The 57,671-nt window shown below is 47.0% G+C and carries 42 protein-coding genes and 1 pseudogene (1 of these 43 running past the window's edge); 8 read left to right on the plus strand and 35 right to left on the minus strand.

The annotated features are described in order from the left end of the window. Window positions 1-316: 316 nt before the first annotated feature. The 6 genes from MJO46_RS08140 to MJO46_RS08165 form a co-directional block, all read right to left on the minus strand. Window positions 317-2,257, minus strand: a complete 1,941-nt coding sequence (locus tag MJO46_RS08140; protein ID WP_253988896.1) for a methyl-accepting chemotaxis protein — start codon at window positions 2,255-2,257, stop codon at window positions 317-319. A gap of 346 nt (window positions 2,258-2,603) precedes the next feature. After that, the gene (locus tag MJO46_RS08145) at window positions 2,604-3,251 is read right to left on the minus strand and encodes an ABC transporter substrate-binding protein (RefSeq protein ID WP_253988897.1); all 648 of its coding nucleotides are present in this window, start codon (window positions 3,249-3,251) and stop codon (window positions 2,604-2,606) included. 102 nt (window positions 3,252-3,353) lie between these two features. Then, window positions 3,354-4,610 (minus strand): sensor histidine kinase KdpD, encoded by a 1,257-nt coding sequence (locus MJO46_RS08150; RefSeq protein ID WP_253988898.1) that lies wholly within the window; start codon window positions 4,608-4,610, stop codon window positions 3,354-3,356. Further along, the gene (locus MJO46_RS08155; RefSeq protein WP_253988899.1) at window positions 4,610-5,302 is read right to left on the minus strand and encodes a response regulator transcription factor; all 693 of its coding nucleotides are present in this window, start codon (window positions 5,300-5,302) and stop codon (window positions 4,610-4,612) included. Before MJO46_RS08155 ends, MJO46_RS08150 begins: the two co-directional genes overlap by 1 nt. Then, the gene (locus MJO46_RS08160) at window positions 5,302-5,670 is read right to left on the minus strand and encodes a DUF3019 domain-containing protein (protein ID WP_253988900.1); all 369 of its coding nucleotides are present in this window, start codon (window positions 5,668-5,670) and stop codon (window positions 5,302-5,304) included. Before MJO46_RS08160 ends, MJO46_RS08155 begins: the two co-directional genes overlap by 1 nt. Further along, a complete protein-coding gene (locus MJO46_RS08165) occupies window positions 5,664-6,521 on the minus strand; it encodes a MipA/OmpV family protein (protein WP_253988901.1) in 858 nt (285 codons plus the stop codon). Before MJO46_RS08165 ends, MJO46_RS08160 begins: the two co-directional genes overlap by 7 nt. Before the next feature lie 519 nt (window positions 6,522-7,040). On the opposite strand from MJO46_RS08165, the gene MJO46_RS08170 reads away from it, so the two are divergent. Both MJO46_RS08170 and MJO46_RS08175 read left to right on the plus strand, forming a co-directional pair. After that, the gene (locus MJO46_RS08170) at window positions 7,041-12,227 is read left to right on the plus strand and encodes a S8 family serine peptidase (RefSeq protein ID WP_253988902.1); all 5,187 of its coding nucleotides are present in this window, start codon (window positions 7,041-7,043) and stop codon (window positions 12,225-12,227) included. Between the two features lie 448 nt (window positions 12,228-12,675). Further along, entirely contained in the window at window positions 12,676-13,542 is an 867-nt protein-coding gene (locus tag MJO46_RS08175; RefSeq protein WP_253988903.1) for a DUF481 domain-containing protein, read from the plus strand. A gap of 167 nt (window positions 13,543-13,709) precedes the next feature. Here the strand turns inward: MJO46_RS08175 and MJO46_RS08180 are convergent, their stop codons facing one another. The 5 genes from MJO46_RS08180 to MJO46_RS19980 all read right to left on the minus strand — a co-directional run bounded on the left by MJO46_RS08180 (window position 13,710) and on the right by MJO46_RS19980 (window position 24,307). Then, window positions 13,710-13,934 carry an EAL domain-containing protein gene (locus MJO46_RS08180; protein ID WP_253988904.1) on the minus strand — a complete coding sequence of 75 codons (225 nt, stop codon included), beginning with the start codon at window positions 13,932-13,934 and terminating at the stop codon, window positions 13,710-13,712. A gap of 341 nt (window positions 13,935-14,275) precedes the next feature. Beyond that, window positions 14,276-19,540, minus strand: a complete 5,265-nt coding sequence (locus tag MJO46_RS08185) for a S8 family serine peptidase (RefSeq protein WP_253988905.1) — start codon at window positions 19,538-19,540, stop codon at window positions 14,276-14,278. 279 nt (window positions 19,541-19,819) lie between these two features. Continuing rightward, the gene (locus MJO46_RS08190) at window positions 19,820-22,684 is read right to left on the minus strand and encodes an EAL domain-containing protein (RefSeq protein ID WP_253988906.1); all 2,865 of its coding nucleotides are present in this window, start codon (window positions 22,682-22,684) and stop codon (window positions 19,820-19,822) included. Window positions 22,685-22,753: 69 nt separating this feature from the next. Then, the gene (locus tag MJO46_RS19975; protein ID WP_367880912.1) at window positions 22,754-23,605 is read right to left on the minus strand and encodes a methyl-accepting chemotaxis protein; all 852 of its coding nucleotides are present in this window, start codon (window positions 23,603-23,605) and stop codon (window positions 22,754-22,756) included. A gap of 6 nt (window positions 23,606-23,611) precedes the next feature. Next, window positions 23,612-24,307 (minus strand): PAS domain-containing protein, encoded by a 696-nt coding sequence (locus MJO46_RS19980; protein WP_367880913.1) that lies wholly within the window; start codon window positions 24,305-24,307, stop codon window positions 23,612-23,614. 239 nt (window positions 24,308-24,546) lie between these two features. Between MJO46_RS19980 and MJO46_RS08200 the strand changes: the two are divergent. Then, window positions 24,547-25,122 (plus strand): annotated as a pseudogene (locus MJO46_RS08200) (transposase). A 51-nt stretch (window positions 25,123-25,173) separates the two neighbouring features. Here the strand turns inward: MJO46_RS08200 and MJO46_RS08205 are convergent. The 4 genes from MJO46_RS08205 to MJO46_RS08220 all read right to left on the minus strand — a co-directional run bounded on the left by MJO46_RS08205 (window position 25,174) and on the right by MJO46_RS08220 (window position 32,738). After that, window positions 25,174-25,452, minus strand: a complete 279-nt coding sequence (locus tag MJO46_RS08205; protein ID WP_253988966.1) for a peptidylprolyl isomerase — start codon at window positions 25,450-25,452, stop codon at window positions 25,174-25,176. Between the two features lie 100 nt (window positions 25,453-25,552). Further along, window positions 25,553-27,859, minus strand: coding sequence for a penicillin-binding protein 1B (gene mrcB, locus MJO46_RS08210; protein WP_253988907.1), 2,307 nt, complete (start codon window positions 27,857-27,859; stop codon window positions 25,553-25,555). A gap of 80 nt (window positions 27,860-27,939) precedes the next feature. Next, window positions 27,940-30,435 (minus strand): ATP-dependent helicase HrpB, encoded by a 2,496-nt coding sequence (gene hrpB, locus MJO46_RS08215; RefSeq protein ID WP_253988908.1) that lies wholly within the window; start codon window positions 30,433-30,435, stop codon window positions 27,940-27,942. Between the two features lie 83 nt (window positions 30,436-30,518). After that, window positions 30,519-32,738, minus strand: a complete 2,220-nt coding sequence (locus tag MJO46_RS08220; RefSeq protein ID WP_253988909.1) for a bifunctional diguanylate cyclase/phosphodiesterase — start codon at window positions 32,736-32,738, stop codon at window positions 30,519-30,521. Window positions 32,739-32,910: 172 nt separating this feature from the next. Here MJO46_RS08220 and thpR point away from each other — a divergent pair, with 172 nt between their 5' ends. Next, complete coding sequence (thpR, locus tag MJO46_RS08225) at window positions 32,911-33,468, plus strand: RNA 2',3'-cyclic phosphodiesterase (protein WP_253988910.1); 558 nt, start codon at window positions 32,911-32,913, stop codon at window positions 33,466-33,468. A gap of 87 nt (window positions 33,469-33,555) precedes the next feature. On the opposite strand, the gene MJO46_RS08230 is transcribed toward thpR, so the two are convergent. Then, on the minus strand, window positions 33,556-34,335 hold the full coding sequence (locus MJO46_RS08230; protein ID WP_198782288.1) for a tetratricopeptide repeat protein: 780 nt from the start codon (window positions 34,333-34,335) through the stop codon (window positions 33,556-33,558). A 401-nt stretch (window positions 34,336-34,736) separates the two neighbouring features. Here MJO46_RS08230 and crp point away from each other — a divergent pair, with 401 nt between their 5' ends. The 4 genes from crp to MJO46_RS08250 all read left to right on the plus strand — a co-directional run bounded on the left by crp (window position 34,737) and on the right by MJO46_RS08250 (window position 37,782). Continuing rightward, window positions 34,737-35,372, plus strand: a complete 636-nt coding sequence (gene crp / locus MJO46_RS08235; RefSeq protein WP_011070954.1) for a cAMP-activated global transcriptional regulator CRP — start codon at window positions 34,737-34,739, stop codon at window positions 35,370-35,372. Between the two features lie 82 nt (window positions 35,373-35,454). Then, window positions 35,455-35,802, plus strand: a complete 348-nt coding sequence (locus MJO46_RS08240) for a PepSY domain-containing protein (RefSeq protein ID WP_113939135.1) — start codon at window positions 35,455-35,457, stop codon at window positions 35,800-35,802. Further along, window positions 35,783-36,457: a response regulator transcription factor gene (locus tag MJO46_RS08245; protein ID WP_198782287.1), complete on the plus strand. Its 675-nt coding sequence runs from the start codon at window positions 35,783-35,785 to the stop codon at window positions 36,455-36,457. Before MJO46_RS08240 ends, MJO46_RS08245 begins: the two co-directional genes overlap by 20 nt. Next, window positions 36,454-37,782, plus strand: coding sequence for an ATP-binding protein (locus MJO46_RS08250; protein WP_253988911.1), 1,329 nt, complete (start codon window positions 36,454-36,456; stop codon window positions 37,780-37,782). The genes MJO46_RS08245 and MJO46_RS08250 overlap by 4 nt, the downstream gene beginning before the upstream one ends. A 77-nt stretch (window positions 37,783-37,859) precedes the next feature. Here MJO46_RS08250 and MJO46_RS08255 read toward each other — a convergent pair whose 3' ends face one another. The 19 genes from MJO46_RS08255 to mutL form a co-directional block, all read right to left on the minus strand. Next, window positions 37,860-38,663, minus strand: a complete 804-nt coding sequence (locus tag MJO46_RS08255; protein WP_253988912.1) for a DUF1338 domain-containing protein — start codon at window positions 38,661-38,663, stop codon at window positions 37,860-37,862. Between the two features lie 194 nt (window positions 38,664-38,857). Beyond that, the gene (gene astD, locus MJO46_RS08260) at window positions 38,858-40,318 is read right to left on the minus strand and encodes a succinylglutamate-semialdehyde dehydrogenase (RefSeq protein ID WP_253988913.1); all 1,461 of its coding nucleotides are present in this window, start codon (window positions 40,316-40,318) and stop codon (window positions 38,858-38,860) included. Between the two features lie 9 nt (window positions 40,319-40,327). After that, the gene (astA, locus tag MJO46_RS08265) at window positions 40,328-41,347 is read right to left on the minus strand and encodes an arginine N-succinyltransferase (protein WP_198782283.1); all 1,020 of its coding nucleotides are present in this window, start codon (window positions 41,345-41,347) and stop codon (window positions 40,328-40,330) included. A gap of 127 nt (window positions 41,348-41,474) precedes the next feature. Beyond that, window positions 41,475-42,692 carry an aspartate aminotransferase family protein gene (locus MJO46_RS08270; protein WP_253988914.1) on the minus strand — a complete coding sequence of 406 codons (1,218 nt, stop codon included), beginning with the start codon at window positions 42,690-42,692 and terminating at the stop codon, window positions 41,475-41,477. Window positions 42,693-42,998: 306 nt separating this feature from the next. Next, on the minus strand, window positions 42,999-43,910 hold the full coding sequence (locus tag MJO46_RS08275) for an alpha/beta hydrolase (RefSeq protein WP_253988915.1): 912 nt from the start codon (window positions 43,908-43,910) through the stop codon (window positions 42,999-43,001). Window positions 43,911-43,964: 54 nt separating this feature from the next. Beyond that, complete coding sequence (locus MJO46_RS08280) at window positions 43,965-45,110, minus strand: HDOD domain-containing protein (protein ID WP_253988916.1); 1,146 nt, start codon at window positions 45,108-45,110, stop codon at window positions 43,965-43,967. A gap of 220 nt (window positions 45,111-45,330) precedes the next feature. Then, window positions 45,331-47,811: a prolyl oligopeptidase family serine peptidase gene (locus MJO46_RS08285; protein WP_253988917.1), complete on the minus strand. Its 2,481-nt coding sequence runs from the start codon at window positions 47,809-47,811 to the stop codon at window positions 45,331-45,333. A gap of 176 nt (window positions 47,812-47,987) precedes the next feature. Then, complete coding sequence (locus MJO46_RS08290; protein WP_253988918.1) at window positions 47,988-48,572, minus strand: aminodeoxychorismate/anthranilate synthase component II; 585 nt, start codon at window positions 48,570-48,572, stop codon at window positions 47,988-47,990. 178 nt (window positions 48,573-48,750) lie between these two features. Beyond that, complete coding sequence (locus MJO46_RS08295) at window positions 48,751-49,188, minus strand: ClpXP protease specificity-enhancing factor (protein WP_253988919.1); 438 nt, start codon at window positions 49,186-49,188, stop codon at window positions 48,751-48,753. Beyond that, on the minus strand, window positions 49,188-49,817 hold the full coding sequence (sspA, locus tag MJO46_RS08300; protein ID WP_253988920.1) for a stringent starvation protein SspA: 630 nt from the start codon (window positions 49,815-49,817) through the stop codon (window positions 49,188-49,190). The genes MJO46_RS08295 and sspA overlap by 1 nt, the downstream gene beginning before the upstream one ends. A 96-nt stretch (window positions 49,818-49,913) precedes the next feature. Further along, window positions 49,914-50,609, minus strand: coding sequence for a cytochrome c1 (locus tag MJO46_RS08305; RefSeq protein WP_198782275.1), 696 nt, complete (start codon window positions 50,607-50,609; stop codon window positions 49,914-49,916). Continuing rightward, a complete protein-coding gene (locus MJO46_RS08310; protein WP_198782274.1) occupies window positions 50,609-51,823 on the minus strand; it encodes a cytochrome bc complex cytochrome b subunit in 1,215 nt (404 codons plus the stop codon). Before MJO46_RS08310 ends, MJO46_RS08305 begins: the two co-directional genes overlap by 1 nt. Further along, on the minus strand, window positions 51,823-52,413 hold the full coding sequence (gene petA / locus MJO46_RS08315; RefSeq protein ID WP_198782273.1) for a ubiquinol-cytochrome c reductase iron-sulfur subunit: 591 nt from the start codon (window positions 52,411-52,413) through the stop codon (window positions 51,823-51,825). Before petA ends, MJO46_RS08310 begins: the two co-directional genes overlap by 1 nt. 369 nt (window positions 52,414-52,782) lie before the next feature. Beyond that, a complete protein-coding gene (gene hflC, locus MJO46_RS08320) occupies window positions 52,783-53,676 on the minus strand; it encodes a protease modulator HflC (RefSeq protein ID WP_253988921.1) in 894 nt (297 codons plus the stop codon). Window positions 53,677-53,679: 3 nt separating this feature from the next. Further along, window positions 53,680-54,822, minus strand: a complete 1,143-nt coding sequence (hflK, locus tag MJO46_RS08325) for an FtsH protease activity modulator HflK (RefSeq protein WP_253988922.1) — start codon at window positions 54,820-54,822, stop codon at window positions 53,680-53,682. Between the two features lie 36 nt (window positions 54,823-54,858). Then, entirely contained in the window at window positions 54,859-56,166 is a 1,308-nt protein-coding gene (gene hflX, locus MJO46_RS08330; RefSeq protein ID WP_253988923.1) for a ribosome rescue GTPase HflX, read from the minus strand. Between the two features lie 23 nt (window positions 56,167-56,189). Then, window positions 56,190-56,462: an RNA chaperone Hfq gene (gene hfq, locus MJO46_RS08335; protein WP_198782269.1), complete on the minus strand. Its 273-nt coding sequence runs from the start codon at window positions 56,460-56,462 to the stop codon at window positions 56,190-56,192. Between the two features lie 92 nt (window positions 56,463-56,554). Further along, window positions 56,555-57,481: a tRNA (adenosine(37)-N6)-dimethylallyltransferase MiaA gene (gene miaA / locus MJO46_RS08340; protein ID WP_253988924.1), complete on the minus strand. Its 927-nt coding sequence runs from the start codon at window positions 57,479-57,481 to the stop codon at window positions 56,555-56,557. Further along, a protein-coding gene (mutL, locus tag MJO46_RS08345) for a DNA mismatch repair endonuclease MutL (RefSeq protein ID WP_253988925.1) crosses the window boundary here: on the minus strand, window positions 57,474-57,671 show its end. The gene runs 1,668 nt beyond the window's last position; only the last 198 of its 1,866 coding nucleotides appear in the window; its start codon lies off the right edge, out of view — the gene reads right to left on this strand; the stop codon is at window positions 57,474-57,476. Before mutL ends, miaA begins: the two co-directional genes overlap by 8 nt.

The following is a 57,671-nucleotide window of genomic DNA, read 5'->3' on the forward strand; positions in this document are numbered from 1 at the left end:
ACCTTTTAGAGCAACATCCGCTAAAAGCCAGCAAACCAACCAAGATGAGAAAGGCTGCATGGAATGGCGATTTTAGGAGCGAGATTTTCTTTGGTTAAGAGATTTAACAAAGCTTAATCCCGCCCTGACCTCTTGGGCCTGTGATGAATTACAACTTTATCGGGGCAAAAGGATTTATGCGCAGATTAAAGGCGTCACTATGACACAAATGGATATAGCACAATCTCACTGACCCAATTACCGCCAAATTTGTTGCCCGTAAAACCCTGTTAAGGCATTTAGTCTTAGCAGGGTTAACCGCATAAAATATTGAGGTCTATTCAAACTGCTTCACTAATTTCGACATCCGTTCTGCCTGCCCGTGGAGATGATTTATTTCCTCGAAACATTTGAGCGCACTGTCATTAATATGTTCGGCGGTGTCGGCAATCACATGGGCAGACTCGTTAATATGGTCGACTACACTTGCTTGCTCTTCCGTTGCAGCGGCCACTTGATGATTACCCCGATTAATATCGTCAAACTTGTCTTTCACTAATTTTAATGACTCTGTTGCAGTTATCGCATCATGGGCCAAAGCAGTACTTTGCTTGGCCGCTTCGGCGATATTTTGCCGTGTAAAACCAACCGCATGCTGCAACTGCTCAATTTGCCCACGGATTTCTAATGTCGAGGATTGAGTGCGGCTCGCCAAGGTTCTCACTTCGTCCGCCACAACGGCAAAACCGCGGCCCATTTCGCCGGCTCGGGCGGCTTCTATCGCCGCATTTAATGCTAAAAGATTGGTTTGCTCAGAAATGCTGCTAATCACCTCGACCACAGAATTAATGGTTTCGGCCTGGGCGGCTAAGTCCTGCACTTTCGTTTGGGTATGATTCATCGAGGTAGATAATGACTCCATAGTGCCCGCCAGATTGATCATCACCTCACTGGTGGAGTACACATCTTTCAAGGCGGATTCGGTATCTGTGGCGATGCGATGGGCAACCGATGAAACCTCGGCGATGGTTTGCCCCATTTCATTGATCGCTGTGGCGACCTGCTCGGTTTGAGCGCGTTGGGAACTGGCGTGCTCAACCGTTTGCTGGGAGAAACTACTCAATAAACCCACACTCTGATTAATGGCCTGCTCACCGTGTTTAATCTCCTGCACTAAGGTGCCAATTTTCCCCATAATGGCATTAAATCCCTTGGCTAATTGGCCCACTTCATTGTCATAACTGTCATCTAGGCGGCGATTTAAATTCCCGCCATCCTTGGACATAGCGAGTAAACTGTCGCTTACTGCCAAAATATTTTTACTGACATTGCCCGCCAGCAAGAAAGATAAACCGATAAATAACAAGGCAATAACTAAACTAATCCCCACTGATAGGCTAATGACATCATTAATTTGGCTACTGATCTCCGCTTTGGGCATCACCCCGACTAAGGTCCAATTCATTGCCGTTAGTGTCGCTATGCCCAAATAAATCGCTTCACCCTGAAACTCAGTCGATGCAATTTGCTGCCCGCCCTGGCGGGTGTCCAACATTGCCTGTATGGGCCGATAATCGGCCATCGATGCTATGGTTTGATCGAGTAAGGATTTGTTCTTATGGGCGGCAAACTTACCTTGGGCGTCGAGCATAAACATATAACCCGATTGCCCCATATTCGCCTGATTCACTATGTCCGAAATTTTAGTCGCATCGACCCCAATACCCGCGACTGCCATTATATTGCCGCTGGGATCCCGTACCGAGACATTAATAAAGACGGTTAATTTACCTAGGCTCTCGTCGGTATCCAGTGAAGGTTCACGGTCGGGGTTACGACTCAAATAATCGTAGAACCAACGGTCACGCTCATTTTGGCGCGAAAGGGTTTTAAGTATGCCTTCATTGGTGTAATAGGTACCCGTTGGGACCGAAATCCAAAATGCGGCTATCACGCCCTCTTGGCCCATAAAACTTTTTAAATAATTGATAATATCGCCACGGGTCGCCTCACTTTCACCACTACTTTGCCATTGGCGCATAAAAGTGTTGTGGGCCAAGTCCTCCGACATAGTCAAATATTGAGTTAATTCGGTATTAATTTCCGCGGTCGCCTTACCTAATTGGGCGGGTAATAAACTGGCTTCGGTCGAGTGGTAAAACATGTTGGAAAATTGGCTAATATAAATCAGTGTTGAAAACAACATCGACAAGAATAGTGCGCTTGCCATACCGACTGCAACGACAGCCTTTATTGTTAACTTATTAAGATTAAACATGTTTACTCCAATTAGATTTTAGTTATGAGTACATTAGAGTTAATTCAGTATTTTTATTGCTATATCAAAAAGTTGAAACCGCTATCAAAATTCACTCATTTATATTACAACGGGTGGATCCGCCATCGGAACTAAGCACTCATATCCGTTGCGTATAAAGTCAGGCATAAACCCATTTCCTTAGTGTCCGCTTTAGCCCTAAAGCAAGCTCAGTCACGACCTAGTGCATTTGATGTTGCCGACGAAATGCCTCTATGATGGCGTTATCCTCACCCGCTGCCCGCATCGAGCTAATTCCCTGATTTAGAATCTCTATTAGCTTAGGATCCCAACAGGCAATTCGCAGTTAGATAGGTGAAAAAATGGGAAAAATGGTGAATTGAGGTGACTCGTGCAAGGATTTTTTGGCGATTTCATTCCAATACCAAGAGAGGATCCCTGCTTCAATCACAATAGCGTCGACCCTACCATGTAATAGCATATTCACTTGGCTAAGCTGGTTAGGCACTTCCATATAGCGAGGATTTTCTTGGGTGAAATGTAAAAAGTCGGTCCCCAGAAATTGTTTTGCATCTTGGAACCCGGCCACACTTAGGCCATTAAGATCTTCCACCGCGTTAATATTAAGGCCAGAATCGGCACGAACGGCGATCACATTGTGAAAACTGTGGTACGGCTGGCTGTAATACATGCCATTTAAGCCACTCTGGGCGTTGATAAAACAATCGACTTCTGCCTGTGATAATAACCGCAGTGAGCGATAATTGGGTGCGAGTACTAATCGCTCGAGCCTAAGCTCTGCACTATGCAGAATATTTTGCACCAATTCATATTGGATCCCATGGCGCTCATCGAGGAAATAGGGCGCGATAGTGTCACTGACAGCCATGCTGACACTCGGCAGTTTATCCGCAGCAAAAGCCAAGTTACTCAGTAGCATTAGCGAAATATAACGCCATAAACGGGGGCCATAAAAAGAAATGCCGCAATTCATTTAACTCATCCTTTTATTATCTTTATTAATAAGTTACATGATGAAAGCTTGATTCCCCCAAATGCCTCTAATAGGCTGTACTACTGAGGTTAAGCTTCTCCCTCAGATGTTATCGGGCAAATAAATGGTCACTTTTGCACCTCCCAGCACAGACTGACCTAAATGTATTTGACCTTGATGTTTCGCCACCACTCGCCTCACTATTGATAGGCCCAATTTATGATGTTTAAGCACTAATTGCGCTTGTATCTCTTCAGTGCCCCAGCCAGGTCCATCGTCTTCAACGTCGATAATGACCCCCTTAATAGTGCGATAACAACTAATGCTAACCGTCGATGTAGCGTAACGTAGTGCATTGGCTAAGAGATTATTCACCAAACGTTTCATTAAATTAGGATAACAGCTAAATTCAATCACCTCGGAAGTATCCAGCCTAATCTCAATATCATTATCACTTGGCACTAGGGCAATTTGGCCACGAATAAATTGGCTTAATTCTAAGGTGCATTTCTCATTACCCACCTCGCAATACTCATTCTCGGCCAAGGATAAATAGTCATATATATTATCTTCGATATCGCTAATATTATTGCTGAGCTGTTCGCGGGTAGCCACTATATTCTCGGCCGTCATCAGATGGCTTAAAAACTTAATCCGTGCCAGTGGGGTTTTAATATCGTGGCAGACAGTTTCAGCCACCTCGGCCTGAAATTGATTTAATTGCTCGATGTTAGCCGTCATATTTCGCAGCGACTGCGCCAATGGCGCTAAATAGGATTTAGGGCTTAAAGAGAATGCGGGAAACTTACCAAATTTAATTTCAGAGATCGCCGAGCGACGTAAAATTTCAATATCACGGAACAAATTACGGCTTAATAAAAATATCAGTAAAAATAACAATAAATAAAATACATAGGCGAGATCTAAGCCCTGGGCGAATCTGTCCGGCGGCTGCAATTTATTGATGCAGAGGATCTTGCCACCATAGGCGCTACGACAAAGCATCAATCTTTGCTGACTGTCATGCATCGCAAAAACCTCAGCGCTGAAGTTCCCAATGCTGTTAGTGCTAACACTGTTCTGATCGGCGCCCTCTTGATTATCCCCTATGTATCCCCCCCAATAACCAGCGGGATATTCAACAAAAAGCGCATCACTACAATCATTCTGGGCACTGATTTGGCACTCTAAGGGTTGACGGCTCGATTGCAGTTGCTCGACCGCTTGCAACACAAACTCGGCATCGATCACAGGAGTATCGGGCTTACCGTACCAGCGGTACACTTGCCCCAGGCTCAGCGCCAATAGCAACACTGTGACCATTAAACCGCCATTAAAACGCAGCAGCGGGCTCATCATTATCTATCCAACTCGCCATAGGATAGATAATAACCATCACCCCATGAGGTCAACACATTCCACTTGCTGTCGAGCGCCTGTAATTTTTTCCGCAGCCGTGAGGCGCGACCATCCATAGTGCGTGCAATACCATCATAGCTACGGCCTAAATGGCGCTGAAATAACCATTCACGACTCACCACAGAGCCAAATTGCTCGAGCAATGCCTCGAGTAATTGAAATTCAGCCGTAGTGAGATCTAACTTTTGCCCAGCAATTTCCGCCAGCCTGGTTTCACAATCTAGCGATAGATTAAAGCGCTCTAACTTAGTGAGTGCTGGTGCTTGCGGGGCTGTCTTAGCTAAAAAGACGTTGATTTTCGCCAGTAACAATCTGGGGTCCACTGGTTTTAATAAGTAGTCCTGTGCACCTAATGACAAACCATGGAGCTGATGCTGAATTGCCGTTTTGGCCGTCATAAATATAATCGGACATTGGGTTTGTTCACGTATGGCGGCAACAAAATCAAAACCACTTCGCCCCGGCAGCATCACATCACAGAGCATCAAATCCACCTGTTTTTGCTTTAGCACGAATTCAGCCCTATTAGCATTAGTACAACAAGTCACTAAATAACCTTCGTTCTCTAAACATAATTTGATAAGGCGAGTAAGTTCTATATCATCTTCGAGCAATAAAATATGGGCTGACATTAGAATAGACTCCAACTGAGACGACGTTGTTGCAGGGGCGGAGACTCTTTACGCATTAACTCTATCTTTTGCCGCGCTAGAATCTGGGCGCCGCTGGCATCAAGCAGCAAGAACTCCATCCCTTCATCCATCTGCACCTTTAGGCTAAACAACTCCATCTCTTGGGCGCAGAGTAAGTGTGCATCGGGTGCGTTTGCGTTAACAAGGCAGGCGGGGCTATCGAAATGCCAACGTATGGTGAGCGTCATCTCGCACACTTCATCGGCGGGGGCGATACAGACTCTGGGTAAAATCTCAAACATCACAGGCTCAGCATTAACAGCACTGCTGAGCCATAATAAATTTAAGATAAACGCCCATTTCACCATGTTTTCATCACTCCGATAAACCAAATATCCTGAGTGTTAGTGTCAAAGAGATAGCTTTTCTTAAACTCATCGGCTAACCATTCGCGGCGCCAACTGCCAATAACGCGAAGATCGACCGCAATCGACCAACTCAGCTCTAATTTAAGAGAAGGTAGCCACTGAGCGCCGGGAGAATTTAAGGCGATTTTACGGGTATCGGCCTTCCCCAAACCAAAGTAATAATTACTGTAATCGCTGTCGAGCCAACGCGCACCAAGGGTTGTCGCTATCTCCAACTTGGACACTTGGGCTAAATAACGCAGCTCATTGTTCCATTCGCTGCCATGATGAACATTGCTAATGTCACCGTGGAGGGCACTTTTAAATTGCCACTCACCAAAACGCCAAAAGATAGAGCTACCACCGAGGTAACTCAGGTGACGATCAGAGGGATGCAACATACTACTCAGCGATGTATTTGTGGGTAAAACTATTAAGAGATTACTCGCTGAAATGCCCGCTAACAGTGAGTCTTGCATTTCATCTTGACGAAATAACAGCCCATCGAAACTTTGTTTAGTGGTGATATCCCAGGAAAATGATGACGTCTCAAGCAGATTGAAACCGAGATCTAAATCTTCGATATAAAAACGATCATGATAATAGGACCAACGGGGCAATAAATAGATAGGTAAATCGTTACCGCCAAATAGTGGAGAGCTATAACGTCCAAGTCCTATGCCCACCGACATATTTCCAGCTGTAGCACTCGGCGTATCGGCAACCGCCATCGTTTGTGCTGTGAGCAGAGGGAAACTCAACAGCAAGGCAGACAATAGTCGTCGCCAATAAGTCATGCTTAGTTCACACATTAGAATACCTTATAAAAAACCCCTCGCACTTTACCAACTGGCTACATTTTTTACTATACAACAACCTTTGTCGTTACACTTTTGTACAAATAGACCCTATCTCCCTCTTTTACATGGATAGAGTATAGCCCTAGCCATACTCATTGATGGTTAAAATTACAGCAACAAATCCCGATTAACCCACGCTCACATCGAAATTCTGTTTCTTTAATTAGTCCCTGCCAAACGCCAATTTCAAGGCCGTTTCGATTCAAGCCCTATCACAACAATTTCCCCCTATAACCCGATAACCAAACACTGACACTGCTCTTGGTACAATTTCGTACAGTTATCGATATGTTTCAAATGTTAGCATTTGGTTTCGCACAGCTATATGTGCCCACAAAAAATGGAGCAAAAACCTGTAATAAAAGAGGTTACAGACTTATAGAAGCCTAGTGTTGTTGCTTATCAGAGTCGAGGTCAAACAGGTCTACTTCCGCAGAACGTCATACTTATAACAAAAATATGGAGTTTTTCATGACATCGCAACACAGATTAAAAGGGACGGCGCTAGCGGTCTTCGGGGCTTTGTACCTTGGAGTCGCCGGCCATGCCGCCGCCGAAATCGGCATGAAAAAGGCAGATAAAGGGGGGTTTTACCAGCCCACCTTCACCAATGAAGAAGTCGAAGCCTTTAACAGTCAACGCAAAGCCGATGCTAAGGGAGATGTGTTAGTCGCTCCCGGTAAACCCAACCATGTGCTGAATAAGCGTCAGCAGCAAGTGTTCAAATTTGATGATTCGATCAAGGGTGAACATACCTTTATCGTCCAATTTAATGATAAACCCGTTGCCACCTACAGCGGTGATCTAGCAGGTTTTGCCGCGACCAATCAACTGGTTGGCAAGGCTGCCAAGGACATGGGACCCCAAGCTAGCTTAGCCCCTGCAGCCCAGAGTTATCAGTCGATGCTGGCCAATAAGCAACAAGGCACTATGGCTCAGGCAAGAAGCCAAGGCGCCAACTTTGAAATATTGCGCCAGTACACCCTAGCCAACAACGCCGTTGCGCTGAAGATGACCCAAAGGGATGCCGCCATCATGGCGACCCTCCCGGGGATCAGTAAGATCACCCCTAGCCGAGTATTCCAACTCAAGACCGACCGCGGCCCAGAATTTATCCACGCCGATAGTGCTTGGGCGGGCAATACCGACTCGGGTCTAAAGGCTCAAGGTGAAGGCATAGTCGTGGGCATTATCGACACGGGGATCAACACAGATCACCCCGCGTTCGCCTCGGATGCTGAGTTTACAACCAGCCACCAAAAAATGGGGGGAGCCTTCCTCGGTGACTGCCAAGAAGATGCCAGCCTATGTAATGATAAGCTCATTGGGGTCTATTCCTACGATGTGATCACCGCAGTCTATAACGCCCCTGAATTTCAAAAATATTCTTGGCAAACCAACCAGATACGTCCACGCAATGGTGAAGACTATAACGGTCATGGTTCCCATACCGCCAGCACAGCCGCGGGTAACCGCATAGAGAATACCCCGCTGCAAGCCTCCAATGGCGAGAAAGTTAGCGATGGGGTTACTCTGCCATTCAATTTCGACCATACCTCAGGCGTAGCACCTAGGGCACATATAGTCGCCTACCAAGTGTGCTGGCCAGGCAGTGGCGACGACCCCTATGCTGGTTGCCCAGAAGAAGCGATACTCTCGGCTTTTGAAGATGCCATCAAAGACGGCGTCGATGTGATTAACTTCTCGATTGGTGGTTCCGAAAGCTTCTCTTGGGAAGACCCCATGGAACTAGCGTTCCTCGCCGCCCGTGAGGCGGGAATTTCGGTAGCCGCGGCCGCAGGTAACTCTGGCCCCTATTTTTATAGCGCAGACCATACTTCACCATGGGTAACCACAGTAGGAGCCTCGACCCATGACCGTACCTTAGATACGGGTAAAACCAGCATCACGGCGTTCGAATCTAGTGGTCCAAGCTACAGCATTCCGAAGAAGCCCATCGTAGGTAAAGGCTTTACCGATGAACTATCCGGTCAGTTTGTGTTAGCCGAAAAGTACCCAGATCCGAACCCTAGCGATGGTTATGCGGCTAAAACCTGTAACGCGCCGTTCCCAGCGGGTACCTTCACTTCAGATCAAATCGTGGTCTGTGAGCGTGGCGATATTGCCCGTGTCGACAAGGCCGTTAACGTCCAAGCTGGTGGCGCCGGTGGTCTGGTACTGCTGAACGTCAACTATAGCGATGTTACCGTGGCCGACAAATTTGTCATTCCCGGCATTAACGTCGACACCAGTGTAGGCTATAGCCTGAAAAACTGGATCAACCAGAGCAATGGTAGCGCCCGTGGCACCATCACGGCCCATGTTAATGAGTATAATTTCAATGAAGACAACGGTAACCTGCTGGCGCGTTTCAGCTCCATGGGACCAAGCCGCTTTATTGATAACTTAGTGCCGGATGTTACCGCTCCTGGGGTCAATATCTATGCCGCCAACGCCGATGATCAACCCTTCACTAATTATCCTGCCGCCAGCGACTGGACTATGATGAGCGGTACTTCCATGGCATCCCCCCATGTAGCGGGCGCCATGGCGCTACTGACTCAGTTGCATCCAGAGTGGACCCCGGCTGAAATCCAATCGGCACTGATGTTGACCGCCAACGAAGTGAAATTTCAAACTTCACCAAGCCAACCAGCTCAACCAGTACCCTATAACTTTATGGCCGGTGCCGGTTCTATTGATGTGGCCAAGGCCGATGCCACGGGTCTAGTGCTGGACGAGACAATCGACGGCTACCAGGCCGCCAACCCTAATAACGGCGGCATAGTCAACTGGCTCAACCTGCCTTCGATGGTGGACATGAACTGTGAGCAAGAGTGCAGTTGGATGCGTACCGTTAAAGCCACTAAAGATGGCAGTTGGACTGTCAGTACCGAAGTGAAGGAAGATGGCGCGACCATCACAACCTCCCCAAGTCATTTCAACCTTAAGGCCGGTGAAACCCAGAGCATTATGGTCAAGATGAGACTACCCAATATTAGCCGTCATCTGCTTGAACCAGATGATGCCAGTAGCCCATGGGAAGGTAATACTAACTACTCACTGTTTAACGGCCAGTTAAAATTGACCGAAACCTCGGGCAAATCACCCGAACTGCATATGCCAATTGTCGCCTTGTCCAACTACGATCAGCTGCCGTACTCCAAGAACATCTTGTTCAACCGAGACCAGGGTAGTGAAACCTTTGTGGTCAACACGGACAATTACAGCCAGTTCACGCCAAGGTACTACGGCCTAGTTAAGCCGGAGTTGCAAAGCTTCGAACTGCCGCTGGTCAGTCCTATGCTTAATGTTGATACCATCAAAAACGACTGGGGTCTGACCAAAGTGGTTGTCCCTGAAGGCACTAAACGCCTGATGCTCGAAGTGCAGTCTACCGAGCTTATCGGCCATGACGACAACCAAAACCCTCGCTATTCCAAGCAGAGCCCTGTATTGACCTTAGGTTTAGATGCCAATGGCAACGACGGTTTCATCCCTTCCCAGGAAGAGCTTGATGCCGATCCTTATTCCCTCGGCAATGAGTATCGCCGTGAGATGGTGTGCCAGTCTTCATCTACCTCGGTTCAAAACTTCTGTGACATTGTCGATCCTACACCTGGCACTTATTGGGTTGCCCTGACCAACGTGGGTAACACGGATAAAATATATAAGTCCACCCTAGGTATTGCCATGTTGTCCAACGACAGCGAGGCGAGCAACTTTACAGTAACGGGCCCCAGCGAACATGATGGCAACGGTAACTATGAACTGACTCTGAATTGGAATATGCCAGACGCCAAAGAAGGCGAAGTGTTCTACGGTGGCTTTGATCTAGGTAATATGCCAGGTGCCGAAGGCACGCTAGGCTTCACCTCGCTCAAACTCGTTCGCGGTCCAGATAACCTAGGCTTCAAGGTCAGTCAGGACAAGGGACGCAATATGGATGTCGTCGATATCGATATCACTATGCAGCCTAACCTTGAGTCCAATGACCGCGACTTCAGTTTCAAGCTAACCTTGCCAGAAGGTATGCGTCTCGCACCCGAGACACTTAAGACCCTCAACAACAAGAGTATTGCCGGTTTAGAAATTGATGAACATGGTCTGAGCCTTGCGGGTAATCAGCTCAGTACCCGCAATGTGCCCCGTGAATATGTGGTAACCAACAGCTTGACCTCGGCCCAGTGTCGCACACCGCTTATCGATGAGCATTCCGATGGTGGCTATATCGACCTGTTTGAGTTTGGTATGCAGCCGGAACAATCTTGGCATATAGGTACCTATAGAGATTACAATGACTTGCCTATGGACTGGCTATTCTGGGACATGGATCAAGAGCAGTTCAAACTCTATAACCAAGACAACGGCGGCTTTATTCGCATGCATGCTGTGGGTGCAATGCAGTTCAACACCAACCATTGGATGATGAACTATACTCGCGGCCCTGGCTTCCTGTATGAATCGCTCAACCCCTTCTGGCGCGGCACCTTCGAGGCCAAAAATCGCCGCCATTGGGAAGATCCATGGGGTCTGACTATTGCGGCTCAGTACGATAGTGACCGTCCAGATCTCGGCGATCTACTGTTTATGGAGTTTGACAATGTCACCGATACCCAAACAGGTGATGAGTACGACTATGAAGTTATCATGCGTCCAAATATCGATTTTAGAGACAACCGTTTCGAAATGATGTTTGCCTATGACAACCTAGGTGGCAACCTCGCTAAGGGCGCTATCTTCGTTGAAGGCTTTGACAGTGTATTCTCATCGAATGCGGGTCCGAAAGATGGCTACCTCTACTCCATGATAGGTTTTGACAACCTTGATGAAGTACTAGAAGACAATCTGGTGATCTGCTTTGACTACCAAGGTCCAGAGCAGAGCGGTATCGATCTGACCGTTAAGGCGGTTATCCAGCCAAACGCCGTTGGTAAGAATCTCGACGTGCAACTCACTCACGTTGTAGAAGGTGAACAGGAAACCACTAGCCACCACTACATTCAAGTCAACAGCGACATTAAGGTAGCAGAAATGCCTAACCTGACGGTCGCCGAAGATGGTGAATTGAGCGGTATCGAAGTCCTCTATATCGATGCTAACAAGGTGAGCAACACTGTGCTAGTGGCAGGTGAGCATGTGCAGGCCACAGTCGAAGGCAGTCGCTTCAGTCTCAAACCCGATGCTGACTTCTTCGGTGAAACCTTAGTGACAGTGACAGTGCAGGATAACGAGCATGCCAGCGATCAGACTAGCACTAGCTTTATGTTAACCGTAACCCCTGAGCAGGATGCACCTCAAGCTGCTGTTGTCCAAGCGCAAATCAGTGCTACAGAAGGCACTAGCGTCACCTTAGATGCGACGACTTCGGTCGATGTTGACGCCGATAACCTGAGCTTCGAATGGGAAGGTCCAGGCAGCATCAGCAATGCAAATAGCGCTATCGCAACTGTGACAGGCCTCAGTGTTGGCGATCACCAGTTCACTGTTACTGTGTCCGATGGTTCGAATGAAAGCAGTGCCACTGTGATGGTCAAGGTCGGTGCCGCTCCAACACAGACAACCCCTGACGAGTCTACATCTGACAGTTCAGGCGGTAGCTTAGGTTGGTTAGGGCTCATGCTACTCGCCCTAGGCGGTCTGCGTCGTAAGCACTAATCCTTAAGTTTTAAATATAAACAAAAGGCCTTGATTTCAAGGCCTTTTTATTTCTACTAGCGTCAATTGCTTAATACTAAAAGATTTATTCCTAACCCTATCTCACCCTTTGCCCTACCAAGCACTATTTAACGACTGCAAATCTTCACGGTATAAACTCAAAGAAAGGGCACTATTCAATGTTTCCAAAGAATCACAGATCACAAAAGAAACATTTTTCAAACATTTTAAACATTTTAAACATTTTAAACATTTTAAACATTTTAAACATTTTAAACATTTTAAACATTTTAAACATTTTAAACATTTTAAACATTTTAAACATTTTAAACATTTTAAACATTTTAAACACAATTAGCGCATGGTTGTTATACTTCAATCGAGTTAAAAGGAACTAACATTATATTTTTTCATTTCTTTGAAATGTAGAATTTGCGGAGTCACGTTAATGTCAAAAACTTCATTATTTATAGCTTTGCTGGCCGTCGCGGGTTCTACTTATGCCAATGCCGGTGACTTAAGCATTAAAATCGGTGGTTTTTATGCCCTGTCAGACGCTAGCATGAATGTATCTAATCCCGATATCGATGAAAGTTATACGCTCGACTTTGAATCTGATCTCGGCCTTACTGAAAATCAATTTTTGCCCTTTTTTGAGATTAATTACCAATTCTTTGAAAAACATCATATTTATCTTGATTGGAAACAACTTCACCGTAACTCAGAAATTGATGGCGTAACTCGTCCGTTTGAAATCGAAATTGACGACATTGTTTATAATGTTCAAGCGGGAGGTAAGTTAGCCACCACACTAAACATTGATATTGCTCGTATTAGTTACGGTTATGATCTTTTCCAAGGCTCTGATTACAATTTAGGTTTTTTGCTCGGATTCCATATCATGTCTATCGATACGGCATTTGAGGGGACCATAGCGGCCTGCGCCTCGACTGAACTGGTTAATAATGTGTGTAGCTCTACCCCAATTCCACGAGTTGTTGAAGAAAGTGTCACAGCACCATTACCAGATATTGGAGTGTATGGAAGTTTTGAAATGCTTCCAGGTTGGCAGTTTATTGCTCATGCTCAATATTTCTATGTAAAAGTCGATAATTTTCAAGGGTCATTGGTCGACCTCCAGGCTGGTATCGAAGCCAAGATTACTGAAAATTGGCGTATGAGTGTTGCCTACAACTACTATAAAGTGAATGTGGATATTGAGGAAAACGGTGAAAACAACGCCCCTAAAGTAACTGATTTCAACGTAAATTATAGTTTTGTTGGCCCTATGCTAGCCGTGAGTTACACTTTCTAGCGCTCAACATCCTATTAAAATAGTGAACGTCAATTCATTTCATTATTGTATAAATTGAGGGTGCTTTTTAGCACCCTCAATCATAAAACAATTTCAGCTTTATTCATCCAAATACAATCACTTACTATACTATAACCATATAAATCGCAGCTCTTTATCCGAGACAATTAAACGAGCGTTACTGTCTCTTCGGGTAAATGCTCTGGACTGACAGGTTTAGAAAACAGATAACCTTGGAAGTGCGGGCAATGCTGTTGCTTCAAAAACATAAATTGGGCTTCGGTTTCAACACCTTCGGCGACCACATCGAGTCCCAAACTGCTCGCTAAGGAAAGAATCGTCTTAACTTTGCAGCATCTTAAATCCGTACCTAAAATCCTCCTAAAGCTCAAAGACAGTACACTGAATACCCACCTTCGCAGAAGTGGCAATATAAAACAGCAATGCCCTTTAGCCTGATTGGGATTGCATAATAAAACGCTTAGATTTAGTGCCTATTTTATTAAGGGATATAGGGATTTAGGGTGCAGTCCTTTGGGATGGTACTAGAGTGATAGTGAAACTTAGGGGCTATAAGCTGAGGAGAGATAGTACGGCTTAGAAGAGTACAGTTTAGGAGAAATAGTGTGACTGAAGGAATCGTGCTTAACACTTTATCGCAGCAATAAAAAACGGGCCCCAAAGGACCCGTTTTGGCTACCAAGTGACCCGAAGTTTCGCTTCGGGGATCGGCTTATTTCAGTGTACGGCGACGTACCATAGCCACAGGTGCTAGCAGCAGTGCCAACCAGCCTAGAGCACCGCCAGAGCTTTCTTTAGCAGGTTCTGCAGTTGGAGGCGCAGGGAAGGTACAGCTGCCATCATCTTTGTTAGCAGCGGCATCGTAGTTAGTCGCTGTAGAATCGGTACAGCCTAACTCTTCGCCGTCAGAATTCACGGTCAACATGAAAGAACGTACCGCTTTGTCTGTGCTATTCACACTGTCAGCCACAGTCACCATCACTTCCGTTTCACCGTGCCAGTTTGCATCAGGTGTAATAGTCACACTTGAACCGGCACTATGATCACCAACAACGGCAGTAATATGCTCCCCACTGACTGAAATCACGTTAGGATTAGCGTCAATGTCGGCGTAGGCCACTGTGATATCAAAGGACTCATTTTCATCGACAGCAACATCGTTAAAGTCAGCTAAAGTGATATTGCCTGCAACCTGGATTGGATTTGCAATCACAGTCTGCCCCATACCACTCACATCACTGGTGAAGTCCATGTTCAGCGTTTGACCAGCTGCAGTCTCGGCAACACGTACTTGGAAGCTCACATCAAACTGAGTCGCTTCTGGGCCAGTGTAGTCGTAACAAATCACTTTATTACGCTTAACCACGTCTTTCAGACCATTATATGCGGCGCTGATACCCGTTTCTTGACCATAGGGCCAGCCAAAGATATCCAATGGGCCGTAGTTGCCATGTAGACCAATAGAGCCATAGTCATCTTGATCGGCAAAGTCCATGTCACCATAGGCCATCACAATCTCAAACTCGCCTTCGCCATATCGGTAGGTCTTGTTTAGGATAAGATCGAAAGTATAGCGATCATCGTATTCCACACCTGTCGGAGTCGTCCCAAACCAATTGGCTTCAAGGCCTTGAGTGCGAGCATTGATCCATTCGATAATAACTTCATCACCAGTGAAACCATACGTAATACCTGAACCTTTCCACGGCTCAATCATATTCTGTACCAATGGTGCTCCTAGCGCATCTACAGGTAAAGAGAAGCCCGAAGAACCACTCGAATAACCACGCCAGAACGGTGCGATAAAGGGTCCATAGGGATTCATGTAGTATGGGAAGGGCTGGCTAAGATAGTGGCTCGTTGCGCCCCAATCTGGACCAAAAGTCACAAAGCCCTGGGGTGAGATAATAAAGCGATCATATTTAGTATATGCCTCGTTATTAAACAAGTTCATATGACCTTCATCACCCCACAAATCCGCTAAATGTACTTCAAACGGATTGGTGTACACCCACTGACCCGAGGCATTATCATAATTCCAATCTCCGTCAGCATCGGCCATAGTGCCGCCAATCGTCGGTACAAAACCATAGTTTTCAGCTAAACCAACGAAACCACCTTGGTTGCGACCATAGTTTGGTACGCGGCACTGAGCATTGGTTTCACTGTCGGTCACGTTATAGGTGCGCATCCAATTAGTAGAATCCTGCTGCACACCCGCAACGCGAATGGTGTTACCCTCAACGGTTAAGTTAGCCTGCTGTGCTGGGTTGCTAACCTTGAGTGAACCAGGCACTAAGGTTAATCCCGCGGGGATCACTGTGCTTAAGTCAATATCCCTATCTGCACCGGAGTTGTTCTCAACCACATGGACGCTAACATCGACGATATCACCGCCGCGCACGGTTTGATTGTTATTGACACTCACATCATCCACCCCACGTTCGAGTCGAACTGGGATGAAGCCTACGCTGCCAGGTGCCACGCTGCTGCCAATATCGACACCGGCATAGGCCACTTCACCTTCGGCCAGATCTGATAAATTCCAGTTCAGATCTAATGCGATTGGATTACCATCGGTAATGGCAGGGCCTGTTACCGTCAAACCATTTTCGCCTTCGGGTACCACAGCCACGGCGACTTTATAACTATCGACGAGATCTTCTGCGGTAATGCCCTTATTACCATATGGATCAGGCCCAGTCTCCTCATCCCAATCGCTCATATCGTAGGATGTATTTGCCAGCATCACCCAGTATTGGCCTGCATCAGGGTTGGTTAGGCTGCAATAATTCAGTTCAATTTGAGTCGTCGATGAACAAATCCACTCATCGTCAAAATCAGCCTCACCATTGCCATTAAAATCGCGGCCAATATGGATAGCCAATCTACCATCAAGATTTCCTAGCAAATCAAACCATCCTGGCCCATCGGTATGCGCTAACACTTCGACCACAAATCTCGCAGTACCCTCTGGTATATTAATCAGTGAAGTTTGCGCATGTCCGCGCTCATTTTTACCATCGGAGTAAATCGGAATATGATTCACATCTTGTGGTAAGGTAACCTCTCTAATTTCAGCCTTTACTGGGCCATGGCCACGGTATACCACATCATTACTGGCCGCCAACGGTAAATTGGCGACTCGATAACTACCATTGTCACGGTGCACAGTTACATTTACAGCTTCTGGTAAATCTTGACGATCAAAGTTAATTGATACTGGCCAATGTGACTTAGGAATAGAGGCATCTGTCGATGTCAAATTCACATTAGTCCACAGCTCTACCCCTTCTAGACTGTCGCCAGAGCCCTGCAATTTAGAATCATACTGGTATTGCACATCTGTGATATCAGCCTTGATGACTATGCTCTGGCTTTGGCCCGCTTTAAGACTGAAACTGGCTGGGAAAAATTCCATCTTGACATTATGCATGTCAATTTCGCCCTCAAAAGTCGAGGTCCAGCGGTCATAAGACCAAGAATCAGAGCTTAATGTCCAGCTACCATCACGGGTAGCCGTCACGGTACGAACCCAAGAACACTGTCCACCGCGGCAATTGCTGTTTACCAGCTGTGGCAGGTTGAGCTGACGTACATCGCCACCTTTATGCGGATTGGCTAAACTGAAATTGGCAGCGGTTTCATCCATGATAAGGCCCGCATCAACTGCGGCCTTAACATCAACACGGCCGGCACCTGCGCGGTGTTGGGTGGCAGGATGCCCCTCTGGCAAATAGCTTGGTTCGACGTCACGTCTAACGGTTTGTGACGCTGTCATCTCCAGCGCCGACTGCACCTCTGCCGCAGTCCAATTTGGATGCGCTTGGCGAACTAACGCCATAGAACCAGCAATATGCGGGCTCGCCATCGATGTGCCGCTAATCATGCTCCAGTCCTGTGACATTGCAGAACCAGGGTTCAACGGATGCTGATCGGCATAGGGCGCTAATATATTTACCCCAGGTGCGGCAATATTCGGTGCTAAATGGTGACTGTAGGTCGTAGATGGGCCAAGGGAGGAGAAGTCTGCCAATATATCACCTGCAGCGGGGTCAATAACCCGTGCAACTGAGCCGCCAGTGATACTGATAGTGTGTTCAGTCGCACCATCATTCAACCAGTTAAGGATGTTGTTACCCGCATTGTTGGTAACATGAATACCTGGTAAAGGGTATGCATCATCATAAACTTGTTGCTCTTCAGCCGTAATACCTGAGTACCACTGCTCGTTATACAGAATAAACCCACCAGCGCCCCCCGCCAGCACATTATATGCCTTGGAGACGCGTGCATTCTCTCCGCGCTTACAGATAACGATTTGATCACTGGTAAAAGTGCCAGGTGCAAATTCATTCAAACACTTTTCATCACCGAAATCGGCGGCGACCACTGGTGTACCATTGGCAATGCTACTCGTTGAATAACCCGCAATATCATCACCCCAGCTTGAATTCGGATCGATATACAGATAGGGGGGATTATTACCGCCAGTAAAGGAGAGCAGATTCTGGGTAATATCCATTACACGATCGTGAGTGCTCGCTGCTACAACCATAGTCCAAGGGGATGTATGTCCCAGACTACCAAAGAAAGTGTTGTTGGCATCGCCACCTGAGTTACCGGCAGCCACTGCGACTGAAATCCCCGCTTCACGCGCCGCGAGTATGGCCAGTTCTACCGAGTCATCCCATGGGAACCGTTCACCGCCACCGATAGAAAAGTTAATCACATCGACATTATCTTCGATGGCTTGCTCGTAGGCTTTTAGCATTGCCTCTTCGGGACAGCCTTCTAAACCACAGGCTTGATAGGCAATGATATTGGCATGAGGTGCGACACCAGAGGCGGACTCAAAGTTAAAGCCCATAGGAACGCCATCACCATCACCAATAGAACTGGCAAGTAATGGTACATTTTCAATATAGTTACCCGCTGCTGTACCTGCGGTATGACTGCCGTGGCCTTGATAGTCTTCACCGGTTGCAGGTGCTAATCCTTGGTACTCATCGGTAATCACGGGCCAGCTATACACGCCGATCAACTTGTCATTACAAGTTAATTTTCCCGTGGCGCAATCGCCAAGATAGTTACCTTCACCCAATGGGTTCGTATGATCGTAACCATCACCACCTTTGTCAGCAAAAGCCACATGATCTGTATTAATACCCGTATCGATAATACCGACAACAATACCCTCACCCTTTTGTGGCAAGTTTACCGAGGTATTACCGGCCCACACTTGATCGGCACCAATGAAAGCGGGGCCGCGATCGGTCTGGATCTGTTGCATGGTCGAACGATGAATAAATTCAACCTGGGGCAAACTGGCCAATTTCTTAGCTTGTGCCTGGGTCATTGAGATTGAGAACCCATTAAGTGCATTGGTAAAGTTAGCGCGGGCGTTCGAACTGACACCTATCGCTTTAGCTTGCTGCACCACGGAATCTTGTTTGGACATCAAGTAGTTTTTATAACTCGCCACCCGCGATTGCTTAAGCCCTTCAATATCGGCTTGAGCCACATTGATTTGCTGAGATTGGCGGCTCGATTTAGTGCTAGCAGCACTACTCGCTTGTTGAACCAACTCTTCCTTAATCGCGCTTTTTGCAGTGGCTTGATAACCCTTAACACGACCATCATAAGTCGCAATAGGCAAATCTTTAAGACGCACGATATAAACATCTTCACCGGTACGCTCGGGTTCGGCTATAAACTTATTGCGACTGGATGCGGCATTTATTTGTTGGTTTACGCCCCCAGGAATAGCGCTATGTCTGCCCTGTTGTTGTGGTTTATTGCTGCTCGTGCCTTTGACACGATTAATCAACTCTGCGGGGATATGCTTTAATGCCCCCTGCGAGCCAACGGCACTTGCCGTCAAAGATGGGGTAACGGGCCGCGCCTCAATTGAGACAGCCATGCCCGCACCATAAAGTGCGGCTAAGGTGGCCACGGTTAAGGATTTTAATTTCATTATGTTCTCCTGACGGGCGTAAATTTAGAGGTTATAGTTGCCCAACCGCATTAGCCTACGTCATAAATCGAACACAAACTGTCCAAAAGTGTACACACCATTAACAAGCTTAATACCTATTTAAAATCTAAAGACAACAGTATCCGTACAGACTCGACGATATGAAATAGCGATGACGACGGGTAGGGACAAGGCAGAAATGGCGCATCTGCACATAATCCCTAGTAATGGCACAAAAATAAGCAGAGGTGAGTTAACAATACGAGTATTGCCTGTAGATTAGACAGCTACACTTTCATCTTCGGGTAAATGCTCTGGACTGACAGGTTTAGAAAACAGATAACCTTGGAAGTGCGGGCAATGCTGTTGCTTCAAAAACATAAATTGGGCTTCGGTTTCAACACCTTCGGCGACCACATCGAGTCCCAGACTGCTCGCTAAGGAAAGAATCGTCTTAACGACGCTGGCATCTTCAGGGCTCTGAAGCATACGGTCGACAAACGAACGGTCAATCTTAAGGGTGTTGATCGGCAGCTTAGTGAGATAATTTAGCGAGGAATAACCAGTACCAAAGTCATCTAGGGAGAATCTAATTCCCAGCGCTTTAAGCTCCGCCATCGCTAAGGTGGTATTTTTAATGTCGTCCTGCAACATGCTCTCAGTGATCTCCAGCTGTAAGCTCGCTGGTGAAATGGCATATTGATTTACGGTGGCAACGACAGAGGCAACAAAATTTTCCCGTTGCAACTGTTTAGCACTCACATTAACCGCGACCACCCAATGTTTGCGTGTTGGATGTGAACGCCAATCATGGATTTGTTTACATGCCGTACTCAGCACCCATTGGCCTATATCCAAGATCAGCGTGCTTTCTTCTGCCAGTGGAATAAACACCTCAGGGGAAATAGGGCCTAAACTAGGGCTATGCCAACGGACTAAGGCTTCGACACCTTTAATCCTATTATTAGCGTTAACTACCGGCTGATAATGTAGTGAGAGTTCATCCCGTTCAATGGCGGTTTTTAATTCCCTAAGTGTTTCATTACGACGGTCCATAGCCCTTTGCAGCACAGGATCAAAAAAGGTCACACAATTACGCCCATTAGCCTTAGATTGATATAGTGCGATATCGGCTTGCTTGAGTATCTCGGAGGGACTTTCAACGTCGTTGCTAAAAATACTGACCCCTATACTGGCGGAAGTTCTAACAAGCTTGCCACTGAGTTGGTATGGCTCGGCGAGGAAGGTGCAAATATTTTGGGCCATTTGCAGTAGATATCCCAGCGTTTGCGCTTGGCTCTCCCCTAACTCTGTCAGCAAGAGCACAAACTCATCCCCACCGAGTCTGGCACAATTAACCGCCGAGTTAGTAAACTGCTGAATGCGATGCGCCACTTGTTTCAGCAAATCATCACCAATCCCATGGCCGAATGAATCATTGATATCTTTAAAGTTATCAAGGTCCAATAGCATGAGTGCATGAAAACTCACCCCTGCTTTAGCGCTGCACAACTCGCCGATTTTCTCTTGAAGAAAGCGGCGGTTTGGTAACCCGGTTAAGTCATCGAACAGGGCGAGCCGTTTCGCCTCTTGCTCTGCTAATTTTTGCTCAGTGATATCCGCTCGGATGGCGATATATTGCAGAATTTTACCTTGCTCGCCGACAAAGGGCACAATAGTCGTGCTAACCCAATACAGGGATCCCTCTTTGGCACGATTGCACACCTCACCATGCCAAAATTGACCCCGGCTAATGGTTTGCCACATTTCCTTAAAAAAGGCAGGTGCATGATAGCCTGAGTTGATAACTCTATGGGTTTTACCTATTAACTCCTGGCGCGAATAGCCAGAGATACTGCAAAATTTATCATTGACCGAAGTGATAACCCCTTTGGCGTCGGTAAAAGCCACGATCGCGTGTTCGTCCAAGGCGGTTCTAAGCTCTTCCATTTCCTTCATCGCCAGTCGTTTTTCATTTTCGGCGACGACTTTCGTGGTGATATCGCTGACCAAACACAGCACTGAATCTATCCTGCCATCGGCTTGTTGTTCAGGAACGGCCTTTACCATGCAATAGGCCGTTGTACCGTCGGGCTTTATCACGCAGTGTTCAAACTCGATCGCCTGCCCGGTAAACGCTAACGCCATATCTTGCCGGCAACTATCACCAAAATCCGCAAGAAAGTTATTTGGGATATGAGCATCGGGCAGAGATCCCTGCATCGTATCGGAAAAGTCCGCCATAAAGCGGTTGATATAGCGGTAATCAAACGAGGGATCGAAGCGAATGACCCCGATCGGCAAATTGCTCAAAATGGTATCGAGTTCACGCTCATTCCTAGCGGAGCGCATCTCTGCCATATGGAGCTGGTTATAGGGTTTTTCCAGCTCCGTCCAAAAAATACTCTTATAAATCAATAATGCTGAGGTTATCTTTAAGATATGGCCGACAAAAAGTGACATATCGCTGGCGGCGACATACCCCGTAAGACTGAGCGAGCAAAGCGCCATGCTGTAAGCCGATGCGGCAAATAGTAAATGCTGGGATAACCGAGTCCTGTAATACTGAACCAAGAACCATCCTGTCAGTAGGGCATTGCCCAAAAACAATAGGTATTCGCAGTTTTTCTTAAATGAGGTTACACCAACGCCCGGTACAAAGGTTTCGGGGAAGAGTGGCAGATAATACGACCCCACATACATCACCACTAAACTAACCAAGAGTCCCATCAGCGCCCACAGGGCCTTAGTACCCCGTAAACGGACTTTCACAGCGATTAAAATAAAGGTTATCAGTTCGATATAGCGGGCGGCCAACCAAAAAAATATCGATTTAGGTGTCGAACTTTCGGAAAGAAAGTTGGGCATCCCCGCATAGGAAATGGCATGAATAAAATCTAACAGTGCCACCGCGGTAAAACCGATAATAATGGTATTAGTGTAATAACTTTGCGCTTTATGAAGGGGTTGCAATACGATCACAACACAGGAAGCAAATACAAAGATGGACAGTAATTCAATACTCAAGTGCGAAATAATATAGCTGTCGCGGTTAAAGCCATTAAAGGATGTACCTAGGGGAGAGATAGCAAATCCAAATAGAATCAAAGTGACAGCAAGAAAAGTTACATTCCTTATATTCATCAATCTAACTTCGCTCATCGATTCACCATCTATCTCACTCGAATATGCATCATATAAAAACAGGGATTGTTACCTACGAAAACGCACAACCAGCTCATGCAAATCATCAGAGATATTAAGCAGTGTACTTATTGCCTGTGCTGTATCTTTGGCGCTCTCGGCACTCTGTGTGGCTAAATCCGAAATGCTAACGACTTGACGGTTGATGTCTTCGGCAACATGTGCTTGCTCCTCAACCGCCGATGCCATCTGAGTAGACATATCCGCAATTTGGCGCACAGCCGCAGAAATACCACTTAACATTTGTGCATTATCCAATACTTTATCCAAACCTTCAGCTGCCGCCTGTGTACCGAGATCGGCAGTTAAAACCGCATCTTGTGCACTTTTTGTCAGCCCACTAACGATAGTATAAATCTCATGGGTTGATTCTTGGGTACGCTTAGCTAAGTTTCTGACTTCATCGGCAACCACGGCAAAACCGCGCCCCTGTTCACCCGCACGAGCCGCCTCTATCGCAGCATTAAGCGCGAGTAAATTCGTTTGCTCGGCGATTTGTTCGATCATTTGCGCTGCAGTCGCGATTCTCTTAGTTTCATCGGCGACTTCGGATACCGAGCGGCTAATAGCCTCAACCGTATCCTTTAATTTCTCAATTGATGAGCGAGTGAGATCTGCAACTTGATTACCCTGTACGGCCAACGCACTGGCAGTATCGGCATGGGTTGCCGTTTCGCTAACATGCTTAGCCACCTCAGAAATAGTCATCGTCATTTCGTTCATTGCGGTGGCGACTTGAAGAGTCTCAGATTGTTGACGTTCAATATCGGCAGAGGTTTTTTGAGTAAGTTTATCCCCAATCCTAGATTCTCTAGCAACATTTTCTGCGGCATTTTCTATCCGAGTAATAACAGTATTCATATGAGCCTATTGGCTTATAATACCGACTTTGAGCAGGCCTAAATCTAATGGGTCATCAGTATAACTCTTTGCCGCTAGTGGATGACTAAAACTTTTACTCAGTAAACCTTGTAAAGAGTTCTGGGTCGATTTTTTTTCTTTATATACCCACAATGCAAAGATCAGTGGACAGACAATTGCAACAGCAAAACCAATCTGAGTATTGCCAAGCATATGCAGTAGCAGCGACATCGCTAACATAACGACAAGCAGCAGGTATCCAATCCATGATGGAATCTGTTTCGCCTCGGTTTTACCTTGTTTGAGACGTGAATACAGTTTTTCCGCACGTTCTACATCTTGTCTCTTTGGACAACTACGGACAGACTCAAAGCCCACGATTTTACCACGCTCGGTCACTGGCGTGACATAAGCGTCAACCCAATAAAAATCCCCATTTTTGCGGCGATTCTTCACTAATCCCATCCAGGGTTTGCCATTTTTCAGATAGCTCCACATTATTCTAAATGCTTCTGGCGGCATATCCGGATGGCGCACTATATTGTGGGGCTGACCTATTAGCTCATGTTTTTCAAACCCACTAATATCAACAAAGGCATCATTACAATCCGTAATATTGCCATTGAGATCAGTGACTGAAATCAGATGGATTTTACTATCAAAGGTTTTTTCTATTAGGCTGACTGGTTGATTATTTCGCATTCTGCAACCTTATGAGTTTTTATAGGAGTGAAGTGGTGATAACAGCTTAATTATAGATAACATCTTAATTATTTATCAGTTTTAGTTAATATAACTTAAGGATGATAAATCATATAAACGTGAGGAAATGTACAAAAGTGTGTAAATCACTTATGCCCTAGCGCTTTGTAGTGGCACACTGAATTTGGCCACCGAGTAAGAAATGTTATGCTCCCCTCATAACCCATTTAGGTGACAACATGAATAAAAGTAAACGTGCACGATATAGCGCCGCCATTAAGCTCGAAACCGCTCAACTAGTTGTTGATCAAGGCTACACAAGAAGCAGCGGCAAAAGCCATGAACGTGGGTAAATCGACGGTCAGTAAGTGGGTAACACAGTTTCAAATTGAGCGCCAAGGGCTTGCTCCTAAAACTTCACCCATGACACCTGAGCAGATTGAAATCAGGGCACTTAAACGTGAAATTGAACGGATTAATCTCGAGAAAGAAATCCTAAAAATACCCTATTTCAGTGTTATGCCACGTATTCAACGTGAACCGGAGCAGTTAACGGTTGTGGAAATATCAAATCACTCAGAGCATGAGCCGTCGCGGTAACTGCTGGAATAATGTACCAATGGAGCGATTTAAAAACGGAATGGCTCCCGACACAAGGCTACAAGAGCTTTAGTGAAGCTAAACAAGATGTGACTGATTACATCATTGGTTATTACTGTGAAGTCAGGCCACATCATTACAATGCAGGATTGAGCCCAAATGAATCAGAGCGACGATTTTGGGAAGATTCTAAAGTTGTGGCCAAATTTAGTTGACCATTACATAAACCGATTGAAATATCCGATTGCTTTAGAACCGCGCCGAAATCATGTTCGATAGAGTATTTTAACCACATGCCAGCCAAACTTAGTTTTCACTAAGTGCGGCACTAATAACTCCCCCGAAAATGCGACCTTATCGAATTGGGGCACCATTTGGCCTTTTTTAAACTCGCCTAGATCGCCGCCTTTTTTCGCCGAAGGGCAAGAGGAGAAACGCTTCGCCAGTGCCGCAAAATTAGCCCCATTATTCAATTGCTTGATAATGTCTTCCGCCTGTTCTTTGTGCTTGACTAAAATATGCACTGCGGCGGCGGTTTTATATATCATGTTCACATCCTCGAAGTTGCAACCCATGGCAAAGGCTTTAGGACTAATGCCATGGGTCGACTCATTTATTTACTGACTTTCATTCACTTAGAGCAGCTTATTGGCCTAAAATTTTCTGCCACCACTGCAATGGCTCACCGCAGTTTACCGCCGGATTGTAAGTGCCCTTTAATGCAGGAAGCGCAATAACCTGGCTGCAACCCGCTTCCTTCGCTATTCCGGTATCGCGGTCAAAATAACCTTGTACGACACCAGGCACAGGGATAGAGCGTAAGCCAATGGGCGGGCGCTCATTTAAGAAAGACTGATAAACGGCCATAGCGCCGCTGCTACCATAGAGGCTGGTTTTTCCGTTATCGTCCCGTCCAACCCAAATGGCAGCCACGTTACGTTCATCAAATCCAGCAAACCAAGAGTCACGACTGTCGTTACTGGTGCCGGTTTTTCCCGCAAGGGCGACACCAGGGAAGGCATTGCCTAAACGGGTCGCAGTCCCTGAGCGCACCACCTGTTGCATCGCATATTGCACCAGAAAATCCGTCTCGGGAGCTATGGCCTGCTCCTTCGCTAAACGGGTCACAGGTAAGGGCTGATTGTGACTATCGAGCACGGCGGTGACAGTTGTGAGTTTACGGTAAGTCCCATTATCGGCAAGGGTTTGATAGACCTGTGCCACCATTAATGGCGAGCCATTCACCGCCCCTAATAGCATAGACGGGTACTCGTTTAGGGGTTCTTCCCAACCCGATTTGGCCAGCGTTGTCGCCACAGCCCCAACACCGACCGCAATCCCGAGATTAACCGTTGGCACGTTCATGGATTTCTTTAACGCCGTTAATAACGGTACTTGGCCGCTAAAGGACTTATCAAAATTCTGCGGCGACCACGTCTTACCTTGCTCATTCTTCAGGGTAATAGGCTGATCCTTAAGTGGTGTCGCTAGGGTAAACTTACTGTTAGGAGTCAGCGCCGTCGCATACACAAAGGGCTTAATTAATGAGCCTATGGGGCGACGAATTTCTACCGCACGGTTAAAACCATCGAATCCTGGGGTTTTATCCCCCACCATAGCCGCAATACCACCTGTGTATTTATCGGTGACGACCATACCGATCTGCAGGGATTTATTGCCTTTATCTAAGCTTTTAAAGGTTTGTGTCACGGCTTTTTCGGCGGCTTCCTGGGCCATAGGATCTAGGGTTGTATAGATTTTCACCCCAGACTGTTTCAATAGCTCATCGCCGTAACGCTCAACAAGCTCTTGTTTTACCAGCGCATAAAAGGCGGGTAACTTTTGATGCACAGGTTTATTCTGATTACGTAACCCCAGCGGCGACTCGACTGCGACTTTATATTGGGCCGTATTTAACTCGCCTGCCTCCATCAATAGACGCAGCACAAGATCGCGTCGCTCTTGGCTACGTTCTGGGTATTTCCACGGGTTGTAATAGGAAGGCCCCTTAATCGCTGCTACTAAAAATGCTTGCTGCGCCGTGGTTAATTCACCGATTGGGCGACCAAAATAAAACTGCGACGCCAGCCCCATACCGTGGACGGCGCGGGATTTATCTTGGCCCATATAAACTTCATTCAAATAGGCTTCGAGGATTTCGTCTTTGCTATAACGGAAATCGATAATCACCGCCATTAAGGCTTCCCGCACCTTGCGCAGTAAGGAGCGCTCACTGGAGAGGAAGAAGTTTTTCGCCAGCTGCTGGGTGAGAGTCGAACCGCCCTGCACTGTACGCCCGGCGCTTAAATTAACAAAGGCGGCGCGAACGATGGCAAAGGGATTCACCCCGTGGTGTTCGTAAAAACTCCGGTCTTCCACCAGCAATAATGCCTGCACTATGAGTTTTGGCATTTCATCTGTGGGGACAAATAGCCGATCTTCACCATCGCCGGCGATAATCCTATCGAGCAGCACAGGTTCGAGGTGGAACACCGCCAACTGGCGTTTGTCTTCCATGCGCGCCACCGAGCTCACGCCGTCACTATCGAAACTAATCATCACCCTTTGCTCGGCTTGATCGCCCTCTGGGTGCAAAAATGGCCGACGCCACAATTCGATACGGGTACTCGATGCGGAAAACTCACCGACTTGACGCGGATTAGCCACCTTGCGATAACCCAATAGCTTAAGTTCCGCCATCAGCTGCGGATGACTCACGGCAGCACCGGGATACAGGGCCATAGAGCGACTAAAGACCTGGGCAGGGAGATGCCATTTTTGTCCCTCGAATTTTCGGGCAATCACTTGGTCGAGGTAAATACTGTAAAAGGTCACCACCGCAAGCACGACCAAGGCGAGCTTCCAAGTGAGCGACCAGATCCGTCCAAACAATCCGCGACTACGCTTAGTTTGGCGCTGGGCAGGTGTTTTTTTTGTCGTCTTAGTTGTCATATCTACTTCATCATTACGGCATTAAAGGCTTCAGTCACAGTCACAACACGCCTGTGTTGTTTATCAAAGCAGTCTAAACGCTATGACTGGGATAAACCCAAGGTTTTTTTCTTGGTAAATTTTGTGGGTAAGGTATTCGCGGGATCATCCGGCCACAGGTGTTTTGGATATCGGCCGCGCATTTCCTTCTTCACTTCAACATAGGGGCCCTGCCAAAAACTGGCTAAATCCGCCGTTAGGGCTAAGGGTCGCTGGGCGGGTGACAATAATTCCATGGTCACCTTCAGTTTCCCCTGTGCGAGCATTGGGCTTTGGGCCATGCCAAAGGTTTCCTGCAATCTTACCCTCAGCAAGGCTCGCCCCGATGCCTCATACACTATCGGCGCAAAAGTCCCCGTCGCTAACGGCCATGAGGTCGGCAATAGGGCGTCGAGCGCCTGTTGCTGTTGCCAACTCAGCCTATTGGCGATAAAGCTAAAGCAATCGAGTTTCTGTAATTGCGGCAGATTATTCACATTTTCGAGGTATGGCGCCAGCCAAGTTTCAAGGCTCGCCAAGAGCGCAGCATCGCTTATATCGGGCCAATCTGCGTTAGCCTCTAACGTTCTCGCCAGTTGGACCCTAGACTGGAATTGCTCTAAGTTAGCGTTCCAATTGAGGATTTGTAAACCTTGCTGACGAATGTAATTCAGTAATGCGGCAATAATTTGCGGGCGTTCAGGTTTGGCTATGACCTCAGATTTTATGACGATTTGGCCGATCTTAAACTGCCGCTCGGCAACTACCCGCCCCTTGGCTTCATCCCAACCGCATTGTTCGCTCAGCTCGAGCAAGGATTTCAGTGTCCCATCAAATAAACTGGGCTCTAGTTTGGACGCTAAATAGATCCGCCCTGCGTTTCTGCCTTCGGTTTCTTGAAAATCCGCCACCACCAGCCAAGGTGTTTGCGACAGCGCATCTTCAGCCGCCAGCACGACGCCTGTGCCATTGGCTAATTGATAACCCTCAACGCCACGAGCTTTGGCAATGCGATCTGGATAGGCTAAGGCCAACAATAATCCCACATCGCTGTGGTGAGCTTGGGTTGCGATCTTAGATAGGTCTGTGGTTAATCCTAACTTCTTCTGCCATTGTTTTGTCTGTTGCCCCGCTTGCCCCTGGCAGGCAAAGTGTAGGTAATTGAGCATATCTGCGCCCTTTCGAGGTAATCCTCGCGCCTCTAAAATCCCCGCAAGCAAACAGGCTAAACTGCCTAGCTCCATTGCATTGAGTGATTTTGCGATCAACAGCATATGGGCAAGGCGGGGATGGCAACCTAGTTCATAGGCGGCCTTACCATGGGCGGTCAGCTTATGTTGGGCATCGACCATGCCTAAACGCTGCAGTAATTGCCAGGCTAGGGTTTCATTCACACTGGGCGGCGGCGTGAGTAACATCATGTCGTTAAAGGATTTTGCTCCCCAATAGGCGCAATCGTGTGCCATAGAGACCAGATCCGCTTGGCTAATCTCGGGCTCATCGGCCTTTAACATCCGCCCTTGTTCTTCTTGGCTCCATAATCTAATACACACGCCTGCGGCTAAACGCCCGGCTCTGCCTGCGCGCTGCGTCGCCGAGGCTTGGCTTATCCGTTTAAGACTTAAGCGGGTCACACCGGTTTTAGGGTTAAAACTTGCCTGGCGTTTATAGCCACTATCGACAACAAAACCAATGCCTTCGATGGTTAAACTCGACTCAGCCACGTTAGTCGATAGCACGATCTTACGCTTCCCCTCCTGCGATGCTCGGATAGCATTATCCTGCTCGGCCCCAGAGAGTTCACCATAGAGTGGGCAAATTAAAAAAGCCGCACTATCGAGACGTTCACCTAGATACTGCGCCGACTTTAGGATTTCCGCCTTACCGGGTAAAAACACTAATACATCGTGATGATCACTAGCACTTGTCGAACCGACTAACTCGAGCACGCAGCGGCAAAGATGATCTAACCACAGCTGCTGGCTGGGGACGGGGCGATATTCAAGGTCAACGGGAAAGCTGCGCCCTTCACTCTGCAGAATCGCCGCAGTGGGCATAAGCTCACCGAGTGCCAGCCCCGACAGGGTTGCCGACATGGCTAATATCTTCAAATCGTCCCTCAGGGAACTTTGCACTTCGAGGGCGAGGGCCAAGCCTAAGTCGGTGGTCAAATGCCGCTCGTGGATCTCGTCAAAAATGATCATTTCAATCCCAGTTAACTCGGGATCTTGCTGGATCATCCTAGTCAATATACCTTCGGTGACTATCTCTAACCTTGTGTTACTACTGACCTTTGACTCACCGCGGACTCTATAGCCAACCTCTTGCCCGACGCTCTGTTGTCGACAACTGGCAATATAATGCGCCACACTGCGGGCAGCGACTCGGCGCGGTTCTAACATTAAAATTCGCCCGCGAATTTCAGGCCAATCGAGCATAGCCAGCGGCAGAGCGGTAGATTTACCCGCCCCCGTTGGCGCCTCGAGGATCACTTGGGCGTGGGTCGAAAATGCAGCGCGCAGCGGCGCTAACAGAGAGTGAATAGGTAGAGAGTTCAAAGCTCAGATGTCTAAGGCCAAAATAGGCCGTCAGTGTACTAAGAATCTGCCTTAAGTACCATTTTGTGCCCACCTAATCCAGATTAAAGGTTGATATAGGCCGCTAAGGTATCATGGGTCTGTAACCAAGGTTGGCTCAGCCCCGAGCGTAATTCAGATAACCGCATGGGTTTATTGATGGCATAACCTTGGGCGTAATCTACTCCTAAGGCTTGTAATTTAAGGCCTATTTCCTGGGATTCCACAAACTCGGCGATCACATCGAAACCCATATCTTGCCCTAGTTGGCAGATCGCTTTGACTATGGCCTGATCGGCGGGATCGTCACAAATGTTAATCACAAACTGACCATCCACTTTGACAAAATCCACGTTCAGACGCTTAAGGTAAGCAAAACTTGAAAACCCCGCACCAAAGTCATCGAGGGCTAATTTACATTTAAGAGGACGCAGGACCTCAATCAGTTTAGTCGCTTGATCTAACTGACTCACGGCGGCCGTCTCGGTGATCTCGATGCACAACTTATCCACCAGCTCAGGTTCCGTCATCAGACGCATTTCGAGCCAATTCATAAATTCGCGGTCCCCTAAGGAAGTGGCGGACAGATTGACCGACACTAAATCCAGCTGCTGCCACAGCGCCAAATGGCAACTTCCCCATTTGAGTAAATTATCGATCACCCAAAGGTCGACCTTAGAGGCTAAGTTATAACGCTCGGCGGCCGGCAGAAAAATCGCCGGAGAGACAATAGTGCCGTTCGACTGCACCATTCGCAGCAGGATTTCCAAATGCAGCCCAGACTCTACACGATTGAGTGGCACTATCGTTTGAAAATAGAGTTCGAACTGATTAAGGGCTAAGGCGCTGACAATATCCACTGAGGCCATCATCTCAGTGTAGAGGCGGGTCATTTTGGGATCTTTGGCGCTGTATAAGTGCCAACCATTGCGGCCTTGATCCTTGGCAAGACGGCAGGCGGCGTCCGCTTGGCTCATCACGGTATAGATATCCGTTGCCGACTTGTCGAACTTAGCGATCCCCATGCTGACGCTGACATTATGGCAACGGTTTTCCCACACAAATTCATGGCTCGCCAGTTGGGTGCAGATCCGAGTGGCGATATGCTGCGCCGAATCCACATTGCAATAATGCATTAAAATGCCAAATTCATCGCCACCTAAACGCGCGACAATATCGCCCTTACGCACTAACTGTTTAAGGCGTAATGCCAATTGGCACAATAGCTTATCACCGGCTTGATGGCCGCTAATATTATTGATGACTTGAAATTGATCGACATCGACAAAGGCCACGCAGGTGGGCATATCGTCCCGAGTTTGCAAGAGGTTGTCGAGCAGAGCCTCAAAGTGTAAACGGTTGGGTAATCCCGTCAGCGCATCGTAATTGGCGTGGAAGGAGAGTTCATCGGCGAGGCGATATTTTTCACTCACATCTTCGGCAATCATCACTAGCGTATCCCTATCACCGTGGATCTGACTAAAACTTAACCTCAACCAATCCAGTTGATGCACCGATTTTAACAGCAATTCGCACCAAGCTTGGCCTAGCACGCCCTCGCGCACCATATGCAGAGTATCAGTCAGCATGGCGTGCTCTTCTTCACGCACCATGCAAAATAGATCGTAACCGTGTTGCACCGGCAGGGTTTGCTGCGCCACTTTATTCAACATGGCCAGTTGATTATGTTTATCGAGTAAGGCGCAGGCTAAGGGCAATTGGTTAAACACTTCACGGTATTTATGCTCACTCGCCAGCATATCGTGGGCAATGCGGGTCAGCTCCATGGCCGAGCCTATCATCACTGCCGCATGGTTAAACTCATGGATAAATTCATCGCTCCACTCACAGCATTCGGAGCAGTTTACCGCCCCCAATGCAATCCGAGTCTCGCCGAATACCACAGGGGGTAATACCAATAGACTCTTAACATTCCAGTCCCTTAGCAGGGCTCGTTCCGCCTGCGCATCCGCAGGCAGTGTATTCACATCGGGGAGATTTAATAGCCGAGGACTGCGCACTAAGGAGCGGAAAAAGGGCATTCTCGCTAGAGGCCAGACCCGGGTCTGCTGCCCTTGGGTAAATTGCGGTTTGAGATAAAGATTGCGAGTGCGTAAATGGTCGAGGGATTGGCTACCAGTCAACACAAACACCCCATCACAATGGAGTTGTAGAGTGATTGTTTCTAGGGCGCGGTCAACGTTTTGCTCTAAGGTTTCTAGCGGTGTTTCGCTAAAAATGGTCACCAGTGCCTGTTGGAGTGAATTTGTTAAACCATCTGACATGTAAAGGTATTTCCTTACCTAAAACGCTATTTAACGTAATATTGCCATGCTCTGAGTATAGAAGCTCACGCGAACAATGCTTGTATACCAATACAATTGCATAATAAAAGCGCTATCGAACAAAAGCATAGCTTATGCTTTACATCTCGGTTGCTATTCTAAGGAGAAACACTTGTTACAGCGATTATTTCTTGGGTTTGCGCCGACGGAAATACAGCGTCAGCAACTGGGACAATTACAGCACATCTTAATCAACAGCCTTAATCCAACGGCCAAGGGTGTCACGGCGGCCAACTTACATTTGACCCTCACATTTCTCGGTATGGCCACAGAATCCCAACGCCAACAGTTGATAAGTTTGCTTGATGTATTAGATAAGCCAAGATTGAGTGTTCGACTTCACCAAATCGCCCTCTGGCCAAAGGCACAGGTCTGTTGTTTGAAAGGGACTGAGGTTGGCGCTGAGCTAACTCTATTGGCCGAGCAAACCCAAGCCATAGCGCGCGATTTAGGGCTGCATGTGAGTGAGCACGCTTTTCGCCCCCATATCAGTTTATTTAGAAAGGCTAAAAACCTCAGCCTAGCCCAAGACACCAGCTTAAGCTCATTAGCGAATATGCCCTTTAACGAACTCACCTTAGTGCCCGATGCCCTACATTTATATCATTCGGCGAGCACTCTGTCGGGGGTAGAATATCGTCTGCTGCACACTTGGGCACTTGGGAAATAAGCCACTTGGGAAATAGGCTTGAATTTGCTAAAAAAATAGCCCGAACGGATCCGGGCTAGATAATCTTCATCGACAACGGCAACGGGTTTATTCTAACAAACGTACAGTTTCACGGTAGGCGCGCTTTTGTTCATAGGTCTGTAGGCGCTGCATAAACTCGTCAGTCTTGGTGATCTCTGCGCTCATTTTTAATGCTTCTATAGCCTTTTGTTGCGTCGAAATTGCCGCACCAAAATCCCCGATTTCTGCATAGGCGGCGGCGAGATTATCGAGGTTTGTCGGATCGTTCTCGTTCACTTTAAGCAACTGTAGGGATAACTCGACCGCTTTATTGCCATCTCGATATTCGGCTTCTGGGCAGGTTGCTAAAATCCACGCCACATTACCTAGGGCAATATCATCTCCCACTTGGGTAAATTGCTCGACCGCCTTACCACAATTGCGCGCGACACCATCACCACCAGAAGCATAAATAAAGCCTAATCGAAACTGGGCCCAACGACTGCCACGCTCACCCATGGCCTTATACCAATGCTCAGCGACCGCTAAATCACGTTTAATTAATTGCCCTTCAAAGGAAAGATCCGCCAGAGTTTGCTGGGCTTTCTCATGTTGCTGCTCGGCGGCGAGCGACATCCAATGCACTCCAGAGGGTATTTCCTGGGCGACAAAACGCCCGGAGAGATACATCAGCCCCAGTAAAAATTGAGCATCGGCATCGCCCTGCGCTGCCTGTACTTGAATATGCACAAATTTACTCGCCGCAATTTCAGTTGCTGGCTGTGGGATAGAAAAGGCGTGTGCCGCCGTGCTGAGTCCTGCGACTACAGCTAAACCAGCACCTAAAACCCATTGTTTGTATTTCACGTCCTAACCTCTCTGAAAAGCAACCGCACCACAAAGTTAGCCTGAATTTAGCCCATAAGTCGAGCCAAAATCGCGTTTACCCCAGGACTAAATGAAGCAGAAGAGACTAAAATAGCCCGAATGAATCCCAACATTGGTCATTATTTTCTTTATTTAGGTTATAAAAGGATTCCTAAGATGTGATTAACTCTACAGAGTTAGGTGAATCCAATGAGTTTCACACCGATTTAGTTGACTTAAATCACTAAAGTAGCAAAATGAGCTCTAATTTTAGAGAGTTAATTGCATTTATTCGTTGATTCTAAACTAAGACTTTCATCAAGTTTTTATCAGTTTGATTGACGTAAAATGCTTATTTAGAATATCCTTACTTTCGTTTTAATCAATCGAGGAACACCAACATGGCTCTGATTGGTAAGCCAAAACCTGATCCAACTTTGGAATGGTTTTTATCACACTGTCACATTCATAAGTACCCCGCAAAGAGTACCCTTATCCATGCTGGTGAAGACTCAGACACCCTTTATTACATAGTAAAAGGTTCTGTTGCGGTATTGATTAAAGATGAAGAAGGTAAGGAGATGATCCTTTCGTATCTTAATCAAGGCGACTTTATCGGTGAACTAGGGTTGTTCGAAGAACAAGCCGAGCGTACAGCTTGGGTTCGCGCAAAACAAGCCTGTGAAATCGCTGAAATTTCTTACAAGAAATTCAAACAGCTAATCCAAGTTAACCCAGAAATTCTGATGAAACTGTCTGCGCAAATGGCCTATCGCCTGCAAAGCACCAGTCAGAAGGTTGGTAATTTAGCGTTCCTGGATGTGGCGGGTCGCATTGCTCAAACCCTATTGCACTTAGCCAAGCAGCCAGATGCAATGACGCATCCCGATGGCATGCAGATCAAGATCACTCGTCAGGAGATTGGTCAGATCGTCGGTTGCTCCCGTGAGACTGTGGGCCGTATCTTAAAGATGCTCGAAGAGCAGAATTTGATCCAAGCACACGGTAAAACCATAGTGGTTTACGGCACCCGTTAAGTTAGTCTTCAGCTTGATTTAAGCCTGCTTCATTAAAGTGGCCTAGCATAAATTCTAGGCCATTTTTTATTGGGGAGCACAAATGAAACGGCTGTTTTTTATCTGTTTTTTCAGTCTGTTCACATTGATGTATCCAACAATAAATAATGCTGAACCCATTGAATTAGAACACTATCAAGTTAAGGCACTGGTTAACTCAGGGCAAATACTGTCGCTCAATGGCACCCTTAGCGTCGTGAACCAATTTTGCCAAGGTGAACTAATTGACGCCCATCTCTACCAAGAAGATCATAAATGGCGTTATGATTTACAAATCAAAGTTCAGCGCGGCCAAATAGTCAATCTGAGTATCGATGCCACTAATGGTCAACCCGTGGACTCCATAGCATTACCGAGCGAATGTCGAAAACATGAAACTGCTACTCGTTGAAGATAACCCTATGCTAGTCACCGAGTTGGAGAAACAACTCAAACTCGCAGGCTACGTCACTGATATTACCGATAAAGCCCTTGAGGCCGATTATCTGATCAAAGAAACCCAATACGATTGTGTGATCTTAGATATAGGCCTACCCGATGGTAATGGGCTCGAACTGCTCGAAGGTTGGCGTAATCAGGGCATCAGCACCCCTGTCATTATGCTAACGGCGCGCAGTCAGTGGCATGAAAAAGTCGAAGGTTTTAATGCGGGCGCCGATGATTATTTAGGTAAGCCCTTCCATACTCAGGAGCTATTGGCGCGCATTCAAGCCTTGATCCACCGTGCCCACGGCCGCTTAAATACCTCAAGCAAACAGCTGAGTTATGGCGGTGTCACCTTAGATGAAGCCGAACAAACTGTGGAAGTTGCCGAGCGCGTTTTTGAGCTGACAGCAATGGAATTTAGACTACTGAAGATCTTCCTAATGTCGCCTAAGAAGTTGTTATCTAAAGTACAACTGACCGATAAGCTGTATCAATTTGACGATGAGAAAGAAAGTAATGTCGTCGAAGTCTATGTGACTCATCTGCGTAAAAAGCTTGGCAAAACCGCCATCGAAACCCGTCGCGGACAAGGCTATATCTTCCACGGCGTCACTGCATGATCTCCATTCGCACTAAGCTCAGTTTATGGTTAACGGGCTTATTAGTGTTAGGCACTGTCATTGGACTCATATTGTTTGAGTCCATGCTGCGCCAAGCCTTCCACGACTCTATTATCAATCGGTTAGAAGAAGATCTCGAACACATTATGTTGGCCACCCATATCAATAATGGGGAGATCCACATAGATCAGAGCCAACTTTCCAGCTTTTACAAACCCGCCTATTCTGGCCGCTATTTTCAGCTTAACCTACCTACTGAAATCATCCGTTCTCGATCCCTGTGGGATATGCAGTTAGATATCGAGCCACTCGCCCCCAATCAGACCCGAGTATGGCAGGCAAAAGGGCCGAAAAACAATGATATGCAATTGTTGTCCCTAGGGTTAAATTCCAGCAGTGCCAATGTCAAAGCCACCTTAACCGTTGCCCAAGATTTGAGTATCGGCAGACGGGTGTTTAGCGAGGTGTACGGTACTAAACTTGGGGTCAATCTGGCGATGCTAGTTGCGATGATCGCGGGGATCTTTCTGATCCTGAGGCAATCCTTTAAACCCGTTAAACATATACAGCATGCTCTTTCTCGTCTGCAGGAAGGCGAAATCAACGCGTTAGAATTGAATCATCTCCCGCCCGAAGTGCAGCCACTAGCCAAAACCTACAATGAGTTACTCGAATACACAGCCAAACAAATCAAACGTAGTCGTAATAATTTAGGCAACTTGAGCCATGGGCTTAAAACCCCATTAGCCGTGATGCAACAGCAGGTTGAGGCCCTTGGCCTTAAGGATCCCGACACCGCTATTGCCCTACAGCAACAGCTAGATGCTATTCATAAGATGGTCGAACGTAAGCTCGCCGCGGCCAGGATCACCGGCGATATGCTCCCCGCCGCGCAATTGGTGATCCCAAGGGATTTACACAGCCTTGCCAATACCTTGCATAAGGTTCATCGACATAAATCGATTAAATGTGAGTTTGAAATAGACCCCAATATACAGCGCCTGCCCATCCACCGCGAAGATGGCATGGAACTCCTAGGCAATCTGTTAGATAACGCCTTTAAATGGGCCAAGAGCCGAGTGAGCGTGCAGCTATCCCGTCAGCAGGAACGGATCTTACTCTGCATCGACGATGATGGGCCGGGTGTCGCGGGTAATGAATTGGATAAACTCACCCAGCGGGGCATAAGGCTCGATGAGTCCGTGATGGGACACGGTTTAGGTTTATCGATAGTGAAGGAGATTGCCGAGCAATATTGTATTGAGCTTAGCTTTAATCATAGCGCCCGCCTTGGGGGACTTGGGATAGAACTGCGCTTCAGCTAACCCAGTTTACCCCATAAAAAAACGCCATCAAAGGATGGCGTTTTTTTATACACATATCTAGGTAACGCCTTAATAATTTAGGCTTTATTCACGTTTGTGCTTTCAAAAATCTTATCGGCAGATGCTGCCACAAAACCGGTATAAAGCTCGCCATTCGCTTTAGGATAACGCAGGGCAAATTCGTAGAAGCAGCTTGGGATTTCCACCGTCATATCAGTGAATTCAACCCCAATTTTATCGGCCATAGTCGATGACTGTTCGAGTAACACATCGGCCGAGCCTTTAATTTCACCGCCCGCAGAATTAAGCACAAATCCCACCTGTTTCAAGGTGTTATTTACCATTTCCAGCGAATGATAACCATCGAGATGATTGACCGACACAGTGAAATGGTTCGCACGGTAACCAAACGCGGCCACCCAAGCGGCGTATTCGCTCTCGGCTAACAGATCTTGATAGGTTTGATAATCCAATGACCAATGGCGACCCGAATAGATAAAATTATCCGCCGTTGTTGCAGCATCATCCACCTGGGCGATTAAACCTTGAATGGTCGCTTGCAACGCAGGGCTAAACTCTTCCACCAGCAGCTCAGAGATAAACACTTTAGGCTGGGTTGAGTCAGGGTGCTCAAAATGCTTAGCGATTAATTTCTTCTGTTCAAACTGATAGTCACCACAGGCAACATAACCTAGTGAGGTGAAATGCGCCGCCAACACATCCAAATTCACCTTAGCAATATTGAAAGTACGCAGGGCGATATGATCGTTGATGATCGCCTTGCCATCACCGAGTAGTGCGTGTACTTTCGCCGCTGAAGGGGTCATCTGGATATAGTCTTGCCATAAAGCGGCAAACAACGCATTAATATCTGTGTTCATAAAAAACTCCACTTACGGTGCCCGCGGCGATTCATAGGGTTTGCCGCAGCACTGATGTAACGACTTAACGACTACTGCCACTATGGCTGACAGTAAAAGTCTACATAAGGTTACTGCTGTTATTAAAAAAGGAAGAGCATTCGCCCTTCCTCCTATTTACTTCAATTAATTAATTTTATTGATAACAAAAACGCCTACAAACTCAAACCTGGGCTTAGGGTCGCAGGTAGGCTTACCGCATCGGCCTCGACCGAAGCCACGGGATAAGCACAGTAATCGGCGGCATAGAAAGCGCTCGCCCTATGGTTACCCGATGCGCCTACGCCACCAAAAGGTGCCGCGCCCGATGCGCCAGTGATCTGTTTGTTCCAGTTAACAATCCCGGCACGAATGCGCGCGAGGAAATAATCATAATCTTCACGGCTATCGGCGAGTATTCCCGCAGACAAACCATAACGGGTTTGGTTAGCAAGCTTGATCGCCTGATCGAAATCGTTATAACGCACCAGTTGCAGCAGTGGGCCAAAGTATTCTTCATCCGGCAATGCATCAACTGCTGTGACATCGATAAGCCCAGGAGACACTAAGCCAGTGCCCACCTCTAAATGGGTTAACTCGACTAGAGGCACGCCACCTAAACTCACTAAATTCGCCTGCGCAGCTACCATACCTTTAGCGGCAGTTTCAGAAATCATTGAGCCCATAAAAGGTTGCGGCTGCGCGTTCCAAGGACCGACTTTAATCTGTTTGACCGCCTCGACTAACATGGTAATCAGCGCATCGCCCTGCTCGCCTTGTTCGACATATAAACGGCGCGCACAGGTGCAACGTTGGCCCGATGAAATATACGCCGACTGCAGAATATCGTGCACTGCGGCCTTAATATCCTGTACACCTTTAATGATCAGTGGGTTATTGCCACCCATCTCAAGTGCTAAAATCTTACCCGGATGACCCGCATATTGTTGATGCAATACATGGCCGGTGCGAGAGCTGCCGGTAAAGAACAGACCATCGAGCTGCGGATGAGAAGCCAGCGCTTTACCTGTATCTACCTCGCCTTGAACTAAGTTGAGTACGCCAGCAGGCAGCCCCGCCTTATCCCATAGATTTACCATCAATTCGGCAACTTTAGGCGTCAATTCAGAAGGTTTAAACACTACTGTATTACCCGCGAGCAGTGCAGGCACTATATGACCGTTTGGCAGATGCCCTGGGAAGTTATAGGGGCCAAATACGGCAACAACACCGTGGGGTTTGTGTCGCAGTACCGCGCGTCCCGCTGGCGTATCATTGGCCTCAGTACCAGTACGCTTGTTGTAAGCCGCTGCCGATAAAGCAATTTTGCCTATCATGGCGCCGACTTCGGTCGCAGTTTCCCATTGGGGTTTACCGGTTTCTTGGGCAATGGTTTCTGCAAGTTCGGCTTTATTCGCTTCGAGTTGGCTACGATAGGCTTCAACTATTTTTAAACGTGCATCGAAACCAAGCATAAACCAGTCGAATTGCGCTTCGCGGGCGGCATCGACGGCGGCGTTCACTTGTTCTGCGGTGGCAGTTTTACCCGTCCAAATGGTTTGTCCATTGGCAGGGTTAATTGAGGTCACGTCATGACCCTTGCCAGCATGCCATTGGCCTTGAATATAATGTGTCATTGGTTATTCCTACATTGCCAAAATACGAATTTGATCGCCTTTTGCGAGTAATAACCCCGCAGCTAGCTCGGGGCTAATGGTGATATGTTCGGACTTATCATCCACAGCCAAATAGGCCGACGTCGCGCGGTAATTGGCTAATTGAGTATTCGAGATAATAAACTGGCTGTCGGCTTCGACCATATCACCGATATCGATAGTCAATAATCGGCTTTCACGTACGGCGCGAATGTCCGATAAACGACACTCTACCGTTGGCCCGCCATCGAAAATATCCACATAACCACGGCATCTAAAACCTTCAGCCTGCAATAAACTTAAGGCGGGGCGAGTATTGGTATGCACTTCTCCGATGACCTTTTGTGCTTCCTCCGGCAACAGGCAAACATACACGGGGTTACGTGGCATCATTTCTGCCATAAACGCCTTTTTGCCTAGGCCAGAAAGATAATCGGCCTGAATAAAATCAATGCCTAAGAAGTGCTTTTGTAGCCAACCGTAAAAAGGCGAGTGACCATCGGCATCGCTGACGCCGCGCATTTCGGCGATCACAGTTTCACCGAAGCGTTTTGCATGTTGGGCCAAAAACAAGAAGCGACTGCGGGATAACATGCGGCCATTGTTACCTTTACGGTAGGCTTCACGCAAAAACAGCGTGCAAAGCTCGGCGGCGCCCGTGTAGTCATGGCAGAGGGTTAAGGTTTCGACCTCGTTACGTACTTCAATTTGTTCGGAATGATAGACTTCGGTACCGAGGCGATAATGGTAAAACGCATCTTCCATCCCTACTGCGGCTTCGATAGCGCAAGTGCCGACGACTTCACGGCTGTCGGTATCCTCAAGCACCATCAAATAGCCTTCATCGAAGGGGGTGTCTACGGCTTTGACAAAGGACGTTTCGGCTCTGGCAATCTTATGCCTCAGTAAATCCGCATTGACGGGTAATGACGTAAAACCATGCCCAGACTCTTCAGCAATCTGGTATAAGGCTTCGAAATCCCCGGCCTGAATAGGACGTATGATTAACATCTTAGTGTCTCCTCACTTTGACTTGCCGTGCACCAAAGCGCCTATCTACAACAAGATAGGTAGTGATGCACGTAAGTATTCCCTGACAAAAAAGGAGTGTGAATAAATTCAGCACTCCTTTGGTCATTTAGGCGGCAGCTATGCTCGCCACAGCACGTTCAAAACGAGCTAGACCTTCGGCAATATCTGCCTCAGGGATCACCAGAGAAGGAGCAAAACGCACCACATTAGCGCCCGCCATCAGGCTCATTAAGCCTTCGGCCACAGAGGCCACCAAAAAGTCCCGTGAGCGACCTTGGTATTGTTCATTAAGAACCGCCCCTAACAGCAAACCTTTACCGCGAACTTCTGAAAAAACATGATATTTTTCATTGATTTTATTAAGACCATCACGCAATAACTGCTCGCGATGTTTTACACCGTTTAATACTTCTGGCGTGTTTACTACATCTAATACCGCATTGCCGATTGCACAGGCTAATGGATTACCACCGTAGGTTGAGCCGTGGGTACCGACCTTTAAGTGCTCGGCAATTTCAGCGGTTGTCAGCATAGCCGCGATAGGGAAACCGCCGCCGAGTGCTTTAGCTGTGGTTAAAATATCCGGTACTATGTCAGTACCCATATAAGCATACAGTTCACCAGTACGGCCTACACCGGTTTGCACTTCATCGAAAATCACTAGCGCGTTGTACTTGTTCGCTAGTTCACGCACGGCTTTCAGGAATGCAGGATCGGCATCGATAATACCGCCCTCACCTTGCAGTGGTTCAAGCATAATGGCGCAGGTTTTGTCCGATACCGCGGCTTCTAAGGCGGCAACATCGTTAAATGGCAGATGGGTAATGCTCTGTGGCTTAGGACCAAAACCATCGGAATAGGCGGCTTGGCCACCGACGCTGACGGTGAAGAAGGTACGGCCATGGAAGGCTTTATCGAAGGCGATAATTTCATCTTTCTCAACGCCATGTTTCTCTAGGGCATAACGACGGGCAAGTTTCAGTGCAGCTTCGTTGGCTTCGGCGCCAGAGTTGGCAAAATACACTTTGTCGGCAAAGGTGCTGTTAACTAACTTAGTCGCTAATGCTAAGGCTGGCTCGTTGGTCATGACGTTTGACAGATGCCATAGTTTTTCGCCTTGTGTCTTAAGGGCATTCACAAGGGCGGGATGACAGTGACCTAAGCAATTTACCGCGATACCGCCAGCAAAATCGATAAACTCGTTGCCTTCTTGATCCCATACTCGGCTGCCTTCGCCGCGGACAGGTATCACGGCAGCAGGCGCATAATTAGGCACCATAACTGCGTCAAATTGGGCACGATTTAACTTCATATCAACGCTCATTCTACTTCATCCTTTGGTTTGTTTAACGGCATCGGGCGCCGTCTGGGTCCCTGTGTATCTTTATTTTGAGTTAGTGATACTGGGAATACTTGTGTCTGTTATCAGCCATTATTAGCGAAATTGTGATCAAAATACCAGTTTTTCACAAACAACAATCGCCATGCATGAGTGCAAAGTGCATAAAGATTGCAGTTTAAGAACTATACAAGCGTTTAAGCTAGTGGCTTACAGCATATTTAGTCAGAAAAAAAGTTATTTACCCCTCTTTTTGCTAGCTATTCACTGAATATGAATAACTACACAATTTTAACGAATCAAATGAGAAAGCACAAAATGCTTAATTTGCTCCCTTGCCTCAATGGCTTCGGGCAATAAATCAAACAGAGGAAACACATGGGGCATATTAGGGTAAAAGCAGCCCTTAATCTCACCATCGCAGGCCTTTACTTGGGCGACTAAACGCTCAGAATCCTGCAATAACAGCTCCCGCGTACCCGCAATCACTAGGATAGGCGGCAACTCAGCTAAGTTGCCTAGCAAGGGTGAAACCTTAGCCGACATAGGGTTAGCTCCCGCAAGGTAGGCACCGCGCAAACGCAGTAATGACTCTATGGTAAAAAAGGGATCATCGGCCCCAAGTATAAACTCAGTGTCACCCGTCATAGCCAAGTCGAGTGCGGGTGATAACAGCACACAGGCTTGGGGCAATGGCAAATCTAGGCGTTTAAGCTCAAGCAGTAAACTTAATGCTAAATTCCCGCCAGCCGAGTCCCCCATCAAAATCAAATTATCTGCGCCTTTAAGCTCGATTAAGCGCCGATAGGCTTCGAGCACATCATCAAACGGCGAGGGGAATGGATGTTCTGGGGCGAGACGATAATCGGGAATATAGGCATCCAATTGGCACCGCTGACTAATATCCGCGATCAATCTTGCGTGGGCGTGCGGTGTCTTAAAACAAAAACCTCCGCCTCGGATATAAAACAGCTTTCCAAGGCGAACTTGTTCATCAAGGTGTACATAATGCAGCAGGCAGGAATGGCGCAGGGGAATGCTGGCGCTGACAAGCTTATCCGGCCAAGGAAGCCAACGCTTATCCAGCTCAAACAACTTTTTGCGCACCTGAGCTAAGGGCATTTTGGCCTGCCCACGACTGATGGATGGCCTAGCAACATAGGATAAAATCGTATTCAGTACAGATGCTTGCCAACTTGGCATACCCCTTCCTCCACATAAACGCCGCAATCATGGCGCTACGTAGCAGGCCGTGGATTACAGCAGATCTAGCTTCCGATAATTCTGTGCTTTTAAGCGCAATACCTCTTGTTCACTCAACTCGTAATAGTCAAACATTAGCCGCTTTTCTTGGGGATCGATTTGACGCATCTCTTCGAGCAGCAACACCTTAGCATAACAGTTGGCCCGGGCGACAATTGCCGCTTGGAAAGAGAGGTCTCGATAACTTAATGTTTGATCTAATTCCTTGAGTAGTTGAGTCAAAGGACTATGTTCAAACTTAAGCAACTCGAGCAATTGCCAGTTCAGTTTAAGGCCATGGCTTAACACTTGTTCAAATACGGCCTTGGCCGGAAACTCTGTGGCGATCACTGCATCGTACACTTCTTTATCACGGCTGCTACTGGCCTCCCGTATCCATGATCCCCAGGTTTGATCGAATAAGCGCGCACTTAAACTCAACACCACAGAGGTGCCTAATTGATTGAGTAAGGCACTACTATAAACGAGGGCCGAGTCAGTATTATGAAGCTGCGCCAACGCATTGGCTGCAATACCACTGACTATGCTGTAACGCCACAGTTTTCGGGTGGTCCAGAGCAGTTTGGCATTGCCGCTGGGAAGCCAGTTACGCAGGCAAAAATACGGGATAATAGTGCGTAAATTTTCGATACCAATGTAATTCATCACCAGTTTGATATCGGTGACGCGCACCTCGGAACCCTGTGGACGACGGGCACGAAAACTAGGGCTATTGACCATATTGGTCAAATCCCGACACAGCCAGCTTAAGTTACTGATCAGCGGGCGTAATCGTGTTGCATCGAGGTTTTTGGCGAGTAACAGTTCAAGCAGTAGGATCTGGGATTCATTGATATCGGATTTAGCCAACACTAATTCAGGGGAGGCCAATTGGTGCTCAATAGCATTATTAACAGTTTCATGTAATTGCTTTGAGACGGCCTCAAAGACTTCCCTTGCCTGAATTTGTTTGAGCAAGCGCGACAGAATCGCTTCGCGCTCGACATCTAATTTATTGGCATCGGCCTCAAGCTCAAGATCCAGCTCATCCAAAAGGGTCGGACTCGCCTTTTGCTTGCCGAGGATCAATTGCTGATAGAGCCTATGCTCTATCTCTATAATCTTGCCGGGTCTAACGCCACCCGCTACCGAAATTGCCACTATTAGACTTTCCTATATCGCCGATATCGTCTGGCGCTAGCACGGTAAAATATTCAAAAACATTACAATTTCAGCACATACGCTTAATCTTAGCAACAAGTAAACCCTGCGGTATTCAGATGGATGAACAGATATTTAATGCAATTGATATTAGCGCCATAATCCCGGTAATGGCGCAATAAAAAAGCCTCATAATGAGGCTTTTGTTTGGATTAACATCCTATTTAAGTTCTTGTTCAAACAACTTATAAATACGGCGATATTCGTCCAACCAGCTAGACGGTTGACGGAAACCGTGGGGCTCGACGGGATAAATCGCCATTTCAAACATAGGTTTTTCCAATTCGATCAGATGCTGCACCATGCGCACGCTGTCTTGGAAGAAGACGTTATCGTCCATCACCCCACTCATAATCAGCAGCGGCTTTGTGAGTCCTTGGGCATGCTCTATGGGAGAACTACGCTCATAGGCGATAGGATCGATATCGGGCGTATTTAAGATATTAGAAGTATAAGGCGCATTATAATGTGCCCAATCCGTCACCGGGCGCAGCGCAGCTCCCGCTTGGAACAAGTCAGGGGCGGTGAACAAAGACATAAAGGTTAAGAAGCCACCGTAGGAACCACCATAGGTCCCAACACGCTCCGTATCGACATTCGTATTGGTTGCCATCCAGCTAACGCCATCCTTTAAGTCTTCCACTTCTGGATGACCCATATTACGGTAAATCGCGGTGCGCCAATCGCGGCCATAGCCTTTAGAGCCGCGGTAATCCATGTCCATCACCACATAACCTTGCTGAGTCAGCAGATTGTGGAACATAAACTCGCGGAAATAACCGCTAAAGCCATAGTCAGCGTTTTGCAGATAACCCGCGCCGTGGTTAAAGATGACGGCAGGGTATTTCTCGGCGCGGGATTTATCGTACCCCTGAGGTAGATAAACGCGGGCGTATACTTTGCCAGCGCCATGGCTTGAAGGTACAGCAACTACCTCTGGCGCTTGCCACGAATAGTTTTTAAAAGCGTCACTGGTATAGGATGTTAACTGCTTTAATGCGCCGCCTATGGGTTGAATATAGAGTTCATTCGGCTGCGTACGGCGTGAAGCATTGAGTAATAGCTGAGTGCCATCTGGGCTTAGGCTGTAATCTAAGTTGCCATCCCACTGTGTTAATTGCTCATTCTTACCTGTGGTGAGATTTACGCGGTGCACATTATAAATACCAGGGTGGCTTTGGTTGGCTTTGTAGTAAATGTAATTCGCATCGGGCGACAGCTGGATGTCGCTCACCACAAACTGACCTTGAGTCAAGGCTCGCGGCTTTTCCCCCAGTGCTTTGATATAAAGCTGAGAATAACCCGTTTCTTCAGAGAGATAGTAAAGGGTGTCCGTACCTGGTAACCAGCCAAATTGGTTATAGTCGTAATTAACCCAAGCATCATCGTGTAAACGATGTTCGGTGATAAATTTACCCTTAGATAAATCGACGGTGGCGATCCAACGGTCTTTGTTATCAGTTGCTTCTAGCATCAGGGCTAATTTATTTTCCGACTCATGCCACTGAATCGCACTCTGCGTCCAGCCCCAGTCCTCCATTAATTGGATCTTCCGCGGCACTTTTGTGCTCTGATAGGTTTCACCTTTAGCCTTAGCATTTTCCGCTTTGACTTTAGCCAGCACATCTTCATCGAAGCCAGTCAGCCCCTCGATAGTGATATCGATTTGTTTATGCTCATTTAAATCGAGCACCACAAAGCGCTGCCCAGGTGGAGTGTCTTCGGCCACACGGGCACGTACTGGTACAGGATCGATATACCCTTTGCTACCTAAGTAGTTCGGCATGATGTCGTGTTCACTGCTACCTGTGTAATTCTTATCCGTCAGGGCAAGTAAAATATAACGGCCATCGGGTGACAAGCTAAGCTCTGACACCACTTCGCTATCACCTAAATACCAAGCGTTGGCGGCGAGCGTCGGGTCACTTTTTTGTAATTCATCTTTAAACTGTTGTTTAGTCTTAGCGTTTTCCTGCTGCTGAGCCACATACTTAATCAATCTGTGTTGTTGCTTAGCAATATAAGTGCTCGGCTCTTTTACACCTTCCGGCGCTTTCGCCATTTTAATTTCAGCAAGCTGTTCGACTAAGCCTGAGTCTTGATGGATCTGGAAAACATTATCGCCCTGCCAATAGGCAATATCGCCATTATTCAAATAACGTACGCTATCGATAGCAGTGTGTTGACGGGTGAGTTGAGTAACCTTGCCGGAGCTTAATTGCTTAACAAAAATATTGCCTTGGTAAAGATAGACCTTATTGGATTTAGTCGGATCTAATGCGCCAAATTGCTGATCCGCAGCGTGTAATTTATCGAGGGCTAATTCAACCGCACGGCTATCATTAATGCCCTGTTGATAATAGCTCGGCAGGGGCGCAGCACTGGCTTGACGGGCAAAGAACACACTTTGGCTATCATCGCTCCAATAAGCCTGTTTAGCGAAAATGCCCATCCAATCGGGATTCGCCATAATTTGATTCAGCGTCAGCGACTGTGAGACTTGAGGAGGTTGAGCCAAAGGGACTTGAAATGTGGGTTGATCTAATGTTGGAGCCGCTGTTTCGGTCGATGACGCCGCGCACCCCGCCAATACGGCAACTGCTAAGGCACTTAAACCCAAATGTCGCATTACGCTTTTCATTAATCCTTCCTTTTATTGTTATCGCAGCAGTCCGAGTAAAAGGGGTTCCCCAGTAGACTCGCAGACGGGCGTTGTTTTGCGGCAGTTATATCACACTTAGGCGACATATTTGCTTAAAAGGAGGAGAAATCTTGTAACAGAGATTGATAAACTGGTGGCTAAAGCGGTGATCGCTTTTATGCTAAAACGACAGATTGAGATAAAAAATTAGCTAATAGTTCATGGCCTTGTTCGGTAAGAATCGACTCTGGGTGAAATTGCACCCCGTAAAGCGGCAAGCTTTGATGGCTTATGGCCATGATTTCTAGGCCATGGAGAGGATCATCAAACCAAGCATCCAATACAAAACCCTCGGGAACGGTATCAACCAATAGCGAGTGATAACGTGTCACAGTTAAGGGATGATTTAAGCCTTTAAATAACCGTTCGCCACTATGACAAATAGCACTGACTTTTCCATGCATGACGCGTTGCGCCCGTATGACCTTAGCCCCAAAAACCTGCGCCATAGCTTGATGGCCTAAACACACACCTAGAATAGGGATGCGCCCAGCAAAGTGCTCGATAGCCGCGAGGGAAATCCCCGCTTCATTCGGTGTGCAGGGACCGGGGGAAATCACTAAATGGGTTGGTGCGAGCGCCGCTATTTCATCTAGGCTAATTTCGTCGTTTCGCTTAACCACTATCTCTTGCCCTAGCTGCTGAAAATACTGCACTAAGTTAAAGGTGAAAGAGTCGTAATTATCGATCATGAGCAACATACAAGATCCATTGGTCTAAATGGGTAAAGGTAACGCATATCTAACGGATGAATGCGGGCGCAAATGCTATCACACCTTGTACTTAAGGTTTAACCAATTACGGCTATAAAATACAGCGACAAAAAAGCCAGTCATTAGACTGGCTTAGTTTTTAAACGACTTAGGCATTTCACCACAGTTATTTAACCACAGTTAAATGACTGCGACGCTTAGGGGGCTCATCTGTCGGTTCAAACGCTTTATCTGTTGTTTCAACAACGGATAAAGATGAATCTACTTCATCCTCCACCAGATATGCATCTTCAATATCGAAGACTGTGCCTGCGCCATTTTCACGGGCATAAATGGCAACAATCGATGCCATTGGCAACAACACCTGCTGGGGAACACCACCAAAACGTGCATTGAACTCCACAAACTCATTGCTAATTTGCAAATTGCCCACTGCGCCAGCTGCAATATTCAGCACTATCTGGCCATCCTTCACGTACTGCTGTGGCACTTGAGTCCCTTTTACAAAGGCATCTACCACAACGTGAGGCGTTAATTGGTTATCCATCAACCAATCATAGTAAGCCCTTAGTAAATAAGGACGATTAGGAGTCAAAGGCTTCATTACATACCCATGCGCATTTCGCGTTCAGCTTCCGTTAAGGAGGCTTTGAACGACTCACGCTCAAAAATACGTGTCATATAGGCTTTGATATCTTTCGCTACGCGGCTATCTAATTCAATACCCAGTACAGGTAAGCGCCACAATAGTGGCCCAAGATAGCAATCCGCTAGACCAAATTCTTCACTCATAAAGTAAGGTACTTCAGTGAAGACTGGCGCTATGGCAATCAAGCTTTCCGTCAACTCTTTACGAGCCGCTTCAGCGCGATCACCCTTGCGAATGCGATCGACCAGCGAATACCAATCCGTATCGATGCGGTGCATCATCAAACGGCTTTGGCCGCGGGATACTGGATAGACTGGCATCAGTGGTGGATGAGGAAAACGCTCATCCAAATATTCCATAATAATGCGTGATTCGTATAAAACGAGTTCACGATCTACCAAAGTTGGCACTGAGTTATAGGGATTTACTTCGAGCAAATCCTCAGGCATTTCATTAGGGTCGACCTGTAAAACATCAACAGTAACCCCTTTCTCAGCTAACACGATACGTACTTGATGGCTATACAGATCATCAGCACCTGAAAACAGTGTCATGATAGAGCGTTTGTTGGCAGCAACAGCCATTGATACCCTCCAGAATCGAAATAAAACAAAAGTAAACGAGGGGCAAAGCCCCCCGTTTACACTATGCGGATATTATATTTTACCCGTTATTGGTGCCTAGTGTACATCTTTCCAATACTCTTTCTTCAAGAGGTAGGCCACAATAAAGAATATAAACAGGAATCCGAGTACCCACCAACCCATAGCTTCACGCTCTAGTTTAACGGGTTCAGCCGAATAGACTAAGAAGCCAGTGATATCACGTACCGCTTGGTCATATTCTTCTGCGTTTAATTTACCGCCAGTGACCACAATACTGCCATCTTCTTGCTTAACAGGCATACCTTGTAACTCTTCGAGCACATGTGGCATACCTACAGATGGGAATACAGTGTTATTCACGCCAAAGGGACGGCTTGGATCTTTGTAGAAGCCTTTGAGGTATGAATATACCCAATCTTCACCACGAACACGGGCCACTAAGGTTAAGTCTGGCGGTGTTGCGCCAAACCACTTAGCCGCGTCTTTCGGTGGAATCGCGTTTTGCATAAGCTCACCAATTTTAGCATCGGTAAACATATACTTATTACGCATATCATCCATAGAAATACCGATATCGGTCGCCACGCGCTCATAACGTTGATACTGAGTGCTATGGCAGCCAGAACAATAATGTTGGAACAGGTCCACACCACGTTCTAAGGAAGCTTTATCATGCAGATCAACATTGGCGTCTTCTAAATGTACGTGTCCGCTTGCGGCAATTGCCAAGGTCGGCAACAAGGCAACTAATGCAATCAATAATTTTTTCATTAGTGTGTCAACCTCGCTGGAACAGGTTTAGTTTTTTCATTCTTGCTGTATACCCACAGCGCCACAAAGAAACCAAAGTAAGTAAAAGTAAATACCTGTGCAACTATCGTCAGTGTTGGTGTCGCAGGGACTACACCTAAGTAACCTAACACAATGAAAGACACTGCAAATTGTGCAATGTTCAACTTGTGCAGCGTGCTACGGTAGCGGACTGACTTCACTTTACAGCGATCTAGCCAAGGCAATACGAACAGTACAGCAATCGACAGACCCATCATGATCACACCGCCCAATTTATCGGGAACGGCACGTAAAATGGCGTAGAAAGGTGTGAAGTACCAAACGGGTGCAATGTGCTCAGGGGTCTTCATCGAGTTAGCCGCTTCAAAGTTTGGCTTCTCAAGGAAGTAACCACCGCCCTCAGGGATAAAGAACAACACGTAACAGAATACAATCAGGAAGCCAGCGACGCCCATGATGTCTTTTACTGTGTAATATGGGTGGAATGGAATGCCATCAACTGGCCAGCCATTCTCGTCTTTGTTCTTCTTGATTTCGATACCGTCAGGGTTATTCGAACCCACTTCGTGCAGTGCAATTAAGTGTAAGAACACTAATACAACTAACACTAATGGCAGTGCGATAACGTGCAGCGCGAAGAAACGGTTCAGTGTCGCGCCAGAGATCACGTAGTCACCACGGATCCATAGGGTTAAGTCGTCACCAATAACAGGAATCGCACCGAACAGAGAAATAATTACCTGCGCACCCCAGTATGACATTTGTCCCCATGGCAGCAAGTAACCCATAAAGGCTTCAGCCATCAACACGAGGAAAATCAACATACCGAATAGCCATAGCAGTTCTCTAGGCTTCTGATATGAACCGTAAATCAGACCACGGAACATATGTAGGTAGATCACCACGAAGAACGCAGAAGCACCCGTTGAGTGCATATAACGCAGCAACCAACCGTATTCAACGTCACGCATGATGTATTCAACAGAGGCGAAAGCGCCTTCTGCTGTAGGTACATAGTTCATCGTCAACCAGATACCCGTTAGTAATTGGTTAACCAATACCAACATCGCTAGCGAACCGAAAAAGTACCAAAAGTTAAAGTTAGTTGGCGTTGCATACTGTCCAACATGACGGTTATAAGTCGCAGTCATTGGGATGCGAGCATCAATCCAATTAATTAAATTCTTAACCATTACGCCACTCCTTTATCTACACCGATAATCACGGTGCCATCATCAACATATTGATGTGGAGGGATAACTAGGTTCAATGGAGCAGGTACGCCTTGGAAAACGCGACCAGCCATATCAAACTTAGAGCCATGACATGGACAGAAGAAACCAGAAGTGACACCTTCAACTTGCTCACCAAATGAATCTGGTAAATAAGTAGGTGAACATCCGAGGTGGGTACAAATACCGACGGCAATAAAATACTCTGGCTTGATTGAACGCAGAGGATTTGTTGCATAATCAGGCTGCTGCATTTCAGCAGAAGCAGGATCTCTTAACTTATCATCGTGGGTTGGCAGTTCATTGATCACGGCTTCTGTGCGACGGACAACCCATACAGGTTTTCCACGCCACTCAACACGGATCAGCTGACCTGGCTCTACTTTACTGATATTTACTTCGACCGGTGCACCTGCAGCTTTCGCTTTGGCACTCGGATTCCATGACTTGATGAAAGGAACCGCTACAGCGACGGCACCAGCACCACCTACTACGGCGGTTGCGGCTGTCAGGAATCTGCGACGTCCGGTATCGACTGGCGCATTGCTCATCCACTTATCTCCCAGAGGGTGTTGGAATTTTTGTTTTTCAAAGACTTTCCGCCCGGGGTCATCACCATGGGCAAAAATCGAAGTTTGAGGCGGGGCTCATTATAGCTAAAAATTAGAAGCAGATCATAGTGAAAACACGCAAGTAAGTTAGGGAGATTGCGTGTTTTTTAAAAAACGGACAAAAAAAGCACAACTTTTAACCTATTTCAACCTTCCTTGAGGATATTTTAAGCACATCCTCTTTTAGCTCGGCATAAAGCATGCATCACTAATGTAAATAAAGCCTCAGGGGAACCCCAAATCTATCACCTCTAGATAAAAAAATAGGCCCTGTTAAACAGGGCCTATTTCAACGCGATTATTGAGCGATTATTTCTTAGGTGCAGTGCTCTTCATATATTTGAAGAACTCACTGTCAGGCTCTAATACCATGATATCTGAGTTACCAGAGAAACTCTCACGATAGGCTTCTAAGCTACGGACAAAGCTGAAAAACTCAGGATCTTTGCTGTATGCATCAGAGTAAATTTTAGCCGCTAACGCATCACCTTCACCACGAATGGTCAAGGCTTTACGTTCAGCTTCGGCAATCTTCACCGTCACATTAGCATCAATCGTTGCACGAATGATTTCAGATTGCTCTTTACCCTGTGCTCTGTGTTCTTTTGCCACAGCTTGACGCTCGGCACGCATGCGCTGGTAAATACTATTACTGACGTTAGCCGGTAAATTGATTTGCTTTACACGCACGTCAACCACTTCAATACCTAAGTCCCTTGCGCTTTCTGAAGCATTAGCGAGTGCATCATTTTGCAATTCATCACGCTTACCAGAAACAATTTCCTTGATAGTGCGACGACCAAACTCAGTACGTAAATCGTTGTTGATCTTACGTTGTAGCAGCGATTCTGCATTCGATTTAATACCACCATTTGTGGATAGGTAATACTTCTCGAAGTCAAAAATACGCCACTTCACATAGGAATCAACCATCAGATCTTTTTTCTCTGAGGTGACAAAGCGATCGGCTGCACCATCCAATGTCTGAATACGGGCATCGAGTAACTTCACTTTATCGATCACTGGCACTTTAAAGTGCAATCCAGGACCAAAAACGCGAGTCACTTGGTTACCGTCAACATTGTCTTTTACGATTTCACCGAAACGCGCCACAATGGCTCGTTCGCCTTCGTTGACGACCATCATAGAAGATAAAACCACACCTAAAACAACGGCGATAAGAATAATACCTAATCTACCCATGAATTAATCCCTCCCTTGGCGAGTACGATCATCGCGGGACGGACGTCCACTCAAAGGCTCACCAATGCGAGTCGTTGATACAGATGAAGAATTGACATTCTGCTGAGGCTTAGGCTCAAGATCAGGTGTTGCAGTCTTCTCTTTCATTAACTTGTCTAACGGCAAGTACATTAAGTTGCCATTGTTTTTGGCATCTATCAGCACTTTGTTGGTCTCCGTCATCACCTGCTGCATTGTATCTAGATACAAGCGTTTACGAGTGACGTCAGGCGCCGCTTGGTACTCAGGTAACAGCAACTCAAAACGAGCAACCTTACCGCGAGCTTCTAGGATTTCGCGCTCTTTATAGGCATTGGCTTGTTGCGCCATGCGTTCCACTTCACCGCGTGCTTTGGGTTCAATTTCACGGGCATAGGCTTCAGCTTCACGAATAAAACGCTGCTCATCTTCTTGGGCAGAAATCGCATCATCGAAGGCATCTTTCACTTCTTCTGGCGGACGCGCAGGCAAGAAGTTAACGTCAACAATCGCAAGACCCAATTTATACGGTTCAAGAATACGCTCTAATTCTTTCCAAGTGTCGCGACGAATCGCATCACGGCCCGTGGTCAGAATATCGTCCATCTTGTTATGACCAATCACATAACGCAGGGCGCTATCGGTCGCTTCACGTAAGCTGGCGTTGGCATCTACCGCACTGAATAGATATGAGTACGCATCTAAAATACGATACTGCACATCAAGCTCAACTTTCACGACGTTTTCATCGGATGTCAGCATGCTACCCGACGCAGGAATAGAGCGAACAGATTGCACATCGACGGGATAAATCTGGTCGATAAAGGTCGCTTTCCAGTGAAGGCCAGGGCCAATTTCACCATTGTGTTGACCAAAACGCAGTGCCACACCACGCTCAGCCTCTTTAATTGTGTAAAAACCCGAGAGTCCCCAAACAGCTAAAGCAATGGCAAGAATGATGATTAAGCTAAACGAACTAAAGTTCTGGCCTGATGAGCCATTGCCTTTGCCGCCAAAGCGCTTTGAAAGATTACGAAAAACCTCATCAAGGTCCGGTGGTCCTTTGTCGTTACCACCTTTATTTCCCCAAGGATCATTACCCTTGTTACCGGGCTCGTTCCAAGCCATTTAACACTCCATAAGTGGATGAAATAAATTAGATTATTAACAAACAGCCTTTTCTATCGACGTATCGAAGATAAAGGTTTCTAACTCACCCTGACTCTGTTTAGCTAATCGGCGCCAATCGGCGTCCGATAAACGAACAGACAAAATACAGTTCCCCAGATCGTCGTACTCTTTCTGCTGTATCGCATCCAGTCGATAAAACTGGCCAAGATAATGTCCAGCAGTTGCCGGAATTCTAAGTGTAAGCTCCCTAATGACCTCACCAATAAGCTCAGTGATAGCCTTGAGGAGCAAGTCAAACCCTAAACGCTTTTGTGCCGAAACCCATACGCGAACAGGCTTGCCTGTGTCGTCATACTCGATTCGAGGTGTCACATCTTCAAGTAGGTCAATTTTATTACAAACGACCAGCTGCATGACTTCATCGGCTTCGATGTCTTTCAGCACATTTTGCACTTGTTCAAAATTATCCGCCATATTTTCATCTGCACAATCAACAATATGCAGTAGTAACTCCGCCTGACGAGTCTCCTGTAGCGTTGCTTTAAACGCGGCGACGAGATCGTGTGGCAGATGACGGATAAACCCCACTGTATCCGCTAATATCACGGCACCATCGGGTAAATCTAGCTTTCTAAGCGTGGGATCGAGTGTGGCAAATAACTGATCGGCTGCATAAACATCTGACGAGGTTAATGCATTAAACAAGGTTGATTTGCCCGCGTTGGTATAACCGACTAATGAAACCGTTGGCATTTCGCTGCGCTTACGGGCGCGGCGGCTCTGCTCACGTTGCTTATCAACTCGCTCTAAGCGCTTATTGATATTTTTAATCCGTCCCCTGAGCAGACGTCTATCGGTTTCTAGCTGAGTTTCCCCAGGCCCACGCAAACCAATACCGCCTTTTTGGCGCTCAAGGTGGGTCCAACCACGCACAAGGCGAGTCGACATGTGACGCAATTGCGCTAGCTCCACCTGCAACTTACCTTCGTGAGTCCGTGCACGTTGAGCAAAAATATCCAAAATAAGCGTGGTCCGGTCCAATACTCGGCACAGGCACACTTGCTCAAGATTACGCTCTTGGGCTGGACTCAAGGCGTGGTTAAAAATCACCACATTGGCCTCAGTCGCAGCCACAAGTTCGGCTAATTCTTCGGCTTTTCCAGAACCCACAAAAAACTTGCGGTCTGGTGAGCGTCGACTTCCAGTAATGACCCCGACTGAACGCGCGCCAGCGGACTCAACGAGTAGCTGTAGCTCGACTAAGTCTTCTCGGCGTTCCTCATCGGAAAAGTCGATATGGACAAGAACCGCTGTTTCTCCCGCCTCATAACGATCAAACAAGAAGCAAACTCCTCAAATAAAACTTATTCACCACTAGGCATATCATCCTGCGCGCCGTATCCGCCCTGGGCATTTTGATGGCCAGTAACGTTAAATGGACGAGCGGGAACCACGGTAGAAATAGCGTGTTTGTAAACCATTTGGCTCACTGTGTTTTTCAACAGAATGACAAATTGATCAAACGACTCTACCTGTCCCTGGAGTTTAATGCCGTTTACCAAGTAAATTGATACAGGAACGCGCTCGCGGCGCAGTGCGTTCAAAAATGGGTCTTGTAAAGATTGCCCCTTAGCCATTTTATTATTTCCTTTTTAATTTATATAAAAATAAATCTATATCAGTGAAGTTTTTTGTTTAGTTTTAGTATTATACAGCAAGGGCTAATAAGCTAGCGGCATTGACGCATAAGTGTAACTAAATTCCCCTCAGCACCACTTTCAAGCCAATTCAACTCTGGCCAACTGCGCAACCATGTTAATTGACGCTTAGCCAATTGCCTAGTAGCTGCAACTGCTTTTTCGACCATAGTATCATAGTCAAACTCACCATCGAGGTACTGCCAGCACTGTCGATATCCCACGCAACGCATTGATGGCAAATCTAAATGCAGGTCATTTCTCGTTTTTAGCTGCGTAACTTCATCAATAAAACCTTGCTGCAACATGATCTTAAAGCGCTGTGCAATTAAGTCATGTAACACTTTACGCTCGCGGGGGGCAATGGCAAATTGCACCACATCGTAGGGCAAAGGTGCTGACTTAGTGTGTGTCAGCTCAGTCAGACTCTTGCCGCTTATTCTATAGACTTCCAGCGCTCTTGAAAGCCTTTGTGGATCATTAGGATGAATTCTTTCTGCCGACACGGGATCTATCTCCCGTAATTGGTCGTGCAGCACTTCCCACCCCTTAGTGTCGGCCTCGGCTTGGATCTCTGCCCGTATCGCTTCATTGGCACTGGGAAGCGGTGATAATCCTTCTAATAACGCCTTAAAATACATCATGGTGCCACCAACCAATAGGGGTGTTTTTCCCATGCTGATAATCTGTTCTATCTCTGCCAGTGCATCGGTTCGAAAATCGGCAGCCGAGTAACTCTCGGCCGGATCGCGAATATCGATTAAGCGATGCGGTCCACGGGCTAATTCTGCCGCTGAAGGTTTGGCACTGCCAATATCCATACCACGATAAATCAGGGCGGAGTCAACTGAGATAATTTCACAGTTGTGTTTCTCGGCCAATTCTAGTGCTAAAGCCGTTTTCCCCGAGGCCGTAGGCCCCATAAGGAATAACACTTTAGGCTGTTGTTCTTTATTCACTTGCTTGCTCTTCTAGCCACGACTGCCAAGGTAAGGATATTGCATTTTTGGCGATATACTGTCTTTTCTCTTCACTTAACTGACAAAATGCAGCCCAGATCTCTGGCGCTGACACAAACCCCGCTAGGCTGTGCTTTGCCAACCACATAGCCAACGCATCCGGCGCTGGCGTTTCGAAACGTAGCGATTG

This window comes from Shewanella sp. KJ2020 (genome assembly GCF_024197625.1).
Classification (GTDB): domain Bacteria; phylum Pseudomonadota; class Gammaproteobacteria; order Enterobacterales; family Shewanellaceae; genus Shewanella.

Bases quoted from the DNA above. Each gene is read 5' to 3' on its own strand.
- MJO46_RS08160 (WP_253988900.1), bottom strand. From the start codon at position 5,670: ATGGTGAAATGGGCGTTTATCTTAAATTTATTATGGCTCAGCAGTGCT.
- MJO46_RS19980 (WP_367880913.1), bottom strand. From the start codon at position 24,307: ATGCGAAATAATCAACCAGTCAGCCTAATAGAAAAAACCTTTGATAGT.
- MJO46_RS08290 (WP_253988918.1), bottom strand. From the start codon at position 48,572: ATGTTGCTCATGATCGATAATTACGACTCTTTCACCTTTAACTTAGTG.
- MJO46_RS08175 (WP_253988903.1), top strand. From the start codon at position 12,676: ATGTCAAAAACTTCATTATTTATAGCTTTGCTGGCCGTCGCGGGTTCT.
- MJO46_RS08155 (WP_253988899.1), bottom strand. From the start codon at position 5,302: ATGTCAGCCCATATTTTATTGCTCGAAGATGATATAGAACTTACTCGC.
- MJO46_RS08240 (WP_113939135.1), top strand. From the start codon at position 35,455: ATGAAACGGCTGTTTTTTATCTGTTTTTTCAGTCTGTTCACATTGATG.
- MJO46_RS08220 (WP_253988909.1), bottom strand. From the start codon at position 32,738: ATGTCAGATGGTTTAACAAATTCACTCCAACAGGCACTGGTGACCATT.
- hflC (WP_253988921.1), bottom strand. From the start codon at position 53,676: ATGGGTAGATTAGGTATTATTCTTATCGCCGTTGTTTTAGGTGTGGTT.
- MJO46_RS08295 (WP_253988919.1), bottom strand. From the start codon at position 49,188: ATGAAGCCTTTGACTCCTAATCGTCCTTATTTACTAAGGGCTTACTAT.
- mrcB (WP_253988907.1), bottom strand. From the start codon at position 27,859: ATGACAACTAAGACGACAAAAAAAACACCTGCCCAGCGCCAAACTAAG.
- MJO46_RS08275 (WP_253988915.1), bottom strand. From the start codon at position 43,910: ATGCCAAGTTGGCAAGCATCTGTACTGAATACGATTTTATCCTATGTT.
- MJO46_RS08245 (WP_198782287.1), top strand. From the start codon at position 35,783: ATGAAACTGCTACTCGTTGAAGATAACCCTATGCTAGTCACCGAGTTG.
- MJO46_RS08250 (WP_253988911.1), top strand. From the start codon at position 36,454: ATGATCTCCATTCGCACTAAGCTCAGTTTATGGTTAACGGGCTTATTA.
- hflK (WP_253988922.1), bottom strand. From the start codon at position 54,822: ATGGCTTGGAACGAGCCCGGTAACAAGGGTAATGATCCTTGGGGAAAT.
- hfq (WP_198782269.1), bottom strand. From the start codon at position 56,462: ATGGCTAAGGGGCAATCTTTACAAGACCCATTTTTGAACGCACTGCGC.
- MJO46_RS08140 (WP_253988896.1), bottom strand. From the start codon at position 2,257: ATGTTTAATCTTAATAAGTTAACAATAAAGGCTGTCGTTGCAGTCGGT.
- petA (WP_198782273.1), bottom strand. From the start codon at position 52,413: ATGAGCAATGCGCCAGTCGATACCGGACGTCGCAGATTCCTGACAGCC.
- astD (WP_253988913.1), bottom strand. From the start codon at position 40,318: ATGACACATTATATTCAAGGCCAATGGCATGCTGGCAAGGGTCATGAC.
- astA (WP_198782283.1), bottom strand. From the start codon at position 41,347: ATGTTAATCATACGTCCTATTCAGGCCGGGGATTTCGAAGCCTTATAC.
- MJO46_RS08285 (WP_253988917.1), bottom strand. From the start codon at position 47,811: ATGAAAAGCGTAATGCGACATTTGGGTTTAAGTGCCTTAGCAGTTGCC.
- sspA (WP_253988920.1), bottom strand. From the start codon at position 49,817: ATGGCTGTTGCTGCCAACAAACGCTCTATCATGACACTGTTTTCAGGT.
- MJO46_RS08150 (WP_253988898.1), bottom strand. From the start codon at position 4,610: ATGATGAGCCCGCTGCTGCGTTTTAATGGCGGTTTAATGGTCACAGTG.
- MJO46_RS08145 (WP_253988897.1), bottom strand. From the start codon at position 3,251: ATGAATTGCGGCATTTCTTTTTATGGCCCCCGTTTATGGCGTTATATT.
- MJO46_RS08185 (WP_253988905.1), bottom strand. From the start codon at position 19,540: ATGAAATTAAAATCCTTAACCGTGGCCACCTTAGCCGCACTTTATGGT.
- MJO46_RS19975 (WP_367880912.1), bottom strand. From the start codon at position 23,605: ATGAATACTGTTATTACTCGGATAGAAAATGCCGCAGAAAATGTTGCT.
- MJO46_RS08170 (WP_253988902.1), top strand. From the start codon at position 7,041: ATGACATCGCAACACAGATTAAAAGGGACGGCGCTAGCGGTCTTCGGG.
- MJO46_RS08255 (WP_253988912.1), bottom strand. From the start codon at position 38,663: ATGAACACAGATATTAATGCGTTGTTTGCCGCTTTATGGCAAGACTAT.
- MJO46_RS08165 (WP_253988901.1), bottom strand. From the start codon at position 6,521: ATGTGTGAACTAAGCATGACTTATTGGCGACGACTATTGTCTGCCTTG.
- MJO46_RS08305 (WP_198782275.1), bottom strand. From the start codon at position 50,609: ATGAAAAAATTATTGATTGCATTAGTTGCCTTGTTGCCGACCTTGGCA.
- MJO46_RS08190 (WP_253988906.1), bottom strand. From the start codon at position 22,684: ATGAATATAAGGAATGTAACTTTTCTTGCTGTCACTTTGATTCTATTT.
- MJO46_RS08270 (WP_253988914.1), bottom strand. From the start codon at position 42,692: ATGAGCGTTGATATGAAGTTAAATCGTGCCCAATTTGACGCAGTTATG.
- crp (WP_011070954.1), top strand. From the start codon at position 34,737: ATGGCTCTGATTGGTAAGCCAAAACCTGATCCAACTTTGGAATGGTTT.
- MJO46_RS08310 (WP_198782274.1), bottom strand. From the start codon at position 51,823: ATGGTTAAGAATTTAATTAATTGGATTGATGCTCGCATCCCAATGACT.